This window comes from Vibrio sp. 2304 (assembly GCF_033339475.1).
Taxonomy (GTDB): Bacteria; Pseudomonadota; Gammaproteobacteria; order Enterobacterales; family Vibrionaceae; genus Vibrio; species Vibrio alginolyticus.
The window spans coordinates 1-57,446 of the sequence record NZ_JAWOUQ010000007.1 but is presented as its reverse complement, the minus strand read 5'-3'; the positions used below and the strand labels follow the sequence as shown (position 1 = coordinate 57,446).

General features: G+C 48.1%; 58 protein-coding genes and 5 pseudogenes (1 of these 63 running past the window's edge). 18 read left to right on the top strand and 45 right to left on the bottom strand.

Annotation, left to right across the window (positions count from 1 at the left end):
* The 8 genes and pseudogenes from sul1 to R7P64_RS15130 form a co-directional block, all read right to left on the bottom strand.
* A protein-coding gene (sul1, locus tag R7P64_RS15165) for a sulfonamide-resistant dihydropteroate synthase Sul1 (protein ID WP_276441666.1) crosses the window boundary here: on the bottom strand, positions 1-691 show its 5' portion. 149 nt of this gene lie to the left of the window's left edge; 691 of the gene's 840 nt are visible here — the first part of the coding sequence; its start codon is at positions 689-691; its stop codon lies off the left edge, out of view.
* A complete protein-coding gene (locus R7P64_RS15160; protein WP_000679427.1) occupies positions 685-1,032 on the bottom strand; it encodes a quaternary ammonium compound efflux SMR transporter QacE delta 1 in 348 nt (115 codons plus the stop codon). The genes sul1 and R7P64_RS15160 overlap by 7 nt, the downstream gene beginning before the upstream one ends.
* A gap of 116 nt (positions 1,033-1,148) precedes the next feature.
* Positions 1,149-1,987: pseudogene (gene aadA1, locus R7P64_RS15155) on the bottom strand (ANT(3'')-Ia family aminoglycoside nucleotidyltransferase AadA1).
* Between the two features lie 16 nt (positions 1,988-2,003).
* Positions 2,004-2,804, bottom strand: a complete 801-nt coding sequence (locus R7P64_RS15150) for an oxacillin-hydrolyzing class D beta-lactamase OXA-10 (RefSeq protein WP_000846390.1) — start codon at positions 2,802-2,804, stop codon at positions 2,004-2,006.
* A gap of 264 nt (positions 2,805-3,068) precedes the next feature.
* Positions 3,069-4,328 carry a chloramphenicol efflux MFS transporter CmlA5 gene (locus R7P64_RS15145; RefSeq protein WP_012300772.1) on the bottom strand — a complete coding sequence of 420 codons (1,260 nt, stop codon included), beginning with the start codon at positions 4,326-4,328 and terminating at the stop codon, positions 3,069-3,071.
* Positions 4,329-4,630: 302 nt separating this feature from the next.
* Positions 4,631-5,083, bottom strand: a complete 453-nt coding sequence (locus tag R7P64_RS15140) for an NAD(+)--rifampin ADP-ribosyltransferase Arr-2 (protein ID WP_000237816.1) — start codon at positions 5,081-5,083, stop codon at positions 4,631-4,633.
* A gap of 84 nt (positions 5,084-5,167) precedes the next feature.
* Positions 5,168-5,701, bottom strand: coding sequence for an aminoglycoside nucleotidyltransferase ANT(2'')-Ia (gene aadB / locus R7P64_RS15135; RefSeq protein ID WP_000381802.1), 534 nt, complete (start codon positions 5,699-5,701; stop codon positions 5,168-5,170).
* A gap of 144 nt (positions 5,702-5,845) precedes the next feature.
* Positions 5,846-6,745, bottom strand: coding sequence for an inhibitor-resistant extended-spectrum class A beta-lactamase VEB-1 (locus R7P64_RS15130; RefSeq protein WP_000706731.1), 900 nt, complete (start codon positions 6,743-6,745; stop codon positions 5,846-5,848).
* A 171-nt stretch (positions 6,746-6,916) separates the two neighbouring features.
* Between R7P64_RS15130 and intI1 the strand changes: the two genes are divergently transcribed.
* Complete coding sequence (gene intI1 / locus R7P64_RS15125) at positions 6,917-7,930, top strand: class 1 integron integrase IntI1 (protein ID WP_000845048.1); 1,014 nt, start codon at positions 6,917-6,919, stop codon at positions 7,928-7,930.
* 260 nt (positions 7,931-8,190) lie between these two features.
* On the opposite strand, the gene R7P64_RS15120 is transcribed toward intI1, so the two are convergent.
* The 4 genes and pseudogenes from R7P64_RS15120 to R7P64_RS15105 all read right to left on the bottom strand — a co-directional run.
* Positions 8,191-9,027, bottom strand: a complete 837-nt coding sequence (locus tag R7P64_RS15120; RefSeq protein WP_000480959.1) for an APH(6)-I family aminoglycoside O-phosphotransferase — start codon at positions 9,025-9,027, stop codon at positions 8,191-8,193.
* Positions 9,027-9,830 carry an aminoglycoside O-phosphotransferase APH(3'')-Ib gene (gene aph(3'')-Ib, locus R7P64_RS15115; protein ID WP_025464697.1) on the bottom strand — a complete coding sequence of 268 codons (804 nt, stop codon included), beginning with the start codon at positions 9,828-9,830 and terminating at the stop codon, positions 9,027-9,029. Before aph(3'')-Ib ends, R7P64_RS15120 begins: the two co-directional genes overlap by 1 nt.
* A 65-nt stretch (positions 9,831-9,895) precedes the next feature.
* Positions 9,896-10,510: a recombinase family protein gene (locus R7P64_RS15110; protein ID WP_099593669.1), complete on the bottom strand. Its 615-nt coding sequence runs from the start codon at positions 10,508-10,510 to the stop codon at positions 9,896-9,898.
* A gap of 351 nt (positions 10,511-10,861) precedes the next feature.
* A pseudogene (locus tag R7P64_RS15105) lies at positions 10,862-11,041 on the bottom strand (tyrosine-type recombinase/integrase); the annotation flags it as partial.
* Between R7P64_RS15105 and R7P64_RS15100 the strand changes: the two are divergent.
* The 6 genes and pseudogenes from R7P64_RS15100 to R7P64_RS15075 all read left to right on the top strand — a co-directional run.
* Positions 10,958-11,407, top strand: a pseudogene (locus tag R7P64_RS15100) (DUF3363 domain-containing protein); the annotation flags it as partial. The pseudogenes R7P64_RS15105 and R7P64_RS15100 sit on opposite strands and share 84 nt — an antisense overlap.
* Positions 11,408-11,637: 230 nt before the next feature.
* Positions 11,638-12,852, top strand: coding sequence for a chloramphenicol/florfenicol efflux MFS transporter FloR (gene floR, locus R7P64_RS15095; RefSeq protein ID WP_106761485.1), 1,215 nt, complete (start codon positions 11,638-11,640; stop codon positions 12,850-12,852).
* A gap of 28 nt (positions 12,853-12,880) precedes the next feature.
* Positions 12,881-13,180 (top strand): annotated as a pseudogene (locus tag R7P64_RS15090) (LysR family transcriptional regulator); the annotation flags it as partial.
* Positions 13,181-13,183: 3 nt separating this feature from the next.
* Complete coding sequence (locus R7P64_RS15085) at positions 13,184-13,822, top strand: LysR family substrate-binding domain-containing protein (protein WP_258236883.1); 639 nt, start codon at positions 13,184-13,186, stop codon at positions 13,820-13,822.
* A gap of 149 nt (positions 13,823-13,971) precedes the next feature.
* Entirely contained in the window at positions 13,972-15,921 is a 1,950-nt protein-coding gene (locus R7P64_RS15080) for a conjugal transfer protein TraG (protein ID WP_106761483.1), read from the top strand.
* 39 nt (positions 15,922-15,960) lie between these two features.
* Positions 15,961-16,725, top strand: coding sequence for an IS6-like element IS6100 family transposase (locus R7P64_RS15075; protein ID WP_001389365.1), 765 nt, complete (start codon positions 15,961-15,963; stop codon positions 16,723-16,725).
* A gap of 492 nt (positions 16,726-17,217) precedes the next feature.
* Here R7P64_RS15075 and mphR(A) read toward each other — a convergent pair whose 3' ends face one another.
* The 3 genes from mphR(A) to R7P64_RS15060 are packed head-to-tail and all read right to left on the bottom strand — an operon-like array spanning position 17,218 to position 19,942.
* Positions 17,218-17,802: a macrolide-binding transcriptional repressor MphR(A) gene (gene mphR(A), locus R7P64_RS15070; RefSeq protein WP_001137892.1), complete on the bottom strand. Its 585-nt coding sequence runs from the start codon at positions 17,800-17,802 to the stop codon at positions 17,218-17,220.
* The gene (gene mrx(A) / locus R7P64_RS15065; protein WP_000004159.1) at positions 17,802-19,040 is read right to left on the bottom strand and encodes a macrolide resistance MFS transporter Mrx(A); all 1,239 of its coding nucleotides are present in this window, start codon (positions 19,038-19,040) and stop codon (positions 17,802-17,804) included. Before mrx(A) ends, mphR(A) begins: the two co-directional genes overlap by 1 nt.
* Positions 19,037-19,942 carry an Mph(A) family macrolide 2'-phosphotransferase gene (locus R7P64_RS15060; protein ID WP_000219387.1) on the bottom strand — a complete coding sequence of 302 codons (906 nt, stop codon included), beginning with the start codon at positions 19,940-19,942 and terminating at the stop codon, positions 19,037-19,039. Before R7P64_RS15060 ends, mrx(A) begins: the two co-directional genes overlap by 4 nt.
* A gap of 592 nt (positions 19,943-20,534) precedes the next feature.
* On the opposite strand from R7P64_RS15060, the gene tnpC reads away from it, so the two are divergent.
* Positions 20,535-22,079, top strand: a complete 1,545-nt coding sequence (tnpC, locus tag R7P64_RS15055; RefSeq protein ID WP_008175578.1) for an IS66 family transposase — start codon at positions 20,535-20,537, stop codon at positions 22,077-22,079.
* Between the two features lie 250 nt (positions 22,080-22,329).
* On the opposite strand, the gene R7P64_RS15050 is transcribed toward tnpC, so the two are convergent.
* From R7P64_RS15050 to R7P64_RS15040, 3 genes and pseudogenes are all read right to left on the bottom strand, one after another.
* Complete coding sequence (locus tag R7P64_RS15050) at positions 22,330-22,893, bottom strand: chlorite dismutase family protein (RefSeq protein ID WP_001097412.1); 564 nt, start codon at positions 22,891-22,893, stop codon at positions 22,330-22,332.
* A gap of 23 nt (positions 22,894-22,916) precedes the next feature.
* A complete protein-coding gene (locus R7P64_RS15045) occupies positions 22,917-23,279 on the bottom strand; it encodes a cupin domain-containing protein (protein ID WP_001201003.1) in 363 nt (120 codons plus the stop codon).
* 201 nt (positions 23,280-23,480) lie between these two features.
* Positions 23,481-23,917 (bottom strand): annotated as a pseudogene (locus R7P64_RS15040) (IS66 family transposase); the annotation flags it as partial.
* An 80-nt stretch (positions 23,918-23,997) separates the two neighbouring features.
* Here R7P64_RS15040 and R7P64_RS24850 point away from each other — a divergent pair.
* Both R7P64_RS24850 and R7P64_RS15035 read left to right on the top strand, forming a co-directional pair.
* A complete protein-coding gene (locus tag R7P64_RS24850; RefSeq protein WP_411912966.1) occupies positions 23,998-24,225 on the top strand; it encodes a hypothetical protein in 228 nt (75 codons plus the stop codon).
* Between the two features lie 10 nt (positions 24,226-24,235).
* Positions 24,236-25,150, top strand: a complete 915-nt coding sequence (locus R7P64_RS15035; RefSeq protein ID WP_284143226.1) for a YeeE/YedE thiosulfate transporter family protein — start codon at positions 24,236-24,238, stop codon at positions 25,148-25,150.
* Positions 25,151-25,153: 3 nt separating this feature from the next.
* Here R7P64_RS15035 and R7P64_RS15030 read toward each other — a convergent pair whose 3' ends face one another.
* Both R7P64_RS15030 and R7P64_RS15025 read right to left on the bottom strand, forming a co-directional pair.
* Positions 25,154-25,399 carry a Rho-binding antiterminator gene (locus R7P64_RS15030; protein WP_213899616.1) on the bottom strand — a complete coding sequence of 82 codons (246 nt, stop codon included), beginning with the start codon at positions 25,397-25,399 and terminating at the stop codon, positions 25,154-25,156.
* Between the two features lie 23 nt (positions 25,400-25,422).
* The gene (locus tag R7P64_RS15025) at positions 25,423-26,271 is read right to left on the bottom strand and encodes an AraC family transcriptional regulator (RefSeq protein ID WP_213899617.1); all 849 of its coding nucleotides are present in this window, start codon (positions 26,269-26,271) and stop codon (positions 25,423-25,425) included.
* Between the two features lie 141 nt (positions 26,272-26,412).
* On the opposite strand from R7P64_RS15025, the gene R7P64_RS15020 reads away from it, so the two are divergent.
* The 6 genes from R7P64_RS15020 (at position 26,413) to R7P64_RS14995 (ending at position 32,308) form a co-directional block, all read left to right on the top strand.
* Complete coding sequence (locus R7P64_RS15020; RefSeq protein WP_213899618.1) at positions 26,413-27,729, top strand: IS1380 family transposase; 1,317 nt, start codon at positions 26,413-26,415, stop codon at positions 27,727-27,729.
* A 368-nt stretch (positions 27,730-28,097) separates the two neighbouring features.
* Positions 28,098-28,382 (top strand): glutaredoxin 3, encoded by a 285-nt coding sequence (gene grxC / locus R7P64_RS15015; protein WP_213899619.1) that lies wholly within the window; start codon positions 28,098-28,100, stop codon positions 28,380-28,382.
* Positions 28,383-28,443: 61 nt separating this feature from the next.
* Positions 28,444-28,950, top strand: a complete 507-nt coding sequence (locus tag R7P64_RS15010; RefSeq protein WP_213899620.1) for a YkgB family protein — start codon at positions 28,444-28,446, stop codon at positions 28,948-28,950.
* A gap of 106 nt (positions 28,951-29,056) precedes the next feature.
* Positions 29,057-30,421 carry a glutathione-disulfide reductase gene (gene gorA / locus R7P64_RS15005; RefSeq protein ID WP_213899621.1) on the top strand — a complete coding sequence of 455 codons (1,365 nt, stop codon included), beginning with the start codon at positions 29,057-29,059 and terminating at the stop codon, positions 30,419-30,421.
* A 63-nt stretch (positions 30,422-30,484) separates the two neighbouring features.
* Positions 30,485-31,693: a bifunctional alpha/beta hydrolase/OsmC family protein gene (locus R7P64_RS15000; protein ID WP_213899622.1), complete on the top strand. Its 1,209-nt coding sequence runs from the start codon at positions 30,485-30,487 to the stop codon at positions 31,691-31,693.
* A 36-nt stretch (positions 31,694-31,729) separates the two neighbouring features.
* Complete coding sequence (locus tag R7P64_RS14995) at positions 31,730-32,308, top strand: DsbA family protein (RefSeq protein WP_213899623.1); 579 nt, start codon at positions 31,730-31,732, stop codon at positions 32,306-32,308.
* A gap of 277 nt (positions 32,309-32,585) precedes the next feature.
* Here R7P64_RS14995 and R7P64_RS14990 read toward each other — a convergent pair whose 3' ends face one another.
* The 14 genes from R7P64_RS14990 to R7P64_RS14925 all read right to left on the bottom strand — a co-directional run bounded on the left by R7P64_RS14990 (position 32,586) and on the right by R7P64_RS14925 (position 45,911).
* Positions 32,586-35,612 carry a Tn3 family transposase gene (locus tag R7P64_RS14990; protein WP_213899624.1) on the bottom strand — a complete coding sequence of 1,009 codons (3,027 nt, stop codon included), beginning with the start codon at positions 35,610-35,612 and terminating at the stop codon, positions 32,586-32,588.
* Between the two features lie 165 nt (positions 35,613-35,777).
* On the bottom strand, positions 35,778-36,506 hold the full coding sequence (gene qatD / locus R7P64_RS14985) for a Qat anti-phage system TatD family nuclease QatD (RefSeq protein ID WP_025634089.1): 729 nt from the start codon (positions 36,504-36,506) through the stop codon (positions 35,778-35,780).
* Entirely contained in the window at positions 36,503-37,837 is a 1,335-nt protein-coding gene (qatC, locus tag R7P64_RS14980; RefSeq protein WP_025634087.1) for a Qat anti-phage system QueC-like protein QatC, read from the bottom strand. Before qatC ends, qatD begins: the two co-directional genes overlap by 4 nt.
* Entirely contained in the window at positions 37,830-38,687 is an 858-nt protein-coding gene (locus R7P64_RS14975) for a hypothetical protein (RefSeq protein WP_054574966.1), read from the bottom strand. Before R7P64_RS14975 ends, qatC begins: the two co-directional genes overlap by 8 nt.
* Before the next feature lie 6 nt (positions 38,688-38,693).
* Positions 38,694-40,457 carry a P-loop NTPase fold protein gene (locus tag R7P64_RS14970; RefSeq protein ID WP_025634902.1) on the bottom strand — a complete coding sequence of 588 codons (1,764 nt, stop codon included), beginning with the start codon at positions 40,455-40,457 and terminating at the stop codon, positions 38,694-38,696.
* A gap of 43 nt (positions 40,458-40,500) precedes the next feature.
* Positions 40,501-40,752, bottom strand: a complete 252-nt coding sequence (locus R7P64_RS14965; RefSeq protein ID WP_206937404.1) for a hypothetical protein — start codon at positions 40,750-40,752, stop codon at positions 40,501-40,503.
* A gap of 375 nt (positions 40,753-41,127) precedes the next feature.
* Positions 41,128-41,664, bottom strand: a complete 537-nt coding sequence (locus R7P64_RS14960) for a hypothetical protein (RefSeq protein WP_318123681.1) — start codon at positions 41,662-41,664, stop codon at positions 41,128-41,130.
* Between the two features lie 183 nt (positions 41,665-41,847).
* Positions 41,848-42,330, bottom strand: a complete 483-nt coding sequence (locus R7P64_RS14955; protein WP_206937402.1) for a hypothetical protein — start codon at positions 42,328-42,330, stop codon at positions 41,848-41,850.
* Positions 42,330-42,662, bottom strand: a complete 333-nt coding sequence (locus tag R7P64_RS14950; RefSeq protein ID WP_029811850.1) for a hypothetical protein — start codon at positions 42,660-42,662, stop codon at positions 42,330-42,332. Before R7P64_RS14950 ends, R7P64_RS14955 begins: the two co-directional genes overlap by 1 nt.
* 17 nt (positions 42,663-42,679) lie before the next feature.
* The gene (locus R7P64_RS14945; RefSeq protein WP_029811849.1) at positions 42,680-43,186 is read right to left on the bottom strand and encodes a hypothetical protein; all 507 of its coding nucleotides are present in this window, start codon (positions 43,184-43,186) and stop codon (positions 42,680-42,682) included.
* Between the two features lie 35 nt (positions 43,187-43,221).
* On the bottom strand, positions 43,222-43,722 hold the full coding sequence (locus R7P64_RS14940) for a hypothetical protein (protein ID WP_025634894.1): 501 nt from the start codon (positions 43,720-43,722) through the stop codon (positions 43,222-43,224).
* Between the two features lie 85 nt (positions 43,723-43,807).
* Positions 43,808-44,104: a helix-turn-helix domain-containing protein gene (locus tag R7P64_RS14935; RefSeq protein ID WP_025634893.1), complete on the bottom strand. Its 297-nt coding sequence runs from the start codon at positions 44,102-44,104 to the stop codon at positions 43,808-43,810.
* Positions 44,105-44,303: 199 nt separating this feature from the next.
* Complete coding sequence (locus tag R7P64_RS14930) at positions 44,304-45,032, bottom strand: hypothetical protein (RefSeq protein WP_206937400.1); 729 nt, start codon at positions 45,030-45,032, stop codon at positions 44,304-44,306.
* Between the two features lie 138 nt (positions 45,033-45,170).
* Entirely contained in the window at positions 45,171-45,911 is a 741-nt protein-coding gene (locus R7P64_RS14925; RefSeq protein WP_025767055.1) for an excalibur calcium-binding domain-containing protein, read from the bottom strand.
* Between the two features lie 437 nt (positions 45,912-46,348).
* Here R7P64_RS14925 and R7P64_RS14920 point away from each other — a divergent pair, with 437 nt between their 5' ends.
* Entirely contained in the window at positions 46,349-47,569 is a 1,221-nt protein-coding gene (locus R7P64_RS14920) for a hypothetical protein (RefSeq protein WP_206937398.1), read from the top strand.
* On the opposite strand, the gene R7P64_RS24845 is transcribed toward R7P64_RS14920, so the two are convergent.
* The 11 genes from R7P64_RS24845 to R7P64_RS14870 all read right to left on the bottom strand — a co-directional run bounded on the left by R7P64_RS24845 (position 47,566) and on the right by R7P64_RS14870 (position 56,631).
* Positions 47,566-47,937 carry an RDD family protein gene (locus R7P64_RS24845; RefSeq protein ID WP_025767057.1) on the bottom strand — a complete coding sequence of 124 codons (372 nt, stop codon included), beginning with the start codon at positions 47,935-47,937 and terminating at the stop codon, positions 47,566-47,568. The two genes, R7P64_RS14920 and R7P64_RS24845, sit on opposite strands and share 4 nt — an antisense overlap.
* Positions 47,934-50,957, bottom strand: a complete 3,024-nt coding sequence (locus tag R7P64_RS14915; protein ID WP_213899626.1) for a hypothetical protein — start codon at positions 50,955-50,957, stop codon at positions 47,934-47,936. Before R7P64_RS14915 ends, R7P64_RS24845 begins: the two co-directional genes overlap by 4 nt.
* A complete protein-coding gene (locus tag R7P64_RS14910) occupies positions 50,957-51,223 on the bottom strand; it encodes a hypothetical protein (protein ID WP_025634882.1) in 267 nt (88 codons plus the stop codon). The genes R7P64_RS14915 and R7P64_RS14910 overlap by 1 nt, the downstream gene beginning before the upstream one ends.
* A 3-nt stretch (positions 51,224-51,226) precedes the next feature.
* Positions 51,227-52,414 (bottom strand): hypothetical protein, encoded by a 1,188-nt coding sequence (locus tag R7P64_RS14905; RefSeq protein WP_025634881.1) that lies wholly within the window; start codon positions 52,412-52,414, stop codon positions 51,227-51,229.
* A 7-nt stretch (positions 52,415-52,421) separates the two neighbouring features.
* Positions 52,422-53,111, bottom strand: a complete 690-nt coding sequence (locus R7P64_RS14900; RefSeq protein ID WP_025634880.1) for an HNH endonuclease — start codon at positions 53,109-53,111, stop codon at positions 52,422-52,424.
* 837 nt (positions 53,112-53,948) lie between these two features.
* On the bottom strand, positions 53,949-54,155 hold the full coding sequence (locus R7P64_RS14895; protein ID WP_213899627.1) for a hypothetical protein: 207 nt from the start codon (positions 54,153-54,155) through the stop codon (positions 53,949-53,951).
* Positions 54,156-54,357: 202 nt separating this feature from the next.
* The gene (locus R7P64_RS14890; protein ID WP_140050538.1) at positions 54,358-54,531 is read right to left on the bottom strand and encodes an HNH endonuclease; all 174 of its coding nucleotides are present in this window, start codon (positions 54,529-54,531) and stop codon (positions 54,358-54,360) included.
* A gap of 327 nt (positions 54,532-54,858) precedes the next feature.
* Complete coding sequence (locus tag R7P64_RS14885; RefSeq protein WP_025767062.1) at positions 54,859-55,101, bottom strand: hypothetical protein; 243 nt, start codon at positions 55,099-55,101, stop codon at positions 54,859-54,861.
* A 10-nt stretch (positions 55,102-55,111) separates the two neighbouring features.
* Complete coding sequence (locus R7P64_RS14880; protein WP_025767063.1) at positions 55,112-55,495, bottom strand: hypothetical protein; 384 nt, start codon at positions 55,493-55,495, stop codon at positions 55,112-55,114.
* Between the two features lie 127 nt (positions 55,496-55,622).
* Complete coding sequence (locus R7P64_RS14875) at positions 55,623-56,225, bottom strand: hypothetical protein (protein ID WP_140050539.1); 603 nt, start codon at positions 56,223-56,225, stop codon at positions 55,623-55,625.
* A 100-nt stretch (positions 56,226-56,325) separates the two neighbouring features.
* On the bottom strand, positions 56,326-56,631 hold the full coding sequence (locus R7P64_RS14870) for a hypothetical protein (protein WP_169567642.1): 306 nt from the start codon (positions 56,629-56,631) through the stop codon (positions 56,326-56,328).
* A 564-nt stretch (positions 56,632-57,195) separates the two neighbouring features.
* Here R7P64_RS14870 and R7P64_RS14865 point away from each other — a divergent pair.
* The coding region (locus tag R7P64_RS14865; protein ID WP_206937396.1) for a transposase at positions 57,196-57,446 on the top strand (251 nt) is incomplete at its 3' end.

The following is a 57,446-nucleotide window of genomic DNA, read 5'->3' as shown; positions in this document are numbered from 1 at the left end:
GGCTCGCTGGACCCAGATCCTTTACAGGAAGGCCAACGGTGGCGCCCAAGAAGGATTTCCGCGACACCGAGACCAATAGCGGAAGCCCCAACGCCGACTTCAGCTTTTGAAGGTTCGACAGCACGTGCAGCGATGTTTCCGGTGCGGGGCTCAAGAAAAATCCCATCCCCGGATCGAGGATGAGCCGGTCGGCAGCGACCCCGCTCCGTCGCAAGGCGGAAACCCGCGCCTCGAAGAACCGCACAATCTCGTCGAGCGCGTCTTCGGGTCGAAGGTGACCGGTGCGGGTGGCGATGCCATCCCGCTGCGCTGAGTGCATAACCACCAGCCTGCAGTCCGCCTCAGCAATATCGGGATAGAGCGCAGGGTCAGGAAATCCTTGGATATCGTTCAGGTAGCTCACGCCGCGCTTGAGCGCATAGCGCTGGGTTTCCGGTTGGAAGCTGTCGATTGAAACACGGTGCATCTGATCGGACAGGGCGTCTAAGAGCGGCGCAATACGTCTGATCTCATCGGCCGGCGATACAGGCCTCGCGTCCGGATGGCTGGCGGCCGGTCCGACATCCACGACGTCTGATCCGACTCGCAGCATTTCGATCGCCGCGGTGACAGCGCCGGCGGGGTCTAGCCGCCGGCTCTCATCGAAGAAGGAGTCCTCGGTGAGATTCAGAATGCCGAACACCGTCACCATGGCGTCGGCCTCCGCAGCGACTTCCACGATGGGGATCGGGCGAGCAAAAAGGCAGCAATTATGAGCCCCATACCTACAAAGCCCCACGCATCAAGCTTTTGCCCATGAAGCAACCAGGCAATGGCTGTAATTATGACGACGCCGAGTCCCGACCAGACTGCATAAGCAACACCGACAGGGATGGATTTCAGAACCAGAGAAAGAAAATAAAATGCGATGCCATAACCGATTATGACAACGGCGGAAGGGGCAAGCTTAGTAAAGCCCTCGCTAGATTTTAATGCGGATGTTGCGATTACTTCGCCAACTATTGCGATAACAAGAAAAAGCCAGCCTTTCATGATATATCTCCCAATTTGTGTAGGGCTTATTATGCACGCTTAAAAATAATAAAAGCAGACTTGACCTGATAGTTTGGCTGTGAGCAATTATGTGCTTAGTGCATCTAACGCCTGAATTAAGCTGCGCCGCGAAGCGGCGTCGGCTTGAACGAATTGTTAGACATTATTTGCCGACTACCTTGGTGATCTCGCCTTTCACGTAGTGAACAAATTCTTCCAACTGATCTGCGCGGGAGGCCAAGCGATCTTCTTCTTGTCCAAGATAAGCCTGTCTAGCTTCAAGTATGACGGGCTGATACTGGGCCGGCAGGCGCTCCATTGCCCAGTCGGCAGCGACATCCTTCGGCGCGATTTTGCCGGTTACTGCGCTGTACCAAATGCGGGACAACGTAAGCACTACATTTCGCTCATCGCCAGCCCAGTCGGGCGGCGAGTTCCATAGCGTTAAGGTTTCATTTAGCGCCTCAAATAGATCCTGTTCAGGAACCGGATCAAAGAGTTCCTCCGCCGCTGGACCTACCAAGGCAACGCTATGTTCTCTTGCTTTTGTCAGCAAGATAGCCAGATCAATGTCGATCGTGGCTGGCTCGAAGATACCTGCAAGAATGTCATTGCGCTGCCATTCTCCAAATTGCAGTTCGCGCTTAGCTGGATAACGCCACGGAATGATGTCGTCGTGCACAACAATGGTGACTTCTACAGCGCGGAGAATCTCGCTCTCTCCAGGGGAAGCCGAAGTTTCCAAAAGGTCGTTGATCAAAGCTCGCCGCGTTGTTTCATCAAGCCTTACGGTCACCGTAACCAGCAAATCAATATCACTGTGTGGCTTCAGGCCGCCATCCACTGCGGAGCCGTACAAATGTACGGCCAGCAACGTCGGTTCGAGATGGCGCTCGATGACGCCAACTACCTCTGATAGTTGAGTCGATACTTCGGCGATCACCACTTCCCTCATGATGTTTAACTTTGTTTTAGCCACCAATGATGCCCTCACTTTCCATGATTTTGGTGGGAATGGATTTTCTTAGCGGCAACTTACTTTCGTTGTCTATATCCATGTTAAAGGCGAAAAAGTAAACCTCTGTCTCCTTCTCAACCCACCCAACCCACCATGCGACACCAGGATTTGACTCAGTTCCCACACCAGAAAAACCAGTTTTTGAATGCACTAGATATTCAGGTGCCGCCTCCGTTACCAAAGCCTCTTTTACTATTAGCTGGTTTTCTTTAGATGCTGACAATTTATTTAAATATAGAGACTCTAGAAACTCCACTTGATTAACTGCGGAAATTCTAAGCTGGCCTTCCAACCAGAATTTGTCAATGCCACCACTGATATTCTGGTTGCCATAGGAAAATTTTTTAAGGTATTTCTGCATTCTTACTTCGCCAACTTCTCTGGCGATTTGTTGAAATACGGGAACAGCTGAAACTTGTATTGCCCCTCTTAAGGTCAAGTCTCTTTCCCATTGCTTCATGGCTCTTGGCTTTCCGTCCCATTTGAAAACCTGATGCTCATTCTTTATGACACCAGTTTCTAGGCCGATAATTGCGTTGGGGATCTTAAATGTTGATGCTGGAAGATATTCCTTTGATGCACGAGCTAAGTCATTGGTAGCGCAGGATTTACTGCTACTTTTACAAAGCACGAAGACACCATTGACGGCTTCGGCAGAGAACTCTTTGTTCCAAGACGTATTTTCTGTAATTGAACCAGCTAATGCCGTACTCGAAAGACACGCGATAATTACATATGCGGCAAATGTTTTCATGGCACCTTCTTGGTGGCTAACGTTAATTCGACCTCAGAGGCGTTTAAGTCAAAATACCTCTGACGTCTAACATGATTAATCAAAGTCTGATTTTTTAACAAAATCAGAAAGATAGACGCGAAACTTTAAAACAAAGGCGTCAACACTTCAAGTAGCGATCTTTCGCTTCGGCGAGGCCTAACGCCTGAGCTCAGCCGACCGAAACCGCGTAGCGGTTTTGGGTCGGCTGCAGCGATTTGTTGGGCGATAGCTTGCCACATTCTCTCAACGATTGGGATTTGATGTACTTTCCGCACTTTGTAGCGCGACCACATCATGCTCCCCCTGGCCGCGAGAGCCCTTCACTCGGGAAACACAAGACAGACCGAGCACGACTGTTGCAAGGGTCAAACAGTACACGACAACCGGCCAAGCCGTGTTGCGCGGCAACAGCGAAATGATCAACGTTCCGATGCTTCCTAGCAGTACACCGCCCAAGCAGAAGTAGACTGCCGTGACCGTTCCAGCAACATGGTCGAATCCTCGAAGAGCGCCATTGGGCGACACAGATACCGCTGTGGCGACACCAATACCCACTAGCCACATTGGAGCAATAAAGCCTAACACGGACTGCGAAGCCCATATTTCGGTGATGGCAAGCAATACTGCTCCAGCTATCAGGCATCCCATTCCCATTCGCAAGACACTTGGGCTGCCCCACTTGGGTATCACACGCCCCATAAAACGAGCCGTAAACACCATGGCAATTGCCACTGTGGCGAACAGCAGGCTGAAGCCAAGCTGAGACACACCTTGCCTGCCCATCATTAGTCCGGGCGCAATGGAGAAAAAGACGAAGAAGCTACCCATTCCAGCGGCGTAACACAACGTGTACAACCAGAAGTTCAGGCACTTAACGGGGAGTAGCAGCTGCGACCATTGCAAGCCCGCAACTCGTTGCACCCGGGTTTCAGGCCAGAATCGCCACGCTGCTGCAGATGCAGCGATCATGCCCAAACCTAGAAACGCAAAGATAGCCCGCCACCCAAGCCACATGTCGACGAGCGCTCCGAGCAATGGGCCTACCGCCGGGACCATGGCCAGCATGGATCCGAGTATGCCGTAAATGACATTACTTTCCTCGCGACCTGCGTAAATGTCACGTACTGTTGCAAATGTGGAAACAAGGCACGCCGAGGCACCACAAGCCTGAAGAATCCGAAGCCCCAGAAAGACTTCAGCCGATGACGTAAGAGCGAGGCCCATTGACGCCACAACGTAGGCGAGGCCACCTCCCAGTAGAACGGGGCGGCGCCCCAGTCGGTCCGATAGCGGTCCAAACAAGAGCTGACCGGCACCAATCATGACCAAGTACGTTGTCAGCGTAAGCTGAATTGTGCTCGCTGTCGTACCAAGCGCGTTTGGCATAAACGGCACTGCTGGCAAGTACATGTCCATGCCGAGTGATGCCAATAAATCGAACGGTGATAACAACAACACCGTGGCGGCAAGGGAGTACCGCCAACTAAAGTTTTTTGAGCGCACGAAACCATCTCCTTGAACAAAGGATTTGGCGGCGCTCCCGTAGAGCAAAAGGATTCATGAGAACGCCGCAACAACCGAAAAATGAAGGTTGCTGCGGCTTACTTGTCTGCGTTCTTGGAAGTGCTCATCTGCTGACTATCTCATGATTGAATTTGAATCGTAACAACTTTCAAGCAACTCTGCGAGGAGCCTTATTGTGCGGGCGACAGGGTGGCGCGCCTATTGCGCATAAAATGGCGAAGCCATGCGCAACAGGCGCGGAATCTCTGGCGTCCGGTTTGATGGCTTTGTTATGCAAAGGACTAGTCTTCAATGACGTGTAAACCACGGCGCTTTAAGTCCTCTAACGAATCCAACATTCCCCTTATTAATTCAACAGGATGCCCCTCCCAGTCTTCAACAACGCCAACAATTCTCAAGGGTTCGCAGGTTCTATAGGACTGTGTTGGATTACCGGGAAATTTTTTGTTCGTAAGATTCGGATCGTCTTCGAACGGTCCTGTTGGCTCAACTATGTATATGTAGCCGCGACCCTCGAGGCCAGACAGTGACATAGCAAGTTCAGCTCCCCAAACTGCTGGCTCCATCAAGGCTGAAAAGTAGATGTGCTTAAGAATACGACCGTCCTCGAAATGAGAGATGAACCCTGTGGTTAGCAAGTCACCAATCGCCAAATTGGCTTTGGTTCCATGATAGAACGGTCCTTGCACCTGCTTGTAATTATCATGAGAGATGGGAATCCAATCTTTTACCATTTTAAGACCCTTAATTGTTGGGATTTGGCTGCATAACACCTGAGTTAAGCCGCGCCGCGAAGCGGCGTCGGCTTGGACGAATTGTTAGGCCGCATATCGCGACCTGAAAGCGGCACGCAAGACCTCAACCTTTTCCGCCCCGAGTGAGGTGCATGCGAGCCTGTAGGACTCTATGTGCTTTGTAGGCCAGTCCACTGGTGGTACTTCATCGGCATAGTAAAAGTAATCCCAGATGATCGCCTCCCAGCTGTTACAACGGACTGGCCGCCCGGCGATGACGCCCTCAGCCGCCTCTGGGCACGAGCCCTGCGGAGCCTCCGCGATTTCATACGCTTCGTCTGCCCACCAAGCAGGTTCGCAGTCAAGTAACTCATCCCCGATCTCCGCTAAGAATCCATAGTCCAACTCCTCCATGACGCGCCCGCCGAGCATTTCAACTATTGCCTCGAGCTCGCCGCGCCTCTCGCCGGGAAACGTCAGATCAATATCATCGTGCTTGCGTGTTACACGCCCTAGCCGTGCATCGATCGCCCAGCCCCCACCGATCCAGAGCGGCAGATTTCGCTCATCTGCCGCAGCTAGAATTTTGTGTATCAATGTGACCTGCGTTGTGTCCATGCGGCCTAACGGTTTGGGCTATGGGCAGTGGCGGTTTGCGTGAGCCTTTCCTGTCAAACCGAGAAAACGCTCGGGCGGGCTACCGACTTTGCAAATTGCACTTCAACCCGCCATTGCCTATGAGCCAGTGTTAGCGGTAGTTTTTTATTTATTCAAATAGTAATTCCACGTTATTTTTGCAATGTCTGAAATAATCTTTTCATTAATTTCCGAAGTTTCTTTGGACTCTGCAACAAATACGCTTATAAAAATTAATTGTCCATTCGGTAAAGTAATTACCCCAACATCATTAGTGGCTGCTGCAATTCCATTATTTATTCCGGAAGTCCCTGTTTTATGAGCAACAATTGTATTCTTTGGTAATTGTCCTTTTAATCGGTTACTTCCTGTTGTTGTTTCTCTCATAATTTTCCAAATAAAATCATAACTTTTTTTAGAAAGTAATTGGTTCTTATTATTATAAGTATCTATTAACAGTTTGTTCATCGCTGTTGGGGTTGCCCAATTTTGATATTGGGTATTCCAATCCTTGTGCATTTGTTCTTCGTTTGCTTTGATTGAAATATCAGTGAAATGATTAGCATTCAAGAATTTTTGAACAGAATCAGTTCCTCCGATTAATTTTAGCAAAATATCACAACCAATATTGTCGCTCTCTGATACTGTATAATTTAGTATTTGTTCAATCGTCAAAGTTGTTCCATTAGGGAATTCCTCTTTAATCGGACTCCACGTTTTAGGCAAAAGGTCTTGAGGGGTAATCTCTATTTTTTGTTCAAAAGAAAGATTCCCTTTATCTATCTCAGACAAAACGGCTAAAGCAATCGGAAATTTCATAACGCTTTGCATCGGGAAATGGAAGTCGTTATTAATCTTCAAAGTATCCTTCTCATTGCTGTTGAATATTGCTACTCCTATTCTGGCATTTTTTGCCTTTAAAACATTCTCAATTTTCAAAGTTAAGTTGTCAGTTTGAGCATTTGAATACACAATTGTAAAAAATAAACTTAACAATACTAATAATATCCTTTTTACGATTTTCATATGTCTGTACTCCTATCTGGTTAAATTACCGCTAACTTTGTTTTAGGGCGACTGCCCTGCTGCGTAACATCGTTGCTGCTCCATAACATCAAACATCGACCCACGGCGTAACGCGCTTGCTGCTTGGATGCCCGAGGCATAGACTGTACAAAAAAACAGTCATAACAAGCCATGAAAACCGCCACTGCGCCGTTACCACCGCTGCGTTCGGTCAAGGTTCTGGACCAGTTGCGTGAGCGCATACGCTACTTGCATTACAGTTTACGAACCGAACAGGCTTATGTCCACTGGGTTCGTGCCTTCATCCGTTTCCACGGTGTGCGTCACCCGGCAACCTTGGGCAGCAGCGAAGTCGAGGCATTTCTGTCCTGGCTGGCGAACGAGCGCAAGGTTTCGGTCTCCACGCATCGTCAGGCATTGGCGGCCTTGCTGTTCTTCTACGGCAAGGTGCTGTGCACGGATCTGCCCTGGCTTCAGGAGATCGGAAGACCTCGGCCGTCGCGGCGCTTGCCGGTGGTGCTGACCCCGGATGAAGTGGTTCGCATCCTCGGTTTTCTGGAAGGCGAGCATCGTTTGTTCGCCCAGCTTCTGTATGGAACGGGCATGCGGATCAGTGAGGGTTTGCAACTGCGGGTCAAGGATCTGGATTTCGATCACGGCACGATCATCGTGCGGGAGGGCAAGGGCTCCAAGGATCGGGCCTTGATGTTACCCGAGAGCTTGGCACCCAGCCTGCGCGAGCAGCTGTCGCGTGCACGGGCATGGTGGCTGAAGGACCAGGCCGAGGGCCGCAGCGGCGTTGCGCTTCCCGACGCCCTTGAGCGGAAGTATCCGCGCGCCGGGCATTCCTGGCCGTGGTTCTGGGTTTTTGCGCAGCACACGCATTCGACCGATCCACGGAGCGGTGTCGTGCGTCGCCATCACATGTATGACCAGACCTTTCAGCGCGCCTTCAAACGTGCCGTAGAACAAGCAGGCATCACGAAGCCCGCCACACCGCACACCCTCCGCCACTCGTTCGCGACGGCCTTGCTCCGCAGCGGTTACGACATTCGAACCGTGCAGGATCTGCTCGGCCATTCCGACGTCTCTACGACGATGATTTACACGCATGTGCTGAAAGTTGGCGGTGCCGGAGTGCGCTCACCGCTTGATGCGCTGCCGCCCCTCACTAGTGAGAGGTAGGGCAGCGCAAGTCAATCCTGGCGGATTCACTACCCCTGCGCGAAGGCCATCGGTGCCGCATCGAACGGCCGGTTGCGGAAAGTCCTCCCTGCGTCCGCTGATGGCCGGCAGCAGCCCGTCGTTGCCTGATGGATCCAACCCCTCCGCTGCTATAGGGGTCGTTTGCGGGAGGGGGCGAAATCCTACGCTAAGGCTTTGGCCAACGATATTCTCCGGTAAGATTGATGTGTTCCCAGGGGATAGGAGAAGTCGCTTGATATCTAGTATGACGTCTGTCGCACGTGCTTGATTGCGGCCGCGATAGCTAGATCGCGTTGCTCCTCTTCTCCATCCGCGTTCCAAGCCGCGGAAAGACACCCGTAAGCGTACGCCTGGTCGAGCAGCCGACGCGGATCGACGTCCAGCGCACGAGAGAATGCGTCCGCCATCTGTGCAATGCGTCTAGGATCGAGACAAAGGTCGTCTCTGTCAGCCGGATCGTAGAACATATTGGCGGCGCCAAAGCCCACTTCACCGACCAGACCGACTGGATCTATCACCAGCCAGCCGCGACTGGAGAACATGATATTTTCATGATGCAGATCGCCATGTAGCCCACGCAGTTCCGAGGCATTGCTCATCATTTGATCGGCTATAATCGCCGCGTGGACGTAGTCAGTTTGACGACCTGCGTTTTGATCGTCACGCGCCCGCTGAAACAAAGCTGCAAAGCGCTCCCGGATCGGGAGAAGAGCAGAAGGCAGGGGTTCCTCAGATGCGGCATACAGCTTCGCCATCAGTTCCGCTGCAATTTCGGTCGCCTGGTAGTCGCCGTGCTCGGCAACGATGTGAGAGAGCATTCGCTCCCCGGCATATTCGAGCAACATCAGATTGTTCTCACGACCGAGCAACCGGACTGCTCCCCTCCCACTGCGCCATACCAGATAGTCGGCCCCGCGCAGTTCATCAGCAATGTCTTCTATAGGTTTCAATCCTTTGACGATTGCAGGAGTCCCGTCTGGCAAAAAAACTTTCCAAACGAGGCTGGAAAAGGTGTCCGCAATGAGAACAGGTTGGGAAACGTGCCAATGAGCAGGAAAAACAGGCGGCATGAACATCAACCCCAAGTAAGAGGGTCCAATCGCAGATAGAAGGCAAGGCGTTCGCGGTCGGGGGCTTCGATCCCCAATACATTGAATAGGACAGCGAAGGCGCGCTCTGCTTCATCTGGCGCTGCCCAGTTCTCTTCGGCGTTAGCAATCATGAGTGCCAAATCGGCATAGCGATCTGCTGTTCCGAGCCGCCCAAGGTCGATCAGACCCGTACATTGAAGAGTTCTAGGGTCTACCATGAAGTTCGGCATGCAGGGATCACCATGGCAAACAACCATATCGGTGCGCTCTTGGTCGAGCCGCACCGGTAGCTCTCGTTCGACACGAGCCAAAAGATCGAGCTGCGGCGTACTCTTGTCCTCGTCAGGTAAGAAGTCGGGATTGACGGCATTGCGGGACACCACATCAACGGCGCGTCCGATCATTCGCGACAGCCTGCGCTCAAACGGACATTGATCAACCGATAGGCTGTGAACAGCCCCAAGTTGCTGCCCCATTGACGGCCACGCTTTGAGCAAATCTGCTCCAGACAGATCCGCCGCCGGTACTCCCGGAATTGCCGTTATCACTAGGCATGCGCCCTCCTGTTCCTCCTGCCAGTTGATTACCTCGGGGCAAGCCACACCTCGACCTTTGAGCCAAATGAGGCGGTCACGCTCTCCAGCGAGCTCACCGCGACGGGAAGCAGGTGCGATTTTCGCGAAGGCATGCCCGTCACCACGTCGAAAAACAAAATCACCGGATTCTCCGCCTCTGACAGGCAACCAGTCAGAATGCGATTCACCCAAAAAAATATAAGTCCGATTCAATGGAGGTTCCTTCAGTTTGCTGATGAGGCGCGGAGGTGGCTCAACCTGCGAAAAGAAAAGAGTTGCTATGCAAGGCCAAGAACATGCTTTCCATGGTCTCTGAGCTCGCCTTTGGGGCCGACGTACCGGTAGAGAGTGACGCGCTCGATGCCAAGTTCCTTGCAGAGATCGGAAACTGAAGTATCGCGCTGGGCCATGGCGGCTTGCGCGAGACGCACCTGAGCTTTGGTGAGCGCGAATTTTCGTCCGCCCTTGCGACCGCGCGCTCTCGCGGAGGCGAGACCCGCCATGGTGCGCTCTCGGATCAGATCCCGCTCGAACTCAGCCAAGGTGGCGAAGATTCCGAACACCATGCGACCGGACGCAGTCGTGGTGTCGATCTGAGCGCCCTTTTCAGTCAGAACCCGCAGGCCGATCTTGCGGTCTGACAGCTCCTTCACCGTGTTGACCAGATGGGCAAGCGATCGTCCGAGGCGATCGAGCTTCCAGACCACCAGCACATCGCCGTCACGCAATGACTTGAGGCAAGCGGTCAAACCAGGGCGATCATCACGACCGCCGGAAGCAAGATCATCATAGATATTGTCCCGTTCGACACCTGCGGCGCGCAAGGCGTCGTGCTGCAGGTCGAGAGACTGCGAGCCATCGGCTTTGGAGACGCGGGCATATCCGATCAGCATGTATCACAAACGTTCGATTATGTGACAGTGTGAGCCAGAACGTGCCGGTCGTCAAAAATTGTCACTTAACCCGTAATTCTGTCTAAGGCATACAAAGGGTGTTTATGGTTAGTAAAGTGACGGCGCAAGACAGCATCGTGCAGGGGACTTGTCGTTTTCAGAAGACGGCTGCACTGAACGTCAGAAGCCGACTGCACTATAGCAGCGGAGGGGTTGGATCCATCAGGCAACGACGGGCTGCTGCCGGCCATCAGCGGACGCAGGGAGGACTTTCCGCAACCGGCCGTTCGATGCGGCACCGATGGCCTTCGCGCAGGGGTAGTGAATCCGCCAGGATTGACTTGCGCTGCCCTACCTCTCACTAGTGAGGGGCGGCAGCGCATCAAGCGGTGAGCGCACTCCGGCACCGCCAACTTTCAGCACATGCGTGTAAATCATCGTCGTAGAGACGTCGGAATGGCCGAGCAGATCCTGCACGGTTCGAATGTCGTAACCGCTGCGGAGCAAGGCCGTCGCGAACGAGTGGCGGACCAGCGCCGCGAGCATCATATCGAACAGGGCGACGCCGCCCGAGCGCGGGACGGCCGCATCTTCTATCGGCGTAGTCTTCTCGCCACGTTGCGCGAACGCGAGGTTGCCCGCGTCGGCGCCGAGATGGCCGAGAGCAAAGGTCTGCCGTTCCGCGCAGCAGCGGATGGCGAGAGCGTCAGCGGCAAGTTCACCGGCACCGTGCAGCTATCGAGCGGCAAGTTCGCCGTGGTCGAGAAATCCCATGAGTTCACCCTTGTCCCATGGCGGCCGATCATCGACCGTCAGCTCGGCCGCGAGGTCATGGGCGTCGTGCAGGGCGGATCGGTGTCTTGGCAGTTGGGCCGGCAGAGAGGGATTGGACTCTAGGTGGTCCAACCCCGGATTGGCAGCTCGACGCATTGCGATGGAAGGGATGATCGGATAGAATCGCCATCCATCTTTTCAATGTGAGGTCAACGGCATGGGAGCCAGTATTACAGCAGACAAGTAAGCCGCAACAACAAGCATTGTTGTTGCGGCGTTCTGTAAGACCAATCCTGTTTGATTGCTGACGAGCAGACGCCGCCCGGAATCCTTATTCGAGAGGTTGATTCGTCATGACCACCACACGCCCCGCGTGGGCTTATACGTTGCCGGCAGCTCTGCTGCTGATGGCTCCCTTCGACATCCTCGCGTCACTGGCGATGGATATTTACCTTCCCGTCGTTCCGGCGATGCCCGGCATCCTGAATACGACGCCATCTACTATCCAACTCACGTTGAGCCTCTACATGGTGATGCTCGGCGTGGGCCAAGTGATCTTCGGGCCGCTTTCGGATCGCATCGGGCGACGGCCAGTCCTGCTTGCTGGCGGGGTGATTTTCGTCGTTGCGTCTCTCGGAGCAGCATGGTCGTCAACGGCCGCAGCCTTGGTCGCCTTCCGCCTGCTTCAAGCGGTCGGCGCATCGGCTGCGCTGGTGGCGACGTTCGCGACGGTTCGCGACGTGTATGCCAGCCAGCCCGAGGGCGTCGTCATCTACGGCCTTTTCAGTTCGATGCTGGCCTTCGTACCTGCTCTTGGCCCAATCGCTGGAGCACTCATCGGCGAGTTTTTCGGATGGCGGGCGATATTCGTCACGCTGGCTGCGCTTGCGTTACCCGCACTCTTGAATGCCGGTTTCAGATGGCACGAAACCCGCCCGTTGGACGGAGCAGGAACGCGCCGATCCGTTTTGCCGATCTTCGCGAGTCCGGCCTTTTGGGTTTACACGGTCGGCTTTAGCGCCGGCATGGGCACTTTCTTTGTCTTCTTCTCGACGGCCCCCCGCGTGCTCATAGGCCAAGCGGACTATTCGGAGATCGGATTCAGCTTAGCCTTCGCCACTGTCGCATTCGTCATGATCGTGACAACCCGCTTCGCGAAGTCCTTTGTCGCCAGATGGGGCATCGCGGGATGCGTGGCGCGTGGGATGGCGCTGCTCGTTTGCGGAGCGGTCCTGTTGGGGATAGGCGAACTCTACGGCTCGCCGTCATTCCTCACCTTCGTCCTACCAATGTGGGTTATGGCGGTCGGCATTGTCGTCACGGTGTCTGTTACCGCCAACGGCGCGCTTGCACAGTTCGATGACATCGCAGGATCGGCAGTCGCGTTCTACTTCTGCATTCAAAGTCTGATCGTCAGCATCGTCGGGACATTGGCGGTGACGCTGTTAAATGGCGACACCGCATGGCCCGTGATCGTCTACGCGACGACGATGGCGGTGCTGGTATCGGTGGGTCTGGCGCTACTTCGATCCCGCGACGTTCCTTCCGAGAGGTCGCCAGTCGTCTAACCGGCGATTGGTAGGACGGCTGGCACCCATGCGGCGCACCCGCCATCGCAGCCTCGTGAATGGCGGTATCCTGTCCGGCAGGATACCGCTCATTTCCCTTGTTCAGTTCGTTGCCGTCGCTGAGCATCTGAACTTTCGGCACGCGGCCAACGCGCTCGGCGTCAGTCAGTCGAGCGTCAGCGCGCGCGTTAAGGCGCTGGAAGAAAATCTTGGTGTCCTGCTGTTCGAGCGCCATGCGCGAGGCGTCCGGCTGACGGATGCAGGCAGACACTTCATGGAGCGGGTCGTGGCAGGCGTCGATCAACTCGATCACGCCGTCAAGACCGCCGGCATGACAGCGCAAGGCGAATGCGGCCGGCTACGCATCGGTGTCTATGCCCTGATTCCGGGCAGCTTCCTTGCAGAGCTGATTGGTCAGTATCGAAAGGACCATCCCAATCTCGACATCGAAATCACGGAGGGCACAGCACGCGATACTCTCACGCAGCTTCGAGCCGACCGGCTGGATATTGCGTTCGTTGCCGGCACGTCCAAACCGCCCGACTGTCATTCCCGGCGAATATGGACCGAACCCCTTTTAGCCGCTGTGTCGGCGCGGCACGCTCTTGTTGGACGCTCGGCCGCCACATGGGCTGATCTGGCAGCGGACACGTTCATCGTCAGACATGGTGGCACCGGCCCACAAGTGCATGACCATATCGTTTTACGCCTTGCCGGAACCTGGCCCGCGCCTTCGATCCTTAGATTTGATGTTGGGCGCGGCACCTTGCTGTCGATGGTGGGACAGGATTTCGGTATCACTGTCATAGGTGCGGCTTCGTCCCTCTTGCCAACATCCGGGGTGGTCTTCCTGCCGATCACCGACGAACCCGAGCCGGTCGCTTTCTCGGCGGTCTGGTCGCCTCACAATCGCAGTGTTGCGCTCCGAAATTTGCTTGGACTCGCCGACAAGATGAGCCGATCTAATTGATTCATTTGGATGTGCTCGAAATTGCGAGCACCCATCCTATTTGCCGCCGATAGTATCCGGCAGCCCTCCTGCATCATCTTTGCTATTGCCTCCCGCGCAAACGCTTATTCTCTAATCGGCTCAATCTCTCTTGCCAACTGGAGCCTGCATTGCGCGGAGGCCGAATCCTTTGGGGTCAGATCGCTGTCGTTTTCACCATCGTTCTGGTGATGACGTGGGCGGCGACGCAATGGATAGCATTCCGCCTCGGCTTCCAGCCGCAGCTTGGCAATCCGTGGTTCGAGCTGGTGGGCCTGCCGGTCTATTATCCACCGGCCTTCTTCTGGTGGTGGTTTTCGTTCGACGCCTATGCGCCCGCGATCTTCGTCGAGGGCGGCATCATCGCCGTATCGGGCGGCTTCCTCGCCATCGCTGCCGCCATCTTCATGTCGATCATCCGCGCGCGCGAAGCCCGGAACGTCGCCACCTACGGTTCGGCGCGATGGGCCGAGGACAGAGAAATCCGCGCGGCCGGATTGCTCGGCCCCGATGGCGTCCTGCTCGGCCGATACGACCGGGACTATCTGCGCCATGATGGTCCCGAGCATGTTCTATGCTTCGCCCCGACGCGCAGCGGCAAAGGCGTCGGGCTGGTGGTGCCGACGCTGCTGACATGGCCGGCATCCGCCATCGTTCACGACATAAAAGGCGAGAACTGGACGCTGACAGCGGGCTTCCGCGCGAAGCATGGCCGCGTGCTGCTGTTCGATCCGACCAACGCCAGATCGTCGGCCTACAACCCGCTGCTGGAGGTGCGGCAGGGCGAATGGGAAGTCCGCGACGTGCAGAATATCGCGGATATTCTGGTCGATCCCGAAGGCAGTCTCGACAAGCGCAATCATTGGGAAAAGACCAGCCATAGCTTGCTGGTCGGCGCGATCCTGCATGTTCTCTACGCGGAGAAGGATAAGACCTTGGCGGGCGTCGCCAACTTCCTGTCCGATCCCCGCCGCCCGGTCGAGGCGACCTTGCGCGCCATGATGGACACGCCGCATCTCGGCGAGGCGGGCCTTCATCCCGTCATCGCGTCGTCCGCCCGCGAACTGTTGAACAAATCCGAGAACGAGCGGTCGGGCGTGCTCTCCACCGCCATGTCGTTTCTCGGCCTCTACCGCGATCCCGTGGTGGCGCGGGTGACGGCGCATTGCGACTGGCGCATTGCCGATCTGGTCGGCAGCCGCCAGCCCGTCACGCTCTATCTGGTCGTGCCGCCATCCGACATTAACCGCACAAAGCCGCTAATCCGCCTGATCCTCAACCAGATTGGGAGGCGGTTGACCGAGGAATTGACCACCTCCGGCAAGCGCCATCGCCTGCTGTTGATGCTCGACGAGTTTCCGGCATTGGGCAGGTTGGATTTTTTCGAGTCCGCCTTGGCCTTCATGGCAGGCTACGGAATCAAAGGCTTCCTGATCGCGCAGAGCCTCAACCAGATCGAGCGGGCCTATGGGCCGAACAACGCGATCCTCGACAACTGCCATGTGCGCGTCAGCTTTGCCACGAATGACGAAAGGACCGCCAAAAGGGTGAGCGACGCGCTCGGCACCGCGACCGAGATGCGCGATTCCACCAACTATGCCGGCCACAGGCTCGCGCCGTGGCTCGGGCATCTCATGGTTTCACGGCAGGAGACAGCCCGGCCGCTGCTCACGCCGGGCGAAATCATGCAGCTTCCGCCTACCGATGAAATCGTCATGGTCGCGGGCACGCCGCCGATCCGCGCGACCAAGGCCCGCTATTTCGAGGACGCGCGGTTGCAGGAACGCATCCTGACCCCGCCCGATCTGGTCGCCGCTCCGCTGGCGCCCAGCCCATCCGCCGATGATTGGTCCGGCCGCGTGGTCGCGGCGGAAAGCCGTTCCGCGACGAGGGGAAACGAGGCCGAGGGCGACCCGGCCAATGCCGGCATCCGCCGCGAGCCGGAATTGCCCGAGCATGAGGAAATCGTCACGCCGACGCCATCGCCCGAACAGGAGTTCGAGTTTCTGGACGACGAGCCGGACGTTGACGCCGCCAAGGCCCGCGCCATGCGCCAGCGGGCTCTGTTGCAAAAATCGTGAAGCTTGAGCATGCTTGGCGGAGATTGGACGGACGGAACGATGACGGATTTCAAGTGGCGCCATTTCCAGGGTGATGTGATCCTGTGGGCGGTGCGCTGGTATTGTCGCTATCCGATCAGCTATCGCGACCTTGAGGAAATGCTGGCGGAACGCGGCATTTCGGTCGACCATACGACGATCTATCGCTGGGTCCAGTGCTACGCCCCGGAGATGGAGAAGCGGCTGCGCTGGTTCTGGCGGCGTGGCTTTGATCCGAGCTGGCGCCTGGATGAAACCTACGTCAAGGTGCGGGGCAAGTGGACCTACCTGTACCGGGCAGTCGACAAGCGGGGCGACACGATCGATTTCTACCTGTCGCCGACCCGCAGCGCCAAGGCAGCGAAGCGGTTCCTGGGCAAGGCCCTGCGAGGCCTGAAGCACTGGGAAAAGCCTGCCACGCTCAATACCGACAAAGCGCCGAGCTATGGTGCAGCGATCACCGAATTGAAGCGCGAAGGAAAGCTGGACCGGGAGACGGCCCACCGGCAGGTGAAGTATCTCAATAACGTGATCGAGGCCGATCACGGAAAGCTCAAGATACTGATCAAGCCGGTGCGCGGTTTCAAATCGATCCCCACGGCCTATGCCACGATCAAGGGATTCGAAGTCATGCGAGCCCTGCGCAAAGGACAGGCTCGCCCCTGGTGCCTGCAGCCCGGCATCAGGGGCGAGGTGCGCCTTGTGGAGAGAGCTTTTGGCATTGGGCCCTCGGCGCTGACGGAGGCCATGGGCATGCTCAACCACCATTTCGCAGCAGCCGCCTGATCGGCGCAGAGCGACAGCCTACCTCTGACTGCCGCCAATCTTTGCAACAGAGCCCGCCGTGCTAGTCTGCTCGGTGATGGTGGAGTGAAGCCAACCCGCAATCGGGTTATGAATCTGCATCGCGATTCGCAATCAGCTGTCTCTTGAGCATGTCGAACTCCTGCGATGTTATCTCGCCGTGCTCGTGCTGCTACACCAACTTGTCCAACTCATCCGCCACACCGCTCCCCACCACCTGCGATGGCCAGGTTGTTTGCTGGGCGCATTGGCGGAGTATCGTCTCGACCCGGGACACCCACACCGGCACAACCTTACGGGAGTGATTCACTGTCAAAGAATCGGCCCGGTGCTCTGACGCAAGTATCGGGATGGTCACCATTTGTAAGCCGTAGACCTGAGTGGTGATCAAGACTTCGATACCACCGACCGTACCGGTACTAATCGACGACGGTCGTGTTCGTCGCCTGCCGCAGGGACTCTGCACACCTCCGTTTACGCATGTGCCTGGAGGAGTTGGAAATCGTCGTGTTCGGGAAACATTAAACACAGGATGGCAGCGATCTGAGCCAGCACATGATCAGCTAGCTCACCATCCGGATCGACGGCCCACTGCATCGTCGCGCCAGCGATGACCGAGTGCAGGAGCAACTCAGCTGCCGCAGGAGCACCTGGGGGCAGTCGCTTGCGGATCCCCTCCACCACCGCGCGGTTCCGCTGGATCGCAAGCGTGCGTAGCTCCGGCACCTGGAGCTCGTACCAGGAGATGAGATAGTTCACCGAGAAGTCGTTGCGAGTGTTCATGCTCCGAACGAGCACCTGCAAAAATTCCCAGAGCCCTTGCGGCCCTGCGCCTATCGGTATCGCATTCAGGTAATGCCGCACCTGCTCGACGCCGCGCTCCATCATCCTCACCAGCAGCGTATCGCGGTTGGTGAAGCGCTGGATTAACGCTGCGCGGGAGAGCCCCACCTCCTTTGCTACTCCGCTGAGCGTGAACTCTATGGGACCGCAACGCTTCAGCACTACGGTGGCGGCCTCGAGTACCTCGTCATCGGACTTGAGCTTGGGGCGGGGCATCAGTGTTCACCTTCTGTATGGGTTGGGGCGGAGGCTGTGGCTGCCGCCGCCATTGTAGCAAATTGAAGACGGAGCGAGAGTAGAGCCACGAGCCCCGCAAACACGGCCGATACAACGAGGCCAGGGAGCGGACCAGCAAGGTCGACAAACGCGCCGGCCGCAAGCATAACCATGGGCGAGGCTGACAGCATCACCGCCGAGACCGTGCCGAGTACCCGGCCGAGAAGTTCTGGCGGCGTGCGGTTGTAGATGGCAGCGTTGAGAATGGGAGAGACTGAGCCGGTCAGCAGTCCCACGAGCGCGCCCAACAACATCAGCACCGGCACGCCTGGCAACTGTGAAAGCAGAAGCGAGCCCACCGCAGAGCCACAAAATGCCACCGCCAGCCAGTTCTGCGCTGATATCCGGGCGCCGACCGACGCATGAATGGCAATGCCAAGGAGACCACCAGCCCCCATCATTGAGGAGAACAGCCCGAGCTCTGCTACTTGGCGTCCTGCATCTACAAACAGCGCAGGCATGATGACGCTGCCGTTGGCGCCAACGATGCCCACGAAGATCATCACTATACCAAAGAGAGGGCGCAGCAGGGGTTCGCTCCAGAGAAAAGCGACGCCGGCGCGCATGGAGAGAGTCGCCGTCGTGGTCATCGTCCGAGCGGCACGCGCGGGAAGCACCCACGCGCCGAGCAGACCTGCAAGGACGGAGCAGAACGCCGTCAGCCCGAGCGTTGGCGCAGCGCCAAGCAGGCCGATTGCGGCCCCCCCAAGGGCCGGGCCACCTAGAATCGCGACGTTCCCGATCACCGCTTTCAGTGACGAGACGCGCTCAACGGAGAGCCCGGCGACGTGGCCGAGTTTGGGCAGCTCACTGTCCTGCGCGGCCATACCGGGTGCGTCGAACGCGGCACCGAGCACCACGCAAGCGATCAGCCCAGTGTTCGAGAGGGCGCCAACGGCATCGAGCAGTGGGATGCTCGCCATGGCCACGCCGCCCACCACACCCGAGATCAATGCGACGGGCGCGCGCCCGAACCGATCGACGAGGCCACCACCAACCCACGCGCCGATGATGGTCGCGATGACGCTGCTAGCGGCCGTGGCGCCCGCCCAGGCCGCGCTCTTTGTATGAGACAGGACGAACCATGGAAGCGCGAGGGCCGCCACCGCGTTGCCGATCCGGAAGAGAAAGGTCGCCGCGAACAGCGTCGCGAGCGGGCTATATCGACGTTCGCTCATTCCGCTGCGGCGAGCTGCGCCTTCGCCGCAGCGAGGTACTCTTCGTTACCCGAGTCGAGGGCGAAGAGTGCGTAGGTGACCGCCCCGAACGCAAGGCGCTCCGCGATGTGGTGGGCGAGCCGCGGCCACACCCGGCCACCGGCCGCTTCATACGTGAGGAGGAGCTTCGCGAGCCCCTCTTCACCAAAGACCATAAGGTGCGCGGCCATGTCGATGGCAGGGTCATCAACGCGGGCCTCGCTCCAGTCGATCATCCCGCTGACGCGCTCCGTGTTGTCGATGAGCACATGGCCCACGTAGAGATCGCCATGCACCACCACGGAGAAATCTGGCCACGACGAATCGTCGTCGAGCCAGCGCTGCCACCGGTGGAGGCGCTTGTCGTTCACCACGAACTCGCGTCGGACGCGGTCAACGTCGTCGGCCACCTTCTGACGGGCCTGCGTCGGTGTACGGATGAGCATCCCCGCATCCACGGCGGCGGAAATGGGGACGGCATGCAGGGCGGCGAGCGCGGTCGCGAAGCTCTCCGCGAAGACCTCCGAGTCCTGCGGCACGACCCAGTCGGGCGTGGACGAACCAGGCTGGATGACCATCGCAGTCGAGTCTTCGAGCATGGGATAGGCAACGAGCTCGGCGTTGGCCACGCGCCAGTCCGGCACCGCGAACGGCAGGCGATTCTTGAGCATTGCCAGCACCCGCGCCTCTGGTTCGACCTTCGCGCTTACCTCGGCTCGGCGCGGGATGCGCAGCACCCACCGACGTCCATCGTCGACGGTGGCGATCACGATCCTATAGTCGAGCCCAAGCTCATTGACAGTCAGCGGGCCATGGAGCTTGAGCCCATGTCGGGCTGCAAGTGCGTACAGTTGGAAGGTATCGGCGGTCGTGACTACGGTCATGATTCACTCCTGAGGGCTTGACGGGTTTAGCCACCTAAATATAACAGTCACGTCGGTTATATTCAATCCTCATGCGAATCGGGGTACGACCCACAGCCCCCTCAGTACAGGTCCATCGTCACACCCGAGATCGTTGGGGTCCAGCTCCCAGTGGTTCGGAGCAACGGGCGGCAGGGCAATGATCCGAAAATTACCCCTTCCTTTGCGTCACCACAGCTTGCACCAACTGACCCTGAATTAAAAAATTGAAAAACTAACTTTTGGGTGTTGACTTAAAGCAAACCAAGCATATGCTAACCAATAGTTAGCAAATTGGGGTTCTAGGGATTTTCCGTCCAAATGCGACATTCAGACTGCTAAGTGATTGATTTATTGTGACTGGCTATGTGAAGCGCCAAAAAAGTAATACCCCTCTGGAGGCCGCGGACGGCGTGGCCTCCAGAGCACTTTGTCGTTTTTGGACGGAAAATCCCTAGAACCCCGTATTGGGGCCGATGGCGTCATCTCAATCCTGTAACCACAAGCTGAGCAATACCGCCATAGCCAGAACTGCGAATCGCTTGCAGTACAAGGGCTTGGCATACTAAGGGGCATGACTCAGCGCCCCGACATCAACCAACTCTCTGCCGGTCAGCTCCGTGCTCTCGCTACGGAACTGTTTGATCGTGTTGATAACAAAGAGCGGGCTCTGGTGCACCGTGATGCGGTCATCGAGAAGCTGACCCACGAAGTGGCCATTCTCAAGCGCCATAAGTACGCCCGGCGTAGCGAGCAGCTGGACGCGGTTCAGGGAAAACTGCTGGACGAACTGATCGACAGCGACCTGGCCTCCATCGAGGTCGAACTGGAACAGGCGATGACCGAGGAGCAGAAAGCCGCTCGGCCAAAGCAGCAACCCAAACGCACACCGCTGCCACCGGAACTGCCCCGCACCCTGATCCACCACGAGCCAGAAAATACTCAATGCCAGTGTGGCTGCCAGCTCAAGCGCATTGGCGAAGACGTCAGCGAGAAGCTGGATTATGTCCCGGGTGAGTTCACCGTTGAACGTCACATCCGGGGCAAATGGGCCTGCGACAGCTGCGAGACGTTGATCCAGGCACCGGTGCCACCGCAGGTGATCGACAAAGGCATCCCCACCGCTGGCCTGCTGGCCCAGGTGCTGGTGGCCAAGTATGCCGACCATCTGCCGCTGTACCGTCAGGAACGCATGTTCGGCCGTGCCGGCCTGGAAATCCCGCGCTCCACCCTGGCCGAATGGGTGGGTGCCTGTGGTGTGCAGTTGCAGCCGCTGGTGGATGCGTTGAGAAATACTCTGCTGGAACACAGTGTTCTGCATGCCGATGAAACCCCGGTCAGCATGCTGGCCCCGGGCAAGAAGAAAACCCACAAGGCCTACGTCTGGGCCTACTGCACCACACCGTTTGCCGACCTGAAGGCAGCTATTTACGACTTCGCACCCAGCCGTGCAGGCGAACACGCCCGAACCTTCCTGGGTGACTGGCGGGGCAAGCTGGTCTGTGATGATTACGCTGGCTACAAGGCCGGGTTCGGCAACGGCATTACCGAAATCGGCTGTATGGCCCACGCCCGGCGCAAGTTCTATGACCTGCACGAGGCCAACAAGAGCGAATTGGCGGCCAAGGCCTTGGAATACATCGGTGGACTCTACGAGATCGAGCGGGAAACCAAAGATCTGCCACCGGATATGCGGCGGGAAATCCGGCAAACCAAAGCCAAACCCCTTGCCGATGCGCTGCATCAGTGGATGCTGGCCCATCGCCAGAAAGTGCCGGATGGCTCCGGCACGGCCAAAGCCCTGGATTACAGCCTCAAACGTTGGGAAGCGCTGACGCGCTACCTGGACGATGGCGCTGTGCCCATCGACAACAACTGGGTGGAAAACCAGATCCGACCCTGGGCGCTGGGGCGCAGCAATTGGCTGTTTGCGGGTTCACTGCGCAGTGGTCAACGTGCGGCTGCGGTCATGACCCTAATACAGTCAGCGAAGCTGAATCGGCATGATCCCTATGCCTACCTGAAGGATGTGCTGACTCGCCTGCCGACACAGAAGAACAACGCCATCGACGAGCTATTGCCCCACAACTGGAAACCGGCCATACCTAACAAGGTGTAGGCCGGACGTGTATGGAGAGCCTTCTTCGAAAGCTGGACAAGGTGCCAACTCTAGACGGCAGGATATGCCCTGGGAGATCGATGAGAGAAAGAGGAGGCCATAAGTAGAAAATTTCCCAAGCGACTGGTGGCTCGCTAGGCATACGTGTCGTGTTACTCCTAAGTTATTAGACACACTAGATTTTCCGGGCTTTGCTGGGCTGCGGGTGTCGCAGGTGTATGCCGCACGGAGATCGCAGTTAAACCTGATACTAGGCCGGCTCATGCACTAGCCGGATGTCGATTTCTCTGTCGACATACTTCCACTCCACCGAGGCCCGGAGTTCGGCCAAAAGCCTGTTAAAGCCCGGCTCATCAGACGGGGAATATTCGAACCACGTCAAGAAGTCGAAGGGTTCGCTCTCGCCCAGGTCCCGACAATGGTGGAGACGACGGGCCACAGCAGGGAGATATTGGAGCCCAATGTGAATGTGACGGGACTGCTCCTCAAAAATCTTCCGGCGTTCGTCTTGAGCCAGTCCCCACCATGAGGGGTTTTTCCGGATAGGGATCAGGGCGGCACAGGTGGCCTCTGCTCGACCCAAACTTGGCTGCTTCGCCACGAGACGATCCTTCTCTTCACGCACGACATAACGCTCGTTACTCGTTATCCCGCGAAGAAGCCATTTGGTGCCCAAAGGCTGCGGCGAAACAGAGCCAGCGGCTACGTCGAGCCGGGGGATTCCAGGGAGAGGGGCTCCCGCCACGGCATCCATCCGAACAACGCGCCAAACACCCGTTTCTCCACCAGCGAACGTAAATAATCGTGTATTCATCAGTTTCCTCTCAGGCCTTTCGCCTATTTCTCAGCCAACGCAAAACCGGCATTGCCCGGCGCAACCACTGAAACAAATATAAAAGGTTCGGGGCCAGAGTTCATTGCACCATGTACCTGCCCAGGTTTTGCGATCGCAATATCTCCAGCTTTAAGATGAGTGACTATGCCGTTACCTTGATGATATTCGGCTTCACCTGAGATAACCGTCCAAGTATCTTGGCCGTGAGGATGTACATGGGAAGCTATTTCCTGCCCAGGGTGGGCGTGCCAAACAACGACGACAGAGTCATTGGTTTCCAGAACAACCGAACGAATCGGTTCGCCGTTAGACGGACGAACATATTCATCCACCGAAAAAATCCGCGATTCAGTTTCTGCTCTCATGTTCACACCCATTTAAAACTGATTGGACACGTACTCTAAACGCAACTGCGCCTGGACAGCACATGAAGATATGTACCTAAGCGCCCTTCGGGAAAACTATGCTCTGGCGCACAGAGACCGTCAATACTCCGTCGTGGGTAGGCATGACATAACGGGAGGAGACGGGCGACGCTTTGGTCATATGTACATGAGAAGGTGGCTCGCCCGCTCGGCAGGGTTGTTGTCGATGGGCAGGTGTCCCCCTTTCGATGTAGCGGATCAGCTTTAACCAGTTGCTCGCAAGGCAATTGATTGCTTGCCCAAGGCACTTTGACGACGTGACCTGGGGAGGGGTTTTGTCCAGCCTAGCTTTCAGTTGCTCCAGGAAAGCCTGGCTTTGCGACTGGCGCGTCTGGTATCGCTGGGCATCGCCCGCCTCTTCCATGTCGCGCTCGATGCCGTAGAGCTTGTTGATAAGAGTCAGTGCCATCTCCGCTCGGCCGATCTTGCCCTTGGATTGAGTTTTCTGATGAACTTGCGCCGCGCATGCCCAGCAACCTATACGCTCGACGCCTTTCTGCCTCCAGGAGGCGCTGCGGCACCTCCTGGGTACGGCTAGCGGTGTAATTGAACAGGATGACCGGAAGATTTGGTGGGCCACCGCGATCTCCTCAGTAGCTATAGCCAAACAGGTTGGGTATGAGAAGTTCAAGGGGGGGCGAGCAAAGCCCCCGTTCCAATTGATTCTCTATTCCACACAAATGGCGATATAAGCCGGCGGGTGATGACGACCCTGGAAGCTCTGGCATCGAGAGTGGATGTCTACTCCATCGACGAGGCGTTTCTGGATCTGACCGGAATCGACCGGGTGGTAAGCTTCGAGCCTTTTGGTCGGCAGGCGATTTGGCTCAAGGTGGAATCACCGGACGGTTACGCTACTATCGTTCTTTGTTGGCTTTATCGGTAACCGAACGTCGATGTGTTCAGTGATGGCTGTTGAAGAGCTGATCATTCAGAAGCGTTATGAGATCTTTAAGAGCTTCGTGAAAATCGTTATTTGGGTGTTTGGCGTAACGGTTTTATTTGAGTTGTTCGGTTTTATCTCACCTGCCCGTAACGAGAACTATGCCTTCCGACCAGAAGCAATGATAGGTGGAATCATTTTTGGTATGGGGGCGGTAATCAATGGAGGCTGCTCCATGAACACGCTGATCCAATTTTGCCGTGGTCGTTTTGCTTTGATCTTTTCGTTTTTAGGTTTTTCCCTAGGCGTCGTTGCTGCTGGCTATGCCTCTTCATTTCAGCCCAATCTTCAAGCTGTGAAAATAAAACCCTTTGATGGTTTTTCAATACTTCAACTATGGATCTTTGCCGTGTTATTCGTGGCTTGGGGAATCTATGAATTTTATTCCTTGTGTAAAGGAGCTTCCGCCAGCACATGGAAGAGGCGTTTTAAGAGTGAGCATTATGACAAGAGTTTATCAGCCGCAATTCTAGGCATTTGCAACGGCATATTGGTTGTGCTCGTTGGTATATGGGTCTATTCCAACCTTATTATCATGGGCCTACTCTACCTAATGTTCGATCAAGAAGGCATGAGCCTTGGTATCTACTACAAACTAAGTGTGTTTTTATTCGTCGCCATGCTCTTGGGCATCCTTATTTCTGCGAAAACAAGTCATACCTTTAACTTAGATTTTGAAGTAAAAGCTAATTACCTATTCGGTGGTTTTCTGATGGGCGTTGGCGCGGTGTTTGTTCCCGGAGGCAATGACGTAGTATTGCTAAATAGTATTCCCACTTTGTCCCTTCAAGCGGTGCCCAGTTACGTTTCAATGCTCTTAGGTATGGCTTTGCTTATTATTCTCAAACGCAATTTTCAGAAGACCTAAATCTCAATTAAACCGAACCGATTGGAAATGAGGATTATCGACTTTCGCTTCCATTATCTTGACTTCATCCAGTACCACTAAACGCTCGGCATCACCTACCTCGACTTTTATGCACTCTTCCCTCTCGTTATTCAGTGAGGTATCTTTCGCGCTGCAATGAATTATCTCACCAGATTTGAGTGTCAATATAATCGGATATTGATAGGTACAGGCTATTTCAATATAGTCATAGTCGTTACATGAAATCATCAGTTTTTCCTCACTAGAAACGGCTATTGCTTACGGTACTGTTTCGGCGTCATACCGACGTATTTTCCAAACGTTTTAGTAAATGCTCGCTCTGATTCATACCCGATACTTAGCGCGATATCATCGACCATCAGGCTCGTATTCTTGAGCATTTCCTTCGCTCGTTGAATTCTCAACTGCGATAAATAAGTAAAAACCGTTTGGCCGACCAGATCTCTGAATTGTTTTGCAAAGGCGGCTCTAGACATACCAATCTGGCTTGCTAGATCCTCGATAGTCCAAGGCTCACTCGGTGATTCATGCATGAGTTTTAGTGCTTTGGATATACGCTTGTCATTCAGTGCCATTAGGAAAGAGTTTTGTTCTTGGCGACCAAAATTAATTCTTATCAGCTCAACCAGTACAACTTCAGTTAGTTTGTTGACGATAATCTCCGTGCCCGGATTCTGTGCCATATATTCTGCACTAAGTTGGTCAAAGGTGCTTTTTAACCAAGGGTGTTGATGCAGCTCCTCCTCTCTAACAATGGTCGTTTGAGGGAAGATTGTTTTGAGTGGCGTTAATGTCTCGTCCTCAAAACTGCAATATCCACATAGCAAAAGAGTATTCTCACCTGCAGTAGATATGTCACCGTAGGGCGACTCGCTCGTTAATATATGATCGAGTCCAGGCCCTAAAAATATCAAGTCACCAGGACCAAGCTGCTCTACTTTGTCACCAATAATCGCCCAGCAATACCCACGTCGAACCATATGAAAGCCAGCCGTCTCGGTCTCTTTAAATTCCTTAGTCCAAGGTGCCTCCACTTGGCTACAAAAGTAGACACTACCGCTGACGCGTAATGATTTAAGAATATCACTGAGAATTTCCATTCATACCTTCCTATCACCATTAACCTATACCTGAATCCGTGACTTCAACGAGCTGAACTCACGCCCAAAGCCTGCAATAACAAGGCTTAGAGCGATATAATAGCATCTGACACCCATTCACCCAGTTAGTGCTTTCGGCTCATGCGTACCTTCACTCTCCAGCAATCCCGAACCGAAGTCTATACACCCAATGGCGGGCTGGCCTTGGTCGGTCATTGCCTGAACCGGCATACATCGCTCACCAAAACCGCCCGCACCGTCGTCAAGCGGCACGGTATTCCGAACATTGAACTGATCCGGACCTATCTTGGCCTGATCACGCTGGGCAAGAGTGACTTCGAGGCGGCCGAGCCGGTTCGAACGGACCCATTTTTCAAGTCTGCCCTGGGCATCAAGCAATCGCCATCGTCGGCCCGGTTGCGCCAGCGATTTGATGAAGACGCTCAAGGCCTGACACCCCTGCTGGACGATGCCAGCGTCGAGTTTCTTCAGTCCGTCGAAGCTCCGGTGTCACCTCTGGCGATGGGCCACGTTGCGCTGGATATGGATGTCTTTCCCATGGACAACAGCCAGACCCGCAAAGAGGGTGTCAGCTACACCTACAAGGGTTATGACGGCTATGCGCCGATGGCCGCCTACCTGGGGCAGGAAGGCTGGTGCCTGGGTTGCGAGCTGCGCCCTGGCAGCCAGCACGCCAACAAGGGATTTCTCGACACCCTCAAACGAGTGTTACCCCGGGCTCGATCACTGACGGATAAGCCCATTTTGTTGCGCCTGGACAGCGCACACGATGCCCGTGCCAATAGCGATTTCCTGCGCGAGCAGGACCAGGTCGACTTCCTGATCAAGTGGAACCCTCGTAAAGAGGATCCGCTCGTCTGGGCGGACAAGGCCCAGGCCCGGAAAGCCTGGTCACTGGAGCGCGACGGCAAAATGGAAGCGGTTCTGTCGGAAGCGATTCCGGACGAGCCCGGTCTGCGTCGCATCGTGAAGGTCACCGTTCGTACCAGCGATGCCGAAGGCCAGCTGTATCTCGAACCGGAAGTCAGCCTCGAAGGCTGGGTGACCTCGTTGCCGGCCGAAGTAGCCGACGAGCAACACATCATGGCGCTGTACAGCGATCACGCCACCAGTGAGCAGTTCCACAGCGAGTTCAAGACCGACCTGGACCTGGAACGACTTCCGTCCGGGAAATTCGACACCAACAACCTGGTCATGGCCTTCGCGACGATGGGTTACAACGTGTTGCGCTGGATGGGTCTGCGACTGACCGGCCCGGATGCACCGGTTCGCCACCCGGCCAAGCGTCGCCGCCTGAGAACCGTGATGCAGGAAATCATGACCATGGCCTGCCGCCTGGTGCACAGTGGCCGGCAGTGGATCCTGCGATTTGGCCGGCACTGCCCAGGCTTTGCGGTTTACCTCGATCTTTATCGGGGCCTTGCTTCCGCCGGATAGGCCAACTCAACCACTGGCAAAAAGCAATCCTCCCGGAATCCTCTGCCGGGACAGCCCGCTATTGCCTAAACACTGCATGCTGGTTATTTATCAACCAATCTCGGGCCATCGGTTGCTCCCGCTCTTTGCTTCCAGACCTCAAAGTCAGAATCTCACCCAGTTATCGCCTCTTGTTGGCGCAGAGGTGGGCTTGACGAGTATATTGGCGAGCGAAGTCACTGATTCAGGCTATACACTAAAATAATAATAGACGATCAGTGCAATATTTAAAGACTTTTGCACATTGTTAGTTTTTATTGAAAGCCCATAATGATCACATCAACGCAAGACAAACGAAACACAAAAAGTGAAACAGAAGGAGCATAGCGATGGCGACAAAACAGACTGCGAAAGTAACCGTATACAGCAAAGGCTACTGCCCTTACTGCAAGATGACTAAGGCAACGCTTAAAAAACTGGGGCTGAAGTTTGAAGAAATCGACATTACCTTCAGCAGAAAGCATGGCAAGGAAATGCGCGAACGTAGTAACCGTCATACGGTTCCACAGATCTTTATCGACGATCACCACATTGGTGGCAACGATGATCTACAGGCAGCGCTTCGAAACGGAGAGCTGGAAAAGATTCTTGAGGTAAATGCAGCGGTAGTATAGCGCTACCCAAAATGACACGAACTCAAAACAAAATTTAAATCAAAGTAGAAGGAAAAACATCATGACAACTTCAACAGCAAGACAACTCACAGACACCGCTTTGACTCAAAACACTCGTCCCTTGGACGTCACAATTACACGTATAGGCGACCAAGCCTTACGTTACTCAGTGGTCGTAGTACTGGCCTGGATTGGAGCAATGAAATTCTCGGCCTATGAAGCGGGTGCAATTCAAGGCCTTGTTGCTTCAAGTCCTCTAACATCATGGCTTTATAATGTATTTAGCCTACAAGGGGCTTCAAATCTTATCGGCACTGTTGAAATAGCGACTGCGGCAGCGATTCTACTAGCACCTTTGCATCGACACATTGCTGTCGTGGGTAGCCTAGCAGCCATTGCGACCTTTGCTGTGACATCAAGTTTCTTGCTGACAGCACCCGTTTGGGAAGCAAGCTTGGGTGGTTTTCCAGCATTGAATGTTGTACCTGGCCAGTTCCTTTTGAAAGATATTGTACTACTCGCAGCAGCAATATCTTTATTAGGAAAAGCTCTTAGCTCAAGCAAATAGGTCAACAAGTTTTAAGCTAAAAGGCACTAACGACAGTGCCTTTTTTTACTAACCTTAAGACTATTACTATTTAACCAATTAACAGAACAGGTACTGCGAGAACACTATGACTGAGCAATATGATTATGATTTGTTTGTAATAGGAGCTGGCTCCGGTGGCGTACGTGCAGCAAGAATGTCTGCCGCAACTGGCGCGAGAGTCGCTATTGCAGAAGAAAAATACCTAGGGGGCACATGCGTCAACGTAGGTTGTGTTCCTAAAAAGCTATTTGTTTACGCTTCACATTGCTCAGAGGAGTTTGAAGGTGCTTCGGGATTTGGCTGGGAAGTCGGTGAAAGCCGTTTCAACTGGCCGGCGCTGCTAGAAAACAAGAACAAAGAGATTGAGCGCCTTAACGGCATTTACAAAAAACTCTTAGAAAATGCAGGCGTCAATATCGTTTGGGGACGCGCTCGACTGACTTCCCCCAATAGCGTTGAAGTTGATGGTAAGACCATCACAGCTGAGAAGATTCTTGTAACAGTTGGCGCAACACCAAGCGTACCAGCGTTTCCAGGTTCGGAACATGTGATTAGCTCGGATCAGGTTTTCTATTTACCAGAGCTTCCTGAAAAAATTGTGATTGTCGGTGGTGGTTATATTGCGGTTGAATTTGCCGGCATTATGAATGGATTGGGTGTCGAGACTCATTTGGTTTATCGCGGCGATAAACTACTTAAGAACTTCGACCAGCCTACTGCACAATTTGCAGCCAATGAAATGCAGAAAAAAGGCGTGAATATCCATTATTCGACCAACATTACCCAGATTGAAAAACAATCGGATAACACCCTTGTTTGCCAACTGGATAATGGCGAGATTTTAAGTGCTGGCCAGGTGATGTATGCAACAGGCAGAAAGTCTTTGACGAGCGATTTAGGCATAGAACAAGTCGGTCTAACGACTCGTAATAATGCAACGATTGAAGTCAATGACCAATTCCAAACATCCGTCCCATCGATTTATGCCTTGGGTGATGTGATTGGCACGCCGGAATTGACGCCCGTCGCAACAGCTCAGGCGATGGTGTTCGTAAGCCAGCAATATGGTGATGGCAGCAAAAGCATCAGTTATGACAATATTCCCACCGCAATCTTTTGCCAACCGAATATTGGAACAGTGGGGCTATCTGAAGACGCGCTTAAGGCCAAAGGTGTGCCGGTAGAGGTATACCAGTCAGAATTCAAACACCTTAAGCACACCTTATCAGGAAGTGAAGAGCGAGTATTGATGCGTATGCTGGTTGAGAAGGGCACTCAAAAAGTCGTCGGTATGCACATGGTTGGCCCTGACGCTGGTGAAGCGATTCAAGGCTTTGCCGTAGCAGTCAAAGCAGGGCTCACTAAAGATCAATTCGACGGCACGATTGGTATTCACCCGACAATGGCCGAAGAATTTGTCACCTTAAGAGACCTTAGTTACTCGGTTTAAGTCAACGCTGTTCAAACCCATCAAGAAGCAGAGGCTTAAGGTATAAGCTACGAGGTATAAGCTATGAAGAATAAAGTCGAATTTGTCAGCAATGGCATTACCCTTAGAGGAATGTTGGAATCGCCCGACCAGAGAGTTTCCAGCTACGCCTTATTTGCACACTGCTTTACCTGTGGGAAAGATATTGCAGCTGCTTCTAGAATTGCTAGAGCCTTGACCGCAAAAGGTATCGCGGTATTAAGGTTCGACTTTACGGGCTTAGGAAATAGCGATGGGGACTTCTCTAACACCAATTACTCCTCCAATGTGGATGACTTAAAAGCAGCCGCAGATTTTCTAAGAGAGAATTATCAGGCACCGAGTTTATTGATCGGCCATAGTTTGGGAGGGGCTGCCGTACTGTCAGTAGCTCACCGCTTACCCGAAGTGAAAGCCGTTGCAACCATTGGAGCACCTCACGAGGCGCAGCATGTTGTACATAACTTTGCGGCCAATCTAGACACGATCAATCAAGAAGGCAAAGCTGAAGTCACATTGGGTTTTCGAAAGTTTGTTATTAAGAAACAGTTTGTTGAAGACCTTAAACAAATCGAATCCGAGATTGGAAACTTACGAAAAGCATTATTGGTCATGCACTCGCCGATGGACAGCACAGTAAAAATCGCCGAGGCCGAAAAAATTTATAAAGATGCCAAGCATCCAAAGAGCTTTGTAAGCCTGGATAATGCTGACCACCTTGTTTCCAACAAGGATGATGCCGAATACATTGCTACAACGATTGCAGCTTGGGCAAGCCGATATATCGAACCCTCAATCGTAGAGAAATCCGGGCAAACGGTAGCCAAAGGCCATGTCTACGTCGAAGAAAAGGACCATAAATTCGCGCAGAACGTTTATAGCAATAGTCATCACTGGCTAGCCGATGAGCCTGTCGCGGTGGGTGGAATAAATGCAGGCCCCGATCCATACGAACACTTGCTCGCCGCATTAGGCACTTGTACCTCCATGACGATCCGTATGTACGCTGATAGAAAGAAATGGCCGCTAAGCAATATCGGCATTAACTTGCATCATGAGCGTAGTTACAGCAAGGATTGTGAACACTGTGATGAAGCCCCTCAGCAAATTGATCACCTCAATCGTGAAATCACATTGGAAGGTGAGTTAAATGATGAGCAGCGGGAAAGTCTGCTTGAGATTGCAGATAAATGCCCAGTCCATAAAACCTTACACAGTCACCTAGTAGTAAACACAAAACTAAACGCGAATTAGAAAAAGCACTTTAAACTCTTCAGGAGATAAACAAATATGGCCATCCCTATTCCTCATCGCCCAAGTGGTTTTCTACTAGGCGACCCAGCTGCTCTTGTCACACTTGATGCCTTTATCGACATACAGTGCCCACACTCTCGTGCTGCTTGGCCAACACTAATGGCCGTAATGAAATACTATCAGGATGATCCGGTCAGCTTAAAGGTACACATGATTACCTTGAGTAATCATCGACAAGCCTGGGATATCAGTTTAGGTTTATTCGCCCTTGCTGAAGGTGATGCTAGCAGGTTTTACGATTTCGCCACGTTTGTATACGAGCGCCAGGATCAGTTTTATAACGCGCCGTTTCTACACAAAACGCATGAAGACTTGCGTCAATTTGTAGCTGACTTAGCGCAAGCGCATTCAAATATAGATCGGGAAGCCTTTCTGAAGAGAATGGGCGACAATGATATCTACGTTAATGCTAGAACCCCAATTCGCTATGCCGCTACAAAAAGTGTCTGGGCTACACCAACATTCTTCGTTAACAATGGGAACAATGTACCTGTTGATCACAAATCTAGCTTGGATGATTGGATAAAGCTGATTGATTCTTTGTTAGCAAGCTAATTTTTACTTTCACTTATTTATGGCTTCTGCTTAGAAGTATGAAGTAGCCTATTTTCTTGAGTTGCTAAGGATTTGCTTTATGAAGTTCGCAGAAGAGATCCTCTCCTCTGTTTTTTATCGGTTATGTCTATTAAGTGAATAACGACAAATGTCCGCTTTCCTCTTTTTCCTGACTTGATTACCTACAAGCAACAATCTTTGAAAACACCGTTGACTCAGATTCCTGATACTTCAGCATCATAAATATACGGCCAGGCAAAATCAAAGACTCAAACATCTAGGCTGCAATCAGCTCGTGAGATCCTGAGAATGGTTCAATATCACTCAGTAAGCCGTCTAGATCGATTTCGGTTCTACCTTGGTCAAAGGAATATTCACCATTCAAATTAATGTGTTGCCAGGCAACGGGTGATAAATTGACAATGTAATCTGCTATATCATCTCTTCCCCGATCTTCATTTATTTTAAGGTAGGCAGATAGTAGCGCGGAGTTATAGTAAATAATGCAGTTTGAGATTAACCGGGAGCAATCATTCCACTGTGAAACCTGGTAATCGTTTCCGCCTCTAAATCGATTCCCATTAACGGAGGCAATGGCTCTTTTCAACTGGTGGTAGGCTTCGCCACGATTCAATGCTTGCTGGACATATCGCCGTAGTGTTGCATTATCAACATAATCCAGGAGGTAAAGGCATTTTATCAGCCGATCATATTCTTGGAGAGCTCGGAGTGTTTTACTTTGACCGTTACTGAGCTTACGAATTACAGTGCTTTGCGTCGTTGTTTTACGGCTCAGTGAGCAGATTATGTGCTGTATCTCATCCCACTCCTCTTGGATCAGCTTGCAATTTATGTCTTTCTTCAAGCGAATCGAGCAACCATCTTCCTCTGTAACTTCAAACAATTTGAAGAAGGTGTTTTTGACTTTTGCATACCGGGGTGCAAAGCGGTAACCAAATAGATCCAATATCGCAAAGTTGACGTTATTCGTGCCGTGATTATCCGTGGATAAAGTAAATGGCTGTATGTCTGACGTATTATTGTAGAGAAGGTCAAAGGCAAAATGCCCTTCGTATTCGTTCGCGCCAATAATTTTGGTATTGACCGGAACGTGGTTGGAGACGAGCGTCAGCGATGATACGCCTTTTCCTTTAAAGAAGTCTTTGGACGAGTAACGCGCTTTAAAGGTATTGATTCGACACTCAAACTTTTGGCCGTCGATACTGGAGTACAACTTGTTATCGTCAAAGTGATAATGAACAAAAATAGGCAGTGCTGCAATCGCATTGGATACCAGGTCATTCGACTCATTTAGCGTATCCATTCTGACGTAGCTTTCTTCTACACTTCGAAGTTTGCCTACCGAACGGTCAGAAATATTAGCCATCTTGTACAGGCCATAGTTGGTGCCATTCGCCAGAACACAAGCAATCAGATCATCATGATTGATCGACAAAACATCATGGTTCGCCGATATGTGAGAGAAAGCATCCAGAAAGCCGGTCTTCTGCTGTACAAATTTAAGCAAATCAACAATGCCCATGTGCTTTATTTGGCTATAGATAGGATTATCGACTGACTCTTTCCAGCGTCGATTTGGTATTGACCACTTTAATTCATGACGATCTTGGCTAAATTCGACATATTGGTTGTCACCGCTAAAGATATGGTCGCTGACGGACGCTAGCTTCTCTTCTAAGTCACTTAGCTTTTTAGCAAGCATCGTATCGACATGTTTTAGAGGGTGGGTAAGGCCAGATTTCTCGATGATCTGCTCCTTCTTCTCATTCCATTCTTCTGTGGCAATGAGATCACTCTCGAGACTACGATTCCGCTCGCTTTCTACAATATAAATTTGGTTAGATTCGAATAACTGGGCGGCCTTTCGATAAAGGTAAAACTCAAAACGGAGAGTTCTTTTCGTTTCATCAACGTCATAGACGTGTTGGCGCTCAGATTTCCGGATCAGTTTTTTATTAATGGTTGAAATAGATCCATTTTCGGCTATCTCCGAGATCGAAGATGCGAACTGTTCAATCAATTCGGGTTTGATTGCTCCGAATTCGACATCAACGGCTTGGAAAATCGACCGCAGCAACCTTTTAATTTTATTTGTTTGCCGACTTATATACTCCCATTCATATTGGGCCGTATCAAAATCAGTATCATCTAAATGGGCGCTGAGAAGTTTCAGATTCTTCTTCGGCAAGAGTTTGAACGCACGCTTCCGAACATCTCCGAACGTTCTGCTGTCACTGATATCTGGATCTACAAAAAAGCTCAGGATATTTCCGGCAACTTTGAGGCTGTCTTTTACAACATCGACATCTTCAGCGACTTTTTGTTTCGCGAATATTTTGCCAGATTCGGTGATTTTCCGGACTAGATACAAAAATGCCGATACTAGGTTGTCATTCGTTTCACGATACCTGAAATACAGATAACAGCACAGATAAAGCAGTGACTGGTCATCAGAGTGGCGTCGAAGCTTATAAACCGATTTATGCTTTACAAGCGAGGCATAGTATTCAAGGTTTTTCGGGGAAAGTGATAATTCGGCAATAATCTGTTTGAGCTCTGGATAAAGCTCTTTTATTGCCTGATGAGTAGTAAGTTCTCTATTGATTTGGCTCGACGAGAAATCCTTCGCCATTTGTTTTAGCCTGGATAGGTCGGTGAACGTCTCATCCGAACCCAAAAGCTTTAGTAGTGATTTTCTTGTTTTAGGTGTCATGCTTTTTTCAAGAACTTTTTTGATTCGAGCTCTTTCAGAAATGAGCACTTCAGATACATGATCCTGGAGTGTCGTATACCCGGCAAGTGCAATTTGGTTTTGATTAAAGAATGCGATGCATTCATCAAATACATACCGTGGATCGACGCTGATCGTAACGACATCCCGGAGTCGTTCTAGTATTTCAAGTTTGTGCGTTTTACGGCGATAGTACTGGTAACCTGTGTAGTTAAGCAAACGACTGACTAGTTTTGTCTTGGTTGAGGCAGAAAGATCCTTAGCTTTAATACTTTTACCCTTAAAGTATTTCGATATGATGAAATCTAGATCTGCCTTAACAGCGTTAAAATCAAAGTTTGGAATAATCGGCTTGCTTCTGAAGTAACCCAGCAGCAATATGAAATAGCACTTGGTGTCGATACGGCGGCATTCGTCGACAAGTTTCTGAGTCTCATCATCAAGCGAGAAATACTCCTCTCGCTCAGCATGACTAAACGTCGGTAGGGAATACAGCTCTGCGATTTCGGACTTATTGAGTATTTTGATGCGCTTATTGTTTGACTGCTTCATGATTGACCCCAGTGATTCTTATTTTTCGGTCATCATATCGGAATTTGGTTATATTTTGACCCTAAGGTCATTTTCGGGGGGATGGGCGCAAAACCCCAACAAGGTGGCTAGCTCAAGATCTACATTTATAGGTCCCAATTGCACAACATCTCTACAAAGATGTATTCATTTAGCAACTAATTGACGTAAATTATTCTTCAACTGTCTAACTGTATCTGATTGAGACACTTCCCATTCTTTAGAAAGATACTGAATTACGGTATCAACATCTGAGGGGAACAGTATTTTTCCCGAAACTTTCGCAAAAGGTCCATCTGTTTCTAGAAGAATTTTATCTTTAGGTAACCAAGATATAAGTCGCTTTCCACGTGCTGAGAAAAGCATTGCTGGTCCAACTGAAAAATAACAACCTATATCGACAGCTTCTAATAACTGTTTTTTTGTCCCCAAAAACCAGTGGAGAACAGGGATGCCTGCTTTCGGGTGTTTTTTCAGACACATTAAGGTTTCGTCTACTGCATTCAGGCTATGTATTGTTAGAACTTTATCATTGAATGACTCACATTTTTTCAGAATGTGATTAAAAACCAATAATTGGTCATCAAAATGCTCTCTCCAGCCTTTTGATCCATCTAGTCCAATCTCACCTATATATTTAGTTTTCTCTATAAGTCGATCGAAAATTGGTAGTTCATTTTTCCTTAAATGAGCTAGCTGAGGGTGCAATCCCAAAGCGGTTTTGCAATGCTTAAGCCCTTTTGTGAGATTAACAGTGCCTTCGAAGGCTGAAGGCACTGTTGTTACAGATAATACGTAATAGTTTGAGCGTTCAATGTCATCCAATACCTTCTGATGTTCGGGGTATAGATCAACATGGCAATGCATATCCATCATGATGTTTTGTTAGCCTGTATAAACACTTCAACTTCCATCAAACCACGCTTAAGCGTTGATTCCAAGGCATTACGTATAGACTTATCTAGTGGGATTGGACCAGATTTACGTAGCCAAGATTTGTAATTATTGGTTTGCTTCAACCGGATAATGGCTGTTTGAACTGCTTGCAGGTCGTCTCTTGTATCCTTCTCTTTAATTAGCGTTTTCAATCGCTTTGTTTTATATGGTGCGTCATCATCAAAGCCAGCATGATGAACAGATGCTCTTCTAATTAGACAGGGCAAGCAGTGCCCACATTGTATGTGTTCTCTGTGCCAGTGGCTGCATGAAACGCTTAGCGGTACGGCTTTTTTAATAGCGTTTTGGTCAACGCACTCAGCCAACATCTCCCCCTTTGTTTTAAACTGATAAGGGTTTACGAATTTGACGTCAAAACCTATGCGTGTCAGCAATTCTTCCAACCTCTGCAAGAAGTTGGGGTGTGTGGTTCTCGTACTGTGACTACCTATTCGCCTTCTAGTTAGTGGTGGATTGATTGAGATATAGCCATTCTCAGGAACGATAATGGTTTTAATACTGGCATCACAGTTAGCACTTCTCAGTGCGGAAATGCCCAATACGGCCATCGCCAAGAAGTTAAAGCTTCTCCCACGCATACTTATGTCCGTTCTGCCTTCATATGTTTTAATTATATGAGGAGAAATTGAATAGGAGAGCTCAGCAAATGGAGAAGACAACAAAGTCTTAATTTCTTCCTGTTTTGCACCATCTCCACGATAGGCGTGACTTACTAAGAGAGGCTTATATTCTGACTCTCCATTAAGGATATCAATAGCACCCACTGCACTATCAAGACCGCCAGAAAATAGGCAAACAGCATTTTTTCCTAGAAGAGTTTTGGCTTTATATTTAGCCTGCTTACTTATCTTAGGTTTAGGCAGTTCCATTGATGTCTGCTCAAAAGTGAACATCCATTGATCGCCAGTAAGAAAGTTCAAAATTGAACTCAACTCAGCGCTTTCTGCATTCCATATATTCGGTTCACTTACAGGGATGTGAAGGTGCATTTGCCTTGACCAAGCATTCTCAGCCTTCTCTCTTAACTCAAAAGTATCTGCTGCGGTAACAGCGGAAGCAATTGTAATTAAATCGATTGCCTTAGGCTCAACAGCAACTCCCAAGTCTCTTACTGTTTGCAGTAGCCCTCTGGAAGCTAAGCTGTGTTTTTTTTGATCATATTCGTGAGTGTGGAATAGTTGTACAGGGTGGCATGACTCTGAATATTCAGGTAGTTGGTTTGGATTATCATTGAAGTAAAACTTAGTCATCGAAACTCTCCCATTCTTCAACGGTCATTGCGATGGTATCAGCTTGAATCTTGGTAATGTTATTTCTGGTGATATTGCTAGGGTTGCCATTAGTGACCTTGTCTAGCTGCTCCTGAGCTATTACCTTGATAAGCTCCCTTAGCTCAACTTCCATGCTATGGTGCTTGCTAGCAGGTTCTACGTGGAACCAAGCCCTGCCCATGCCTTCAACCACATCTTGGAAAATCAAGTCAGTTAAATAGCAGCCGATGGCTTGTTGGATTACTTCTTCAGTAAAACTATTTGGATCGAAATCTTCTGTATCTGGTAGCGCTTCTTCCAGCGCGTAATCTAAGGCAATTCTCACAGAGTCTGAGTCAGCATTATCAGGAGCCAAATGTGAAGCAATTCTATCAATAGCTTGGTCAGTGGATAGGCCTTTCAAGTCATTTAAGGAAAGGCTTTGGTTGTTGACAGTAACAGTGTCTCCACGCATTACTCCAAGTAAACCAGTACCAGCCGTTATCCCACTAGCCAACCTTCGGCTTGTGGTTTTTCCACCACCAGAGCCTTTTTTAGAATAACTCTTTAGTGCTCGCCTTAGATCAGAGCTTGAACCTCCGGCCTTGGCATAATTCCCGAATTCTCTTCTAGCTCCTGCAAAACGGTTTGCAGGATTGGCAGTACCAGATGGTTTGCCGATTTCCTGCTGAACTTTTTCATTGTCGATTTCCTTGTCACCTTGATTTTCCCCGTCCGGGCCACCAGTATCTTGAGCTGGCTCAATTGTTACAGGCGGACTTTGTTCAGCCCATGACGGAATGAGTGGGCTCTGGTTATTAGGGCCAGTTGATGATGCTGAAGTACCCATTAATACCTACTTTTCTAATTCCTTGATAATTACATTCAACCACCTTTGCTTTGGCAGTCCCTTCACGTAAGTTAGTAGCGCCTTTTTACATTTAGGCTCTTCAACTGCTAGTAGTCTCGCGCCATATATGCCTGGGGGAGCTTTTGACCAATCACTTACAGTCCTGAAGTTTTCAATTAGTCCATCCATCACAGCTAAATAGTCTTCTCTTGGGGTCGCTGCTATGGCATTTTGGTTTGTATGGCTTAGTCTTTCCGTTTGTTTCATTAAATCCTTCACAAGCTTTTGAGCAGCGCCGGACATAACTGCATTCACTAGGCCCATGGGGATACTCTCTCTACTTAAGTATGCCGCTGGGGTCAGGTTCACATTTGCAAACATCGGTGGTAGCTTCGACCACTTGTCAAGAAAGGCTAAATCTAGCTTCCACTCTTCTGGTAAATCCATATCATCGAATTCAGCTTCTGGATCTTCCAATTGAGCCAGAATCTTTGGAGAACCACTCTCTGTATCAATCAACTGATACAGTTTGTTTGTTGCTTGAGTCCCCAAACAACGCTCAAATATCACCAATTTGGTAATGGTTTTCTCATCCAGCTGCATACCACGACGGAGTGCTGTTTTTCTTCTCATTTTCACCTGATTTAAGAGGCGTTTAACAATTCGAGGGTTCCCATTTATATTGGAGGACTCTGCGAGCAATGGAGCAAGTTGTTCGGCCACGATGAACTTACTTCTGAGTTCGTCCTTACCCTGAACATCTTGAACTTTATCAACGTCCAAAAGCTCATCGACTGATATGGGTGACTGCTTCCAAGATAGCTGAAGAGACTGCTCTAGGCTTTCCCTAAGCCCCTCAAGCTGGTCACTCGTAACGCCATGATCTTGAGCTGTCAACATCATCAGGTAAGCTCTGATTTCTAGAGTACCAGGTCTTGGAACGTGTACTGGGATTTGAATTAATTTATCTAGGTAGTCTGTTTGGTGGCGCTGCGAAGCTCCCTTGTGATATTCCGGCACAGCTAAGCGGATCATATCTTCGTCTGCCGCAATCACGAATGCTGTATTTGGTAAAAACAAAAATAGTCGTATCGCTTCCAGCGTCGAAATTGCATTAAATGGCGAGCAACGGTCCAAGTTATCGACATAGACTATGAGTGGTTTATCAAATTCACTCAACAAGTCTGAGTACGCATTGCGGAACTCTTTAATTTCTTTTGGGGGTGAAAAAGCCTTTTTAGGCTTTAAAATTTCTTTGTTATCTTTAGCTATCTGCTTCGCACCATCTACTGCATCCTTGGCATCACCAAAGTCTAGTTCGCGATCCTCTCCACCACTGAATAGCCCCATCAACTTCTGAAAACCACCCATGGTGGGAACGCCAGCTAAAGCTGCACCACCATCCATCAATAATCCCAAAGATCTAATGATGTCAACACGTCCTGCAAACTCTTTAGCCTTCTTGCTCAAGCTGGCGTTGTCTTTCGCTTGGTTTACCAAGGTAGATGCAATTGTCTCTAATAGAGCCGCTTTAGCATCGTCATAGCCTTGATACATCCATGCATCGAAATGGACTTGAATGTAGTCTTGCTTCTCTTCAGATATTGATTTTTTGGTTAGCTCTAAGATTGTTGATTTTCCTGCCCCCCAATCCCCAAAAACGCCAACAGATATTGGCATCAATTCCTTTTCGGTGATTAGATCCTTAATCGATTCGGCAGTTTCACTAAAATTTAAAAAGTCTAGTGAGGACTCTTTATCAGACCACATTTAAACCCCATTTTGTCTACAAAATAGCTGTTTTCAACACGCACTATTTTCTGACTTTTAAGTCAAGCCCCAAAACTAGAGCGTTGGAACCATCTTTATTTGTTAAGACTTCTATTTTATTTGCCCGTACACTGACTTCTTCAGGTAACTCATCTTTAGAACAATGGATTACAAACTGAGTTTTGGTATTCTTGTAGCGGCTAATTAGCCCTTCATCTATGTACTTTTCAACATCTAATGGCGTTGAAAAAATATCCATATTCCTTTGAAGCTCTTCGATTTCCTTAGTGTTCATATCTTCCTCATTTCTGCCAAAGCTATAACAGTCTATATCAAACTAAATATTCTGTTATTAGGAAAAATAGGTCAAATGATGACAAAAGAAGTGTGTCCCAAATCAGAGTCTGGCAAACTTCGGGGCATTTTCGATTTAGGAATGGCAGCGTATCGATTGCGATCGCGGCTATTTTAGCATGAGACTTTATTACTCTCTCACAGTAGAGTTAAAATAAAGCTAATCTGGTAAATAAAACGTCGGAACTGATTGCCAGGACTTTAAGTGACTATTAGACAGGAATCGAACTACCTGCCAGTTGCATTTGATACTTATTATCCCTGCTGGCAAGCGAGGTGACGAGCTGGTAGCTATTGCAATAGCTCAGAACAAGTGCTAGCCACTGGACGATAAACCTAACTTTGAAAGACTCTCTTCTCCTGTCAACACTGGGTGATAATGAAAGTGCGGTTTTAGACTTTCAGCAAACTGACTGACAACTTTTGGAAAGCCACTGTCTCCAGCTTGACTCTCGTAAGCTGAAATAAACGTAAAATCTAGTATCTCCATAGAAGGCAACGTCAACCATGCGTGAATATTGGCCATATTGGTAGGTGAACAGTCTAAAATTGATGACTTGATATCATCCTCAGTTAACTCAAAATATTTATTTCCATCAAATGTAATAGATCCAATAGTGAATATTGGTGGCGCTCCGTAAAAATGTTCTACCGCTTTCATTAGTTGAGAATGAATGTTTAGACACTGTCCTACGAGATCGGTGCCTTTTAGTGGGTTATATAGATAATTTAGAAAATCCAAGCAATTTTGAAGGTTTTCATCACTACAAAATTTCGCATCTAAAGCCTTAAAGCGTGTATCAGACAATTTAAGGTACCTTGAGCGCTCAATCGCCAATTCGAACTCTTCCAAATATCTCAACTTCTGCTCCTAAGCATAAACGCCCTATTAAGGTTTGAGCAACGCAATACTGATGCCGCCGCATACCACCTTCATCACCTAAACCAACGCATAGTCAAAATGCCACACGTGCCGAATCACTCTTGAACAATTTGTTATGTTCATAGCTACTCTAAATCAACACTAAGGTTACTATCATTTTGGCCAACGATTGTAGATCCAATACAGACATCTTGAAACACCACCAGCAATTCCTCCAAGTAGGATCAATGCCAGACCTTTAAACCCGGAAGATAGAGCATAGCCTAACTGTATTGATGTACTTCCCCAGCCGTTGGATAAGCCAGTTGATATAGCTAGTCCGAAGAGAATGATCAAGATAAAGCTAGTAATACTAATTTTCCACATTTTCATTATCAGAGAGAAAGCGAATGCAATGTAGATTAAGATCCTCAGCAATTCGATGAAGCCATAGTTAGCCATCCCAGCAAGAACATAGTTAATCGATTCGGTTAAGCTTAAAACCGCACTAAACAGAGCAAATATGGCCGCCCCCATGAAGATTACTTGTGGTAAATTGCTAACTGAAAGGTATACAAACAATCGGTTAAACAGCTTAGTAAAGAGTTTCGTCAATTTGTGTAATGAACTGCGTACAGGGAATCCTATTTTGATCATTACTTATTTTCCATTGCTCTTAGCGCCTCACCCAGTAGCTCTTCTGTACTTAGATTTTTGTTATTAGCTAGGCTCTTATCAACTGTTCTCAGTGCCTTATATTCTGTACTTGTACTTTCGCCATCGATGTCTTCTTGTCGACGTCCATATGCAATGTAAATGTTATGAAAGACTCGATTGCGCTCCTCTCCAGTACAATCTAAATTTGCCAATTGCTTTTCAGCACCTTCAAACATGATGTCTAAGCTATCATCTGTTTTGGCTTTACAGAAATGCCGATAGGCTGTATCAATGCTTGTCTCTGTAGAAACGACAAATTTTTTCGTATTCATTTTAATAATTTTCTCATTCACTTAGCTAGAGTAATACTAAATCTATCCATGTAAGATAATATTTCAATTTCATTTTTATAAACTTCGGTAAGTTTACGTTTAGCTTTATTATACGCCCCTAACTTTCCATACTTCTCCACGGACACAACTGTAGTCTTTGTCGATAATGATCCGTCATCACCATATACATACCACTTGGCCAAATAATGGAGTTTTTTTCTTCGAGGGTCTGATTTGATAGGTGCGTTCTTTTCTATTAGTTTCGGCTCTAGACTATGGGGTAATCGGGTAAACAGTTCAGGCTCATTCAAGACTCTTTTCCAAAGCTTTTTCCCCCACAACTTTATGCCGATTTCGTTCCTTAACCTAATAGCTTTCTTTAAACCTTTCTTCTCTCCAATACGGATATAACCAACCGATCTATGAAGAATTTTATCTTCGGGTGTATGGATGTGAATCTTAAATGCAGTCTCAGCTTTTGAGATAAACCTAAGACCAGTGTTTGTCTCGAAATTGGATTTCATGTTCTAAGCTAATTATCCGTATAATTAATTGATATTTAATCTTCGTATTTACTGAGTTTGGTCTCCAAACTAGTGATCAATTCCGGTAGTTTAGATACATACTCTTTAAGCATAGTTATTTGATGTTTAGCTAGGCTTCGCGCTTGTTCAAGCTCCCTAGTTGTCACTAACTTTGAAGCATCTCCTCCAATATTTTTCCAAAGTCCTGCATCAAGTCTCTGGTTTTTATACTGTAGATCACCACCTTGAGTGCGAAAGCCGGTATCGGTTTCTTTGATTGCGATACGCTCTTTGATTTCCCCAGCTCCAACGGTGTAAATTTTAAAGGGAGCTTCGACCTCGGGTTTTCTTCTCGAAGACATGGGAATTCCTGCAATCTTACGACAGGTCTTGCAAATAGGTTTTCCGCTTAGTTTTGCATTTTCTATACTTTTGTGGGGGTCATTACTAAACCAAAGGTGTTTACCACATAGTGAGACCCATTGGCTTTCTTTGTTCTTACTCACATCGTGGTTAATATCAATAATACAAGGCATGTATATTCCTCAAACCTATCATGGCATTACTCAATATCAGAAAGTGTGAAGGGACTTCTTTGAAGTATCGCGTTTAAGGGGTAATTCAATCATCAAATTTACTCGGATAATTTAGCACATCACACACGTGCTGTCGATTAATTTCTATCCAATCACGATTTACTGCACCCCAATCTATTATCTTAAACTCACCACCTTTAGTGTGTTCAATTTTAATCTCCAATTCATGAATAGCTTTGATAGTATCCTGTGCGGTTCTACGAGGCATATTCGTTGCTTCCACTATTGCTGGGACAGTGTTAAAACCTCTATCAATTAGATATGCAACTAACAAACGTCTCAGAAATGAGGTTTGAGTTTTACTCGGCTTATTATCGTTCATGCTATCCTTCTTCGTTAAACAAGTTTTTTTTGAACAGTATTCATCATCTTCGGTAGGAAGTAATTCCCATTACACTGTAATATCTTACGTCATGACCTAGTTAACAAATGGTTTTCATTTAACCTAGCCTAGGCTTAGTAAACCATCTATACAACTAGACCACGACACAAGTGACAACGTCACGCAAAACTCAACCAAATTACTTTATGTTCCCGAACATATGCTTTAAGCAATGTGAAGTTCCAATATGCTGGTACAGTCTGTGTGAACGTAGTTTGTTTAATAGATTCGGACTCTTTAAATGCTTTATGCACTCTTCGACTTCTCCCCGAGTAAAGAAACTACTTGGCATATTAAAATTAGTCGGGTGTACTGCCAAGCACCTCTCATTATTTGAGTCGGTATAAGTCATTTCAAACTCTAATTCCGGGTATATTTTCTGTAGCATGTTGATCTCATATACATAGCCCATATACTCATGATCAATGAACCTTTCGTGAATGTTTACGTTAGAAAGAGGGGAGGTATTTCTAAAAACTTCCTGGTTGTGGTGATAGAGGAACCGCGCAGTTATGGTCCTATGTTTTCCCTCTTCAATGAAGTAAGCATCCTCAACTTTTGTAAAAGAAATACCTGGTTTTACATGATGATCTAAATAGTAATTTGGATTTTCTTTGAGTTCCATTAGGGCTCGCTCAATACGTTTTAAGTGACGCCCACCTAAACAGTCCCCCCACTTCATCGCATCATAGCCTTGGCTATGACCAACAACGCGCTCTAAAGGAATACTGCCAAATCTCTTCTCAATATGTGGAAATAGATAAATTCCTCTACCCGTCAGATAATCGTCGAGAGGGAGTAATTCCGTATTGGTGAAATAAGCCGGATTTAGTCCATTTAGCTCCAGTATATTTGTTTTGATTGCCATACTCAGTTCCTCGTTAGTTTTTAAAGGTTTTAGCCACCGATTCGCTGGTGGGCTAATGAGCATATCAAGCAAAATGTCATCTCTACTACCTGAAGTCCCGCTTTTTGGAAGTCCACCTATCGTATTGATAGAGTCGATTTATTCACATACAACCCCATCACCATCTCTATCGTTCATATAAGAGTATGCAGGATGTGATCTTCTTACTGGTGCAATACCATTGCTGATAGCTTCCTTGCATGTAATCCTACCGTTATTATCTTCGTCATACATAAGTAACGGTGCGGACTTTGAAACGTTTCTCGTGGTTTTTATACTTTCCTCAGCAGGTTCATATACGATCATATCAGTGCTTGTGCAGTTTCTTAGTACCGAATCTAACGTTTCCACTTCTCTGCGGTCTACACTTAGAGCGTATTTCAACTTTACCTCGACCACTCTATTAGCAAACCAGCATCTGTTTTTTTGGGGTAACCACTCTCCAGCGTCCTTTCCACACTTACCGTTGTCACCACAACGGTTTACAGTAGGTGAAGCTAATGTAAGATTCAGGAGATCACTGGCAAATTGAATGCGCATTTCACTGGATTGTGAGCACATTCCGCTATCATGTGCTTCACTTGTTGACACTATATGCTCAATGTCTGTGTATCGGTCAGATTCAAAGTAACTGCCAGTGTAAGGGCCATATATCAATCCCCCCATACTACTTACTATGTGATCTTCTACTCGTTGAGAATAGTTGTATTGTTGAGATTTATCGTATGGAGAACATCTATTCTCAGGTTTGACTATTAAACCCCGCCATATCTCTGTTGAATAAGCATCAAAAGAAACCAATAAGATGCTTGTAAGAACAGCTTTAGAAATTGTTTTCATAAACTTCCATTGATTATTATGGTACAGCAATATACTTGAATGCACTAAGCCCAAGCCTTTTGGCATTCGCTCTTGCTGCGGCCTTATTCTTGAATGGATAGATCCCATAACTAGCCAATGTATCTAGTGCCACATCTACCGAATCAATTAACCAAATATCACGAACACACGGAGGACTTCCAGATACTTTAACGTGAAATAAATCTCCATTTTCATCTAATGAAGAAATAGTTTTGGAATCCACATAATTTAGATCAATGTGAACTATCTCACCGTCACTTTTGTAAAACCTGGGATAATTATGAACTGTAACTAGAAGATATCTCATACTATATATTTGCCTTTTGTAGTTAATTTGTCATCGTTTAATGATTTACAGGCGGTATTGCCTCATAGCTAATGTGGTATATTTTTGCATTCTATTAATAGGTGTTCGCATGCACATAACTGTATCTAGTTCTGATAAAAATTTGGACTCTGAACATCACACTTTTGAACAACCTTCCTTGCTGCTTAAAAATCGTATTAAAAGCCCAGAAGCCCAATCCAAATTAAAAATTCTCCGTCTTTCTGATTCAGTACTCAATTGCCACTGTGTATCACCACCAGCCACAATGTATCTACGTAAAAGGGGGGATTACATATTCATGGTGAATCATTATGAGCATGGCCAACATCTGCAAAATTGTCCCTTGTACTCAGACATAAAAGGTTGCAGAGAAGCGGTAAATAGAGATATTTCGCCTGAGTCCGAAGAATCAGATTTTAATACCTTTATTTATCACAGAGCGCTCCCTTCTACTGGAACTGATTCAACTAATCCAAAGTCAACTTCAACACGAACGCCCAGTGTACGGCATGGAGAGAGTAAGTTAGAAAGGCTGTATTATCATTTATTAACCGACACACTATCAAATTGGCATTTCTCCGGAAAATCTATGTCGGCTGAACAGCACTTATTCAAACTTAAGAGGTCTGCCAATAAAATCCTCTTTGGAAGTAGTACTCTTGATAAATACATATTTATCGGACCAACAGGTTTGAGATACGCTTTTTCAAAACTCTATCGTAAAACCGGGGCTGGGTGGAAAGGCCCTGGACGCCCACAAGCATTTTGCATGTTCATCACCAATACTATTGAGTTAAAAGAACATTCTTTAGTAATTGATGACACGTGTCTGTCGTTTACCCGTTTGGTGAGCCCTTTAGCCAAATCGGCACTTAAAGAAGTGGAAGGACCTTATTTCGTCTTAGCAACCTTATGCCAAATGCACTCAGAAAGAATTAAGCTACACACCGTTTACATCCAACCAATCGTTTCATTGACAAATCAGGTACCTATTACTTCATCATTTGAACGCAAGGTTTTTACCGCACTAATATCTAAAATCGATAATGGCTCAAAACGTTACAGTATTCAGAAAATACTAACCACTCAGATGCAAAGAAACACTTCGGACTACTCCACGCCGAGCTTTATCTTGCAACTGAAGAATAATCATGGAAAAGTGATTTACCGGAGTATGGTTCAAATTGACGATTCGATTTATAACTTAGATAGATTTAGTCGCTCACCCATTTCTCTATGGCGTGTTAACCACTCAATGACAATATCCCCTGATGAGCCAATAGATATTGCCACAGAAAAGATTCTTTAAACTATACGAGTTTTGACGTTACTCGAGCTCATCCGGTCAGACAGAGATCGACGTTTAGGGAAAACAACTATCAAGAACAAAATCGGCACCGTTAAGCAAATTAGAGTACCGAACAAACGATACACATAAGTAGAAACCTCAACGTTCTCACCTTCTTTTCCTTGCACCTGAAGTTTGAATATTTTTTCCCCTAACGTCCTCTTCAAAAGTATGTATTGGCCCATCATCGTAAAGAAAAAGAACACATAGAAATAACCTATGCTTTGGATAGTCAACGCATTTAGTTCAAAGACGTAAAACTCTAAAATACCGAATAATAAGCTAATCAAACAATAGTCGGTTACAAATGCCAAAAATCTCTTTATCACGTACCAACTCCGTTTAATAAAATATGTTCTTTAACCCTATTGATACAATCAATGTAAACATCTTTGTCAGTCATATCATCGACTTCACCCTTCTTCTTGATGAGTGCTTTCATATCTGGGAACGACAAAACCTGTCCTAATGCAATATTCAATTCATCATAAGGTACTGAGTCACCTAATGCCTCTTTTACTTTTCTTCTGACATGAACATCTTCGGCATCACTTGCTAATGACCATACTAAGCCAGGAGGTAACACCGATACGATAGGTTGAATAATTGGCGCTTGTATTTTCTTCAGCTTACCTATGTACAAGATTCCGCGCCCCATGCCATTTAAAATTCCAGCTTTACCGACATACGATTCTATAGATTCAAACTCATCATCTGTTAGCTTAAACTGTTCCTTAATCACCCGTTCTGTACCTACACCTGGGATGTTGCAAATGAAGGTATTAGTAGCCAAGTCGCGAATAGATGGAGGGAAAGCTTCGTACATCTGTGTCAATAAAGTGATGATCTCACGATACTTACGCGCTGTTTTTACTTCTTTATCAAAGTTTTCATCTAACTCAGGACATTGAGCCTGTTCGTATTCGTCTTGGAAGTAATACTTGGGTAAAGGCTTTTTCGCTCGAGCAATTCGAAGTGCACGCTTATAAAACACAGGATCTGCATCATTTTTTACATCATCTTCATGTACCCAGAAATGCCTTTGAGCTAGACCTTTTGCAAGAATAAACCATGCATTTTTCATCGCTGCTGGGGCGGAATCTACAACTGGTTTAGCGTTTACAAACAGCATTGAAAGGTCAGAGTAATCTACCATCGGATATGAGCCTAAAATTGCGCTATATCGATCTGTCATCAGCTGCACTGAAGCACCAATTAGGTCCAGTAGTTTTTCTCCTCCAACTTTGAAAGAACCCATAGCGCTTTGCTGTTCAGCCGACTTTACCTCTTTGGGTAAGTCAGAGATCAGCGGCCAAATATACCTATGAGCTATTTTTGACAATCTTAGGAAATATTGTCGTTGAGCGTTAGATATACCTTCTTCATTCGATGCTTTGTATAGGGCATTACGGGCGTTTAGGTAGCTGTACGACGACTCGCTCTTTAAATGTTTTTGTACAAGATGGTGAGCAAGCTCTTTCTGTATTTTATCGACGCCGGGTTGCGAAGGGTCAATTTTCCTAGGCTGTGAAATAGCCTTTGCTACCATACTGTCAATTATTGCTGAAACACAGTTATCAAGTTGTACGTGGATTGGCTGTTTCGAGCCACCATTGACTATCTTAGTAACAAAAGCAGTCGCAGTGTTGTTCTCCGGCTTAGCCAATTTATTGTAACCATATTGTGGCTCAAGCATGTTGTAAGCGCTTGTCTTTTCATTGGCAAGACTGATTGCCCCTACTTTAGCTCTATCCTCTTTCTTCAGGTTTGCCCTAACAGTTTCGGCAGTGAATAATATTGACTCACCATAGTCGACCCCCGCAATAAGAGGCAACGATGTCGTTCCAGCTAAGAAATGCATTGCCCTGGTTAATACACCAGCTTGAACTGACTTACCAGAACCCATAGATCCACTAACTAAATTCAAGTGATGTGACTGTGTTGAATCAAAGTCAATAGGCCATGGCTTGCCATCAGGTGTGATATAGAGTAATACGCCGGAGTCCCACGGCGAGGCAGGACGTATGATTGGAGCGGACGAGAAGGCTGTTTCAATACTGTCATTACTCGCTCTCCCAACAGGCCTTGAGCTATAGCCAGGTAAAGAGGATAAAAGGCCCTCTATAGGAAATGAGCACATACGTTGCCTTTCCCCTCCCCAACCTCTAAGTGCACTTTGTACGGCTTTGAAACGTGTATTAGTTTCCGTTTCGTTATCACCCCAAACAGTCACCGACATATAACACTCTACTGCACACCCTCCTTCTTGAATGAACTTTGTTGTCTTATTACAGGCTTTCAGAATTTCACTTGATATTGGGTTAGTTTTAGCAACGAATGTGGTGAGACTCGATTTAGTCATTTTAGAGGTTTGTATACTTTGGGAGCCAGAAACCAGAGTGTACGATATACGCATAGGAACATCTCTGTTAACTCGGTTTATAAAACTCCTCATTAACATAGGCTCATCCCCGACTAAGTAACGCTCAAGCGTGGTATAGCAGTGACCATTGAAAAACTTAAAGTCAGGTCTTTTAGCATCCTCAAAAGGCTGTTCTACTATCTGCGAATGTATGGAGCTATGCCCAATCTCATCAGTATCAACCTTGTAGGTATGATTGCTCATTATTTTAGGAGATGATTCTTGTCGTGTGGATGGTTTCCAACGGTCCTGGTTTTCAAAGTCTCGGTATAGAAGATCTCTGATTTCCTTTAATGCACGATGAGACTCTAGTTTTTCGAATAGAACGTACTCAGAAAAAATATTAGTCATTTCTGTAACAAAAGAACGATGCTGGTCGTAAATCTGCATCGTTTCTACCCAGTGATTCTGGGTCTTAGAGCTACTGCTTAAACTGTGACCATATTCATCTGCCAATTTTTTTCTATTTTCATTACCCTCTTTGATGTTTGGTCTATCAAGAGTTTGGGGTGTCGTAGTCAATACAATATAGGTCATCTCTGGCTTAATTAGCTGAGAAATGAGGCTCTTTTCAGTCTTGTTTAACTTCTCATTTTGGTAGCCCATCGTTTTTGATACAGAGTCCACTGTATTAAGACACTTGTTCACAAAGCTCTCAGAACGACTTGAATCAATATCGATAACAAAATCTATTCTGTTTCCACTGTCTGTAAAATTTTGTCGAGCTCTACTTGCCATAAAGTCAAGTATGGCAAGCTCCTGCTTATTTGAGTAGAACCTGTAAGCCCCGTTCAACTTTAGTAGGGTAACCATTGAACCATCGTGAGTTAGCAGTGAGTGAGGGTCAATGCTTGATGTTGTTTCTAATTGACAAATCTCATAGGGTTTATAGGAGATTAGATTCGCTAAAAATGAAAGAGCTCCCATTAGATAGTTAACCTCTTTACTTTCTTCGCAATAACTGGTTGAGTATCCACTCTTCTTGTAGATAGGGCTGTGATTAATTCACTCATTTGAGCTTTCTTATCCGCATCATCTAGCTGTTCAATTTGATCTAGTTTAATGACATCCTGTACCCCAAACGAGTTATGAAACTGTGAGTTAAGCTTTCCGAACACATTCAAATCTTGAAGCTTTTTGTATGTCTCGGGCATTTGACCATCTGAGAAAATTTCTAGCGGTTCAATTTCCATTTTCTACACTCCGATATCTGGCATTGCGCCAAATTTTTCTGCAATAATATTGGCTTTTTTTACATCTTGGCTACTTAACCAAACCCTTGCCGCACCGACACCAAACCCACCGCCGACGAAACCTGCTTTCATAAACGCTTCCGCAAGTTTGGAGCAAATAATCCTGTCATATGCTCTGAGGTACACTCCCAGGCCAGTAGCTTGTTTTTGACTTCCTAAGTGGACTTTATCGGCTAAGGCACACCAAATATTTTCACTGACCACACCTTTAGAGTAACTATATCTATTTTTTGATAGGTCTATTTCAGGCCTTACATCCAACTTACCAGCATTAGTTTTCAGGCCTCCCAAAATTTCAACCTCACAGTAACGTAAAATATCAATAACCTCTGGAAGAGCAGCCCATATTCTCGTTGTAGATTTCACACCTTCGATTCCAAAGGTAAAACTTTGAGCTCGCTTTGGGTCGATAGACTTTACTTTGATATTTAGAATTGCAGCAGTATTTTTATGGAGGTTCTTTAAACCTATTATGACTTTTTCTGTATCAGGGAGTAGTACTTTGTTTTTATATCCAGCAACAATTGGCCCATCGCTACTAAACGTAAATTCTTCCCAATTGTTATCCAAAGGAAAGTTTTGATTCATTAAGTATTCGAAATGCGCAACCCTTGGTAAGGTATAATGATAGATCTTTCCGTTTGCAGACTTTACAGTACCTTGGAATGACTGATACGCATCATTTAATGCCGCTTTAGCTGAAGCGTCTGCGAGTTCACTTATATTTAGTAGTTCAGAAGGTAGGAACCCTTGTGATTCCAGGTATTGTGGGATTTCACCACCAAGGCGATATCGAAGGTAGTCCGGATTAAGTTCGAATTTACCCTGTAGATCTGCAGCAATTGACTGAACTAGCTTTGCTAAATGTTGAATACCTTCAATATCTTTTTTAACATTCAACTCCCTCATTATCTGTTGTAAAGACAACCTTAAATATTGCGACGAACGTAGGTTAGGTACTTTGTAGAGGGCTTCTTTTTGAAATATAGAGTGTTGAATGTTAGTTACCCAAATTGTAGACATCTCCAAATCAGAATAGGAACTAAACTCCTTCACCTTGCCATCGACACAAGAGAATCCACTCCTAGGTTTTTTTTCATCGTTGAATATCGCTACGCCATATGTGTTCATTAATATCCTATCCTTCTAAACTAGAGATATGGTTGTTCACTATTTCTGGCCAATTGTTTGGGTCATAGAAATCTGAAAAGAAGTCTTGGTTCCTACTCCACTCCTCTATCTCTCGAGAAAAGGGATCTGGAGTAAACAGCAACCTTAAATGAGGGTACTTTAACTGACGTTCGGAATACTCTTTGTCATCCATAGCACGAAAGTCTTCAGCTAGTGCCCTAATGTTGGTTATTTTGTACACTTGACTTACTTGCTGCGCCGTAGCAGAAAGGAGCTCGATCCAGAGCCCTGTATCGCGTGCAATACGCAGAAGCGTAGTACCGCATTTTTCTGGACCTTGGATTTTTGCTAAGTAATTTGCAACCCAAGATATTCGAACGTAAGCATTGAGCTCCTCCTGGGTCAAAGAGGGACAAAAAACTAAAGTGGCAAGTTTATTATCTGCAACAAAACCCAGATGTTCACACATATGACATAGAGGGCATTTACACTCAAAGTTAATGATTTCGTTATGTTTGTGATTCCCATCCTTGTGATGAACATGTTGATACTTTTCTGAACGAAAATGGCAATCAGTACATCGATAGTCAACATCTGATAAAAACTCCACCCTTTTTAGTTGAAAGTCTTTATCATCAGATGGTTCTGGTGGTTCTGATAAACGCCATTGATGGCTTCTACTAACACCTATGAACATTACTCACCTATATATGTCATTTGTGGATATTTTACAATACCCCAATTATCATAATAATTGGGATGATTAACAAGGAATAATTTGGAGAGGCGTTAAGTAAGCGCTTATACCAAGATCGAACTGAGTACTTTTCCGATTGATATCTTTATAACGTGGGCAGGTGAACAGTAGAGGATGGCGAGCGATTATGAGTAAAGATGTGGCTTCTTTCTTTTTCTGTTGCTTATAAATACTGATGTTTCGGGTTATCGATTTATGCTACGCCATAGCTGTTTAATAGTGGCATTTGTATGATGCTTGCGGTTAGTAAACCATTTCCGATACAAAACGCCATCGGTCGCACCGATATTACCTTGATTACCTGCTAACCAAGCTCTGTGCAACTCACTTCTAGCAACCAGCCGCCTAAAACTTCTTGGCAAGAAAAGCTGCTCATACCCAACAAAATAGGCTCGCTCGCATATCAGTTTATATACACTTGTCATACAGTTTTCCTTATCCAGTTAATGTTTCTTTTTAGGTTTCAGCAGCGTCTTAACTAGCTTATCTATCTTACGCTTCTGCTTGTACATGGGCGGTTGTATAGGGCAACATCTAAGAGATCACTTAGCTCTCCAACAGCATCACCAGTTTTAGTCGGGTTTACTGACCTTTAAGCACCACCCCCAGTTCTTCTAGTGGCCATACGAGTGTCTAGTTCTTATGTTGAACATGGCTCCCTCTTTGTTATCAAGTTGTTCTGATGGCATTAATCCATTTGAATCGCCTATTTTGACAGTTGTCATAAGCATGTAGGTGTAATTCAATACCTTTTACACAATCTAGTTGTTTACAATGTCATTTTTTGCCGTTTTTTCCGTAGATAAAACCATACACTACAGTAATAAAAGCGAAAATGAAGAACCACATTAAATTTTCATTCTCGATTAGAGTTTCTAGAGAAAAATCTAGGACAAATCGGACTAAGAAATAGGCACTAGCAAGGGCTGAAACGTTAGTAATAAAGTCCGCGAACTTCCGGTGGTTAGGTTTTGGTTCTGGCATGTTTTTTCCAATGTTGATTACAGCCCATGTCTAGGGCTGTATTTGTACTGTTTCTCTGCTCGCTTTCTTAAGCAAACAGCCTCAAAAAAGTCACTTGTGCTACTAAGGTACTTTTGCTTATTACCCACTCCGATGTAGGCGACAAAGTAGCCATTGATCTGTTTCACTCCAGTCACACCAGTTTTGTTGCGGCGACTTCTAGCTAAATTTCTCTGAGCAACGCAGTTGTCCCCCTACGTAAATTGCTCCATTTATCATTTAGAGAATCACCATCTTTATGATCGATGATGAAATCAGGAAAATGACCAGTCATTATTGACCAAGCGATTTGACCAGATGTGTACTCTTTACCGTCAATGACAATTCTGCGCCACACGTTGCCTTTCTTCCGCTTGACGCATCCCGCAACTAGATTAGCTCGGCGGCCTCTGCCCAACTTTTTCCACTGGATGATGCCACTATCAGGGTCATAGGTGAGTTGGTTTCTAATCTAAGTTACTAATTCCAATACTATCTTCCAACGTTAAATTCGCTCTAAAACTGGCAACTGAAATGAGCCAGTTGCGCTTTGTAACCAAGCACGATGTATCTGAGTGCGAGCAAGTAGCTTCCTAACCAATTTGGGGACTTCTTTTTTGGCTTTATCGGCTTGGTTATATGACCAGATCTGCAATGGCTCGTAACTATCTCTATCCAGCAGGAACTACTCTTTATATCCAACTTTATTGGGATTTCTATTACCAAATCTCTTTCTAGCCAACCACATCCCTAAGAACTGGAGTACGACAATCAAGATCATCACTGAAAAAGCCATTTCACGATTAATAACGCCAACGAAAAGTAACACTAGACTTAATACAAAACCGATGACAATTGCTTGTAAATGGTGCTTATGTAAAGAGGTTCCTTTAGGTTGCCAATATCTAGCTAATATATTGTCTAACATAAGGTGTTACCTACATCTTGATGAGAGCGTTAAAGAATAGTTCTCCATCAGTGAAAGCATCTTGCAACGTCAAACCGTATGCTCTGTGCATCCATGCGGATTTCAGGACTGATAGCCTACACTTAACTTGAAATTCTGCTTCTTCTTTATCTAAATTTGGATACCCAGCAACCCCCAATAATAGGTCATGTATGCGCTGATTAGATTGGCTCAACTTGATTATAATTGAAGGAGTAGTGATATAGTTTAGTTTCTCTTTAGATACCTCAGTTAGCTCCAACTCTGTAGCAATCACATCAAACCATAAGGTAACTTGTTGTACGCAGATGGAGCTATCGGCATTTGTATATTCACTCAGGCTATCACTAATTTCTTTAGCTAATACTATTTTCATTTCTTGTTAGTCCTTGGTCGTTGTCTTAACTTTTTCTTTAAGGTCTGCGTTCTTATTTTTGAAGCATTTTTACGGTTCTAAAAGGTAAATCTAAGGTTTTTATGAGCTAATATGTTCCCTATCCTAATTAACCTACTTTTTTAGCTAAAGACTTTGCCAGTCCCTCGTTAACAAATGATTTCCAATTTTCTTTAGTTAGTTCTGCCTCGACAACTTCTTCTTCGACTAGCGAAATGATGATTTCTCGATTAATTAGGTTTGTAGCCATGTCTAAATCATGTAAACGAAGGAACGATGTTACACCCCACAGCTTATCTGAATGAAGTTCCAAGCTATCAGGTAGACCCATAAGAGCAGCGAAAGCAAAATCACCTTGTCTTAATCCCCTGCAATGCAAAACCATCATATCTTCAAATCCAAGATAGATTGCTTCTAATGGTTTATCCTCATCATCGTTTGGCTTTAGATGAACTAACCATTTATCCTGATGGACATCAACTAAGTGATTCATCCCTTCATAGTTTTGTAAACCTCGAAGGTTATTGGACATGAGCACACCGTAAACCAACTTTAGTTTTAAATGATCATCATTTAATGGTGTGTCAGGGTTTAGCACACCCTCCTCTCCACGATCTAGAATAGGTAACTCAGCAGCATCTACCAAAACAGCTAAATCTTTTTCGGTATGGGGCATCTGCCATACTGCATATTGCATTTCATTCTTTGACAAAGTTTGCACTCCAAGTTGTTATTACTACTTCTATCAAAGGCACTCAAATCAACCTGTTAAATGCCTTTTGCACAAGTTCGATTTTTCCAATACTCTCAAGTTACTTAGTGAGTGGGATAGAATTTGAATCCATAAAAGAATCAACCTGTTTAACCAAGTCTACTGCTGTCGGCTCTGTCTCTAACGTTGACCGAAGTTTGTTGATTGTTGAAACGCACTCCTGATTAACTTTGAGAGTAATTTCACCTAGGTTGTTAATGTTGGAGTCACAAGCCAATTCCAACTTTGCATCAAGTAAACTTAGCGCAATAGAATGACCTAATTCGATTACCATTTCTTCTTGAGTCGTTGCTTGAGCTTGCAAGGAAAGAGCAGCTAAGATCGTAGCTACTAACTGTATTTTCATATTTTCGATTTTCCCATTACTTCAGCGACAAAAAATCGCCTGTGTATTCATAGTTGACAAGCGCATGTAAATCTCGCCTATGAGAAGGCGTTGCTTCTTCTTTAGCTTGCTCATAAAACCACTTTCCCGCACCATAAAGATCATTGTTGATGTCTAGCCACGATACATCATATTAATTACCATCTTTTTTGTTGATGGAATCAACACGCTCGTTCCAAGTTCAACCATCTACATGCTTCACCAAAGAACGCATGTTTTCCTTAGATTTTTCAGTTAATTCAAAAGCGAATGGGTTAGAGGTGTTTGATAGTTTATCTAATTCAAGGTCATCTCTAGTTTCAGTCTTACTCCTGTTTTAGTCTCCTATTTTTAAAAGTTCAGCGTTCACATACTGCCATGTTGTTGAGTTAAACCAGTTAATCGGATCTATTTCCCTGTCTGGAACCAACCAATGAAAACCATCTTTTAATGCTTCTTTGTCTAGGCAATACTTATTATTATCTAAGAACCTATCCCAAAAGGAATTGTCAGATAATACATAATGATAATTTATGAGGGCAACGTATGGCAGGTAATAAGTGGCAAATCAGTGATGAACTCTGGGAGAAAATGGCTCCTCTCATCCCGGAACATAGAACTCAACACCCGCTGGGTACGCACCGCAAGCGGGTTGATAATCGCGCTGCAATGAACGCCATTTTCTTCGTACTCAGGACGGGTTGCCAGTGGAATGCGCTAAATGCCACCGGTATATGCTCGTCAAGCTCTGCTCATCGCCGATTTCAGGAGTGGCGGGATGCTGGCGTATTTGAACG

Coding starts and splice junctions, on each gene's coding strand:
- R7P64_RS15160 (WP_000679427.1), bottom strand. CDS start 1,032: ATGAAAGGCTGGCTTTTTCTTGTTATCGCAATAGTTGGCGAAGTAATC.
- R7P64_RS15150 (WP_000846390.1), bottom strand. CDS start 2,804: ATGAAAACATTTGCCGCATATGTAATTATCGCGTGTCTTTCGAGTACG.
- R7P64_RS15140 (WP_000237816.1), bottom strand. CDS start 5,083: ATGGTAAAAGATTGGATTCCCATCTCTCATGATAATTACAAGCAGGTG.
- aadB (WP_000381802.1), bottom strand. CDS start 5,701: ATGGACACAACGCAGGTCACATTGATACACAAAATTCTAGCTGCGGCA.
- R7P64_RS15130 (WP_000706731.1), bottom strand. CDS start 6,745: ATGAAAATCGTAAAAAGGATATTATTAGTATTGTTAAGTTTATTTTTT.
- intI1 (WP_000845048.1), top strand. CDS start 6,917: ATGAAAACCGCCACTGCGCCGTTACCACCGCTGCGTTCGGTCAAGGTT.
- R7P64_RS15120 (WP_000480959.1), bottom strand. CDS start 9,027: ATGTTCATGCCGCCTGTTTTTCCTGCTCATTGGCACGTTTCCCAACCT.
- R7P64_RS15110 (WP_099593669.1), bottom strand. CDS start 10,510: ATGCTGATCGGATATGCCCGCGTCTCCAAAGCCGATGGCTCGCAGTCT.
- floR (WP_106761485.1), top strand. CDS start 11,638: ATGACCACCACACGCCCCGCGTGGGCTTATACGTTGCCGGCAGCTCTG.
- R7P64_RS15085 (WP_258236883.1), top strand. CDS start 13,184: ATGACAGCGCAAGGCGAATGCGGCCGGCTACGCATCGGTGTCTATGCC.
- R7P64_RS15075 (WP_001389365.1), top strand. CDS start 15,961: ATGACGGATTTCAAGTGGCGCCATTTCCAGGGTGATGTGATCCTGTGG.
- R7P64_RS15060 (WP_000219387.1), bottom strand. CDS start 19,942: ATGACCGTAGTCACGACCGCCGATACCTTCCAACTGTACGCACTTGCA.
- tnpC (WP_008175578.1), top strand. CDS start 20,535: ATGACTCAGCGCCCCGACATCAACCAACTCTCTGCCGGTCAGCTCCGT.
- R7P64_RS15050 (WP_001097412.1), bottom strand. CDS start 22,893: ATGAATACACGATTATTTACGTTCGCTGGTGGAGAAACGGGTGTTTGG.
- R7P64_RS15045 (WP_001201003.1), bottom strand. CDS start 23,279: ATGAGAGCAGAAACTGAATCGCGGATTTTTTCGGTGGATGAATATGTT.
- R7P64_RS15035 (WP_284143226.1), top strand. CDS start 24,236: ATGTGTTCAGTGATGGCTGTTGAAGAGCTGATCATTCAGAAGCGTTAT.
- R7P64_RS15030 (WP_213899616.1), bottom strand. CDS start 25,399: ATGATTTCATGTAACGACTATGACTATATTGAAATAGCCTGTACCTAT.
- R7P64_RS15025 (WP_213899617.1), bottom strand. CDS start 26,271: ATGGAAATTCTCAGTGATATTCTTAAATCATTACGCGTCAGCGGTAGT.
- R7P64_RS15020 (WP_213899618.1), top strand. CDS start 26,413: ATGCGTACCTTCACTCTCCAGCAATCCCGAACCGAAGTCTATACACCC.
- grxC (WP_213899619.1), top strand. CDS start 28,098: ATGGCGACAAAACAGACTGCGAAAGTAACCGTATACAGCAAAGGCTAC.
- R7P64_RS15010 (WP_213899620.1), top strand. CDS start 28,444: ATGACAACTTCAACAGCAAGACAACTCACAGACACCGCTTTGACTCAA.
- gorA (WP_213899621.1), top strand. CDS start 29,057: ATGACTGAGCAATATGATTATGATTTGTTTGTAATAGGAGCTGGCTCC.
- R7P64_RS15000 (WP_213899622.1), top strand. CDS start 30,485: ATGAAGAATAAAGTCGAATTTGTCAGCAATGGCATTACCCTTAGAGGA.
- R7P64_RS14995 (WP_213899623.1), top strand. CDS start 31,730: ATGGCCATCCCTATTCCTCATCGCCCAAGTGGTTTTCTACTAGGCGAC.
- R7P64_RS14990 (WP_213899624.1), bottom strand. CDS start 35,612: ATGAAGCAGTCAAACAATAAGCGCATCAAAATACTCAATAAGTCCGAA.
- qatD (WP_025634089.1), bottom strand. CDS start 36,506: ATGATGGATATGCATTGCCATGTTGATCTATACCCCGAACATCAGAAG.
- qatC (WP_025634087.1), bottom strand. CDS start 37,837: ATGACTAAGTTTTACTTCAATGATAATCCAAACCAACTACCTGAATAT.
- R7P64_RS14975 (WP_054574966.1), bottom strand. CDS start 38,687: ATGGGTACTTCAGCATCATCAACTGGCCCTAATAACCAGAGCCCACTC.
- R7P64_RS14970 (WP_025634902.1), bottom strand. CDS start 40,457: ATGTGGTCTGATAAAGAGTCCTCACTAGACTTTTTAAATTTTAGTGAA.
- R7P64_RS14965 (WP_206937404.1), bottom strand. CDS start 40,752: ATGAACACTAAGGAAATCGAAGAGCTTCAAAGGAATATGGATATTTTT.
- R7P64_RS14955 (WP_206937402.1), bottom strand. CDS start 42,330: ATGATCAAAATAGGATTCCCTGTACGCAGTTCATTACACAAATTGACG.
- R7P64_RS14950 (WP_029811850.1), bottom strand. CDS start 42,662: ATGAATACGAAAAAATTTGTCGTTTCTACAGAGACAAGCATTGATACA.
- R7P64_RS14945 (WP_029811849.1), bottom strand. CDS start 43,186: ATGAAATCCAATTTCGAGACAAACACTGGTCTTAGGTTTATCTCAAAA.
- R7P64_RS14940 (WP_025634894.1), bottom strand. CDS start 43,722: ATGCCTTGTATTATTGATATTAACCACGATGTGAGTAAGAACAAAGAA.
- R7P64_RS14935 (WP_025634893.1), bottom strand. CDS start 44,104: ATGAACGATAATAAGCCGAGTAAAACTCAAACCTCATTTCTGAGACGT.
- R7P64_RS14930 (WP_206937400.1), bottom strand. CDS start 45,032: ATGGCAATCAAAACAAATATACTGGAGCTAAATGGACTAAATCCGGCT.
- R7P64_RS14925 (WP_025767055.1), bottom strand. CDS start 45,911: ATGAAAACAATTTCTAAAGCTGTTCTTACAAGCATCTTATTGGTTTCT.
- R7P64_RS14920 (WP_206937398.1), top strand. CDS start 46,349: ATGCACATAACTGTATCTAGTTCTGATAAAAATTTGGACTCTGAACAT.
- R7P64_RS14915 (WP_213899626.1), bottom strand. CDS start 50,957: ATGGGAGCTCTTTCATTTTTAGCGAATCTAATCTCCTATAAACCCTAT.
- R7P64_RS14910 (WP_025634882.1), bottom strand. CDS start 51,223: ATGGAAATTGAACCGCTAGAAATTTTCTCAGATGGTCAAATGCCCGAG.
- R7P64_RS14905 (WP_025634881.1), bottom strand. CDS start 52,414: ATGAACACATATGGCGTAGCGATATTCAACGATGAAAAAAAACCTAGG.
- R7P64_RS14900 (WP_025634880.1), bottom strand. CDS start 53,111: ATGTTCATAGGTGTTAGTAGAAGCCATCAATGGCGTTTATCAGAACCA.
- R7P64_RS14895 (WP_213899627.1), bottom strand. CDS start 54,155: ATGCCAGAACCAAAACCTAACCACCGGAAGTTCGCGGACTTTATTACT.
- R7P64_RS14885 (WP_025767062.1), bottom strand. CDS start 55,101: ATGTTAGACAATATATTAGCTAGATATTGGCAACCTAAAGGAACCTCT.
- R7P64_RS14880 (WP_025767063.1), bottom strand. CDS start 55,495: ATGAAAATAGTATTAGCTAAAGAAATTAGTGATAGCCTGAGTGAATAT.
- R7P64_RS14870 (WP_169567642.1), bottom strand. CDS start 56,631: ATGAAAATACAGTTAGTAGCTACGATCTTAGCTGCTCTTTCCTTGCAA.